48 protein-coding genes and 1 pseudogene (1 of these 49 running past the window's edge) are annotated in these 53944 nt (G+C 70.2%); 24 read left to right on the top strand and 25 right to left on the bottom strand.

The features are described 5' to 3' along the window. Nucleotides 1–153: integrase core domain-containing protein (locus ABZ851_RS33685; RefSeq protein WP_361135945.1), on the top strand; the 153-nt coding region annotated here is incomplete at its 5' end. A 94-nt stretch (nt 154–247) separates the two neighbouring features. Further along, entirely contained in the window at nt 248–1141 is an 894-nt protein-coding gene (locus tag ABZ851_RS33680) for an oxygenase MpaB family protein (RefSeq protein WP_361135937.1), read from the top strand. A gap of 101 nt (nt 1142–1242) precedes the next feature. Here ABZ851_RS33680 and ABZ851_RS33675 read toward each other — a convergent pair whose 3' ends face one another. Continuing rightward, entirely contained in the window at nt 1243–1866 is a 624-nt protein-coding gene (locus ABZ851_RS33675; protein WP_361135935.1) for a methyltransferase domain-containing protein, read from the bottom strand. Nucleotides 1867–2169: 303 nt separating this feature from the next. Here ABZ851_RS33675 and ABZ851_RS33670 point away from each other — a divergent pair, with 303 nt between their 5' ends. After that, a complete protein-coding gene (locus ABZ851_RS33670; RefSeq protein WP_336049518.1) occupies nt 2170–2784 on the top strand; it encodes an ATP/GTP-binding protein in 615 nt (204 codons plus the stop codon). 72 nt (nt 2785–2856) lie between these two features. Here the strand turns inward: ABZ851_RS33670 and ABZ851_RS33665 are convergent, their stop codons facing one another. Further along, complete coding sequence (locus ABZ851_RS33665) at nt 2857–3285, bottom strand: PPOX class F420-dependent oxidoreductase (RefSeq protein WP_361135932.1); 429 nt, start codon at nt 3283–3285, stop codon at nt 2857–2859. 165 nt (nt 3286–3450) lie between these two features. Between ABZ851_RS33665 and ABZ851_RS33660 the strand changes: the two genes are divergently transcribed. Continuing rightward, nucleotides 3451–3858, top strand: a complete 408-nt coding sequence (locus ABZ851_RS33660) for a roadblock/LC7 domain-containing protein (protein ID WP_361135928.1) — start codon at nt 3451–3453, stop codon at nt 3856–3858. A 79-nt stretch (nt 3859–3937) separates the two neighbouring features. Continuing rightward, nucleotides 3938–4831: a DUF6397 family protein gene (locus ABZ851_RS33655; RefSeq protein WP_361135925.1), complete on the top strand. Its 894-nt coding sequence runs from the start codon at nt 3938–3940 to the stop codon at nt 4829–4831. A 28-nt stretch (nt 4832–4859) separates the two neighbouring features. Here ABZ851_RS33655 and ABZ851_RS33650 read toward each other — a convergent pair whose 3' ends face one another. Both ABZ851_RS33650 and ABZ851_RS33645 read right to left on the bottom strand, forming a co-directional pair. Continuing rightward, on the bottom strand, nt 4860–5723 hold the full coding sequence (locus ABZ851_RS33650) for an acyl-CoA thioesterase II (protein WP_361135922.1): 864 nt from the start codon (nt 5721–5723) through the stop codon (nt 4860–4862). A 52-nt stretch (nt 5724–5775) separates the two neighbouring features. Continuing rightward, nucleotides 5776–8289 carry a DUF3516 domain-containing protein gene (locus ABZ851_RS33645; RefSeq protein WP_361135919.1) on the bottom strand — a complete coding sequence of 838 codons (2514 nt, stop codon included), beginning with the start codon at nt 8287–8289 and terminating at the stop codon, nt 5776–5778. A 959-nt stretch (nt 8290–9248) separates the two neighbouring features. Here ABZ851_RS33645 and ABZ851_RS33640 point away from each other — a divergent pair. Next, nucleotides 9249–10040 carry a metal-dependent hydrolase gene (locus ABZ851_RS33640; protein WP_361135942.1) on the top strand — a complete coding sequence of 264 codons (792 nt, stop codon included), beginning with the start codon at nt 9249–9251 and terminating at the stop codon, nt 10038–10040. A 111-nt stretch (nt 10041–10151) separates the two neighbouring features. On the opposite strand, the gene ABZ851_RS33635 is transcribed toward ABZ851_RS33640, so the two are convergent. Together ABZ851_RS33635 and ABZ851_RS33630 are read right to left on the bottom strand one after the other, a co-directional pair. Continuing rightward, nucleotides 10152–11933, bottom strand: a complete 1782-nt coding sequence (locus ABZ851_RS33635; protein ID WP_361135916.1) for an ABC transporter ATP-binding protein — start codon at nt 11931–11933, stop codon at nt 10152–10154. Continuing rightward, nucleotides 11930–13732 (bottom strand): ABC transporter ATP-binding protein, encoded by a 1803-nt coding sequence (locus tag ABZ851_RS33630; protein WP_361135914.1) that lies wholly within the window; start codon nt 13730–13732, stop codon nt 11930–11932. Before ABZ851_RS33630 ends, ABZ851_RS33635 begins: the two co-directional genes overlap by 4 nt. A 237-nt stretch (nt 13733–13969) precedes the next feature. Between ABZ851_RS33630 and ABZ851_RS33625 the strand changes: the two genes are divergently transcribed. Beyond that, the gene (locus tag ABZ851_RS33625) at nt 13970–14728 is read left to right on the top strand and encodes a hypothetical protein (protein ID WP_361135912.1); all 759 of its coding nucleotides are present in this window, start codon (nt 13970–13972) and stop codon (nt 14726–14728) included. A gap of 142 nt (nt 14729–14870) precedes the next feature. On the opposite strand, the gene ABZ851_RS33620 is transcribed toward ABZ851_RS33625, so the two are convergent. Further along, the gene (locus tag ABZ851_RS33620; RefSeq protein WP_361135909.1) at nt 14871–16322 is read right to left on the bottom strand and encodes a Gfo/Idh/MocA family oxidoreductase; all 1452 of its coding nucleotides are present in this window, start codon (nt 16320–16322) and stop codon (nt 14871–14873) included. 333 nt (nt 16323–16655) lie between these two features. Between ABZ851_RS33620 and ABZ851_RS33615 the strand changes: the two genes are divergently transcribed. Continuing rightward, nucleotides 16656–18026 carry an alpha-amylase family protein gene (locus ABZ851_RS33615; protein WP_361135906.1) on the top strand — a complete coding sequence of 457 codons (1371 nt, stop codon included), beginning with the start codon at nt 16656–16658 and terminating at the stop codon, nt 18024–18026. Here the strand turns inward: ABZ851_RS33615 and ABZ851_RS33610 are convergent. Then, the gene (locus ABZ851_RS33610; RefSeq protein WP_361135903.1) at nt 18016–20976 is read right to left on the bottom strand and encodes an FAD-binding and (Fe-S)-binding domain-containing protein; all 2961 of its coding nucleotides are present in this window, start codon (nt 20974–20976) and stop codon (nt 18016–18018) included. The genes ABZ851_RS33615 and ABZ851_RS33610 overlap by 11 nt on opposite strands. A 32-nt stretch (nt 20977–21008) precedes the next feature. Then, on the bottom strand, nt 21009–21494 hold the full coding sequence (locus ABZ851_RS33605; protein ID WP_361135901.1) for a MarR family transcriptional regulator: 486 nt from the start codon (nt 21492–21494) through the stop codon (nt 21009–21011). A gap of 169 nt (nt 21495–21663) precedes the next feature. On the opposite strand from ABZ851_RS33605, the gene ABZ851_RS33600 reads away from it, so the two are divergent. The 4 genes and pseudogenes from ABZ851_RS33600 (at nt 21664) to ABZ851_RS33585 (ending at nt 24957) form a co-directional block, all read left to right on the top strand. Then, the gene (locus tag ABZ851_RS33600) at nt 21664–23481 is read left to right on the top strand and encodes an ABC transporter ATP-binding protein (RefSeq protein WP_361135898.1); all 1818 of its coding nucleotides are present in this window, start codon (nt 21664–21666) and stop codon (nt 23479–23481) included. A gap of 146 nt (nt 23482–23627) precedes the next feature. After that, nucleotides 23628–24041 carry a hypothetical protein gene (locus ABZ851_RS33595; protein WP_361135896.1) on the top strand — a complete coding sequence of 138 codons (414 nt, stop codon included), beginning with the start codon at nt 23628–23630 and terminating at the stop codon, nt 24039–24041. A gap of 86 nt (nt 24042–24127) precedes the next feature. Next, nucleotides 24128–24244: pseudogene (locus ABZ851_RS33590) on the top strand (Lrp/AsnC family transcriptional regulator); the annotation flags it as partial. Nucleotides 24245–24372: 128 nt separating this feature from the next. Continuing rightward, the gene (locus ABZ851_RS33585; RefSeq protein ID WP_361135893.1) at nt 24373–24957 is read left to right on the top strand and encodes an NUDIX hydrolase; all 585 of its coding nucleotides are present in this window, start codon (nt 24373–24375) and stop codon (nt 24955–24957) included. Here ABZ851_RS33585 and ABZ851_RS33580 read toward each other — a convergent pair. From ABZ851_RS33580 to ABZ851_RS33560, 5 genes are all read right to left on the bottom strand, one after another. Beyond that, on the bottom strand, nt 24851–25657 hold the full coding sequence (locus ABZ851_RS33580) for a hypothetical protein (RefSeq protein WP_361135890.1): 807 nt from the start codon (nt 25655–25657) through the stop codon (nt 24851–24853). The genes ABZ851_RS33585 and ABZ851_RS33580 overlap by 107 nt on opposite strands. A gap of 151 nt (nt 25658–25808) precedes the next feature. Beyond that, complete coding sequence (locus tag ABZ851_RS33575; protein WP_361135887.1) at nt 25809–27092, bottom strand: hypothetical protein; 1284 nt, start codon at nt 27090–27092, stop codon at nt 25809–25811. 329 nt (nt 27093–27421) lie between these two features. After that, on the bottom strand, nt 27422–28096 hold the full coding sequence (locus tag ABZ851_RS33570) for an LUD domain-containing protein (protein ID WP_361135884.1): 675 nt from the start codon (nt 28094–28096) through the stop codon (nt 27422–27424). Further along, nucleotides 28093–29739, bottom strand: coding sequence for a lactate utilization protein B (locus ABZ851_RS33565; RefSeq protein WP_361135881.1), 1647 nt, complete (start codon nt 29737–29739; stop codon nt 28093–28095). Before ABZ851_RS33565 ends, ABZ851_RS33570 begins: the two co-directional genes overlap by 4 nt. Continuing rightward, entirely contained in the window at nt 29736–30524 is a 789-nt protein-coding gene (locus ABZ851_RS33560) for a (Fe-S)-binding protein (RefSeq protein WP_361135879.1), read from the bottom strand. The genes ABZ851_RS33565 and ABZ851_RS33560 overlap by 4 nt, the downstream gene beginning before the upstream one ends. 67 nt (nt 30525–30591) lie before the next feature. Here ABZ851_RS33560 and ABZ851_RS33555 point away from each other — a divergent pair, with 67 nt between their 5' ends. From ABZ851_RS33555 to ABZ851_RS33530, 6 genes are all read left to right on the top strand, one after another. Next, nucleotides 30592–30759: a hypothetical protein gene (locus ABZ851_RS33555; RefSeq protein ID WP_176956321.1), complete on the top strand. Its 168-nt coding sequence runs from the start codon at nt 30592–30594 to the stop codon at nt 30757–30759. A 287-nt stretch (nt 30760–31046) separates the two neighbouring features. Then, nucleotides 31047–32348 carry an MFS transporter gene (locus tag ABZ851_RS33550; protein ID WP_361135875.1) on the top strand — a complete coding sequence of 434 codons (1302 nt, stop codon included), beginning with the start codon at nt 31047–31049 and terminating at the stop codon, nt 32346–32348. 590 nt (nt 32349–32938) lie between these two features. Beyond that, nucleotides 32939–33256: a hypothetical protein gene (locus ABZ851_RS33545; RefSeq protein WP_361135872.1), complete on the top strand. Its 318-nt coding sequence runs from the start codon at nt 32939–32941 to the stop codon at nt 33254–33256. After that, on the top strand, nt 33253–34317 hold the full coding sequence (locus ABZ851_RS33540; RefSeq protein WP_361135869.1) for a WXG100 family type VII secretion target: 1065 nt from the start codon (nt 33253–33255) through the stop codon (nt 34315–34317). The genes ABZ851_RS33545 and ABZ851_RS33540 overlap by 4 nt, the downstream gene beginning before the upstream one ends. Beyond that, nucleotides 34314–34946 carry a hypothetical protein gene (locus ABZ851_RS33535; protein ID WP_361135867.1) on the top strand — a complete coding sequence of 211 codons (633 nt, stop codon included), beginning with the start codon at nt 34314–34316 and terminating at the stop codon, nt 34944–34946. Before ABZ851_RS33540 ends, ABZ851_RS33535 begins: the two co-directional genes overlap by 4 nt. Before the next feature lie 989 nt (nt 34947–35935). Then, nucleotides 35936–36106, top strand: a complete 171-nt coding sequence (locus tag ABZ851_RS33530; RefSeq protein ID WP_177164763.1) for a hypothetical protein — start codon at nt 35936–35938, stop codon at nt 36104–36106. 16 nt (nt 36107–36122) lie between these two features. On the opposite strand, the gene ABZ851_RS33525 is transcribed toward ABZ851_RS33530, so the two are convergent. Then, nucleotides 36123–36527: a MerR family transcriptional regulator gene (locus ABZ851_RS33525; protein ID WP_361135864.1), complete on the bottom strand. Its 405-nt coding sequence runs from the start codon at nt 36525–36527 to the stop codon at nt 36123–36125. Nucleotides 36528–36605: 78 nt separating this feature from the next. On the opposite strand from ABZ851_RS33525, the gene ABZ851_RS33520 reads away from it, so the two are divergent. Beyond that, nucleotides 36606–37415, top strand: a complete 810-nt coding sequence (locus ABZ851_RS33520; RefSeq protein ID WP_361135861.1) for an alpha/beta fold hydrolase — start codon at nt 36606–36608, stop codon at nt 37413–37415. A gap of 18 nt (nt 37416–37433) precedes the next feature. Here the strand turns inward: ABZ851_RS33520 and ABZ851_RS33515 are convergent, their stop codons facing one another. Next, on the bottom strand, nt 37434–37601 hold the full coding sequence (locus ABZ851_RS33515; RefSeq protein ID WP_361135858.1) for a hypothetical protein: 168 nt from the start codon (nt 37599–37601) through the stop codon (nt 37434–37436). Between the two features lie 430 nt (nt 37602–38031). Between ABZ851_RS33515 and ABZ851_RS33510 the strand changes: the two genes are divergently transcribed. Together ABZ851_RS33510 and ABZ851_RS33505 are read left to right on the top strand one after the other, a co-directional pair. Then, nucleotides 38032–40428: an Orn/Lys/Arg decarboxylase N-terminal domain-containing protein gene (locus tag ABZ851_RS33510; protein WP_361135855.1), complete on the top strand. Its 2397-nt coding sequence runs from the start codon at nt 38032–38034 to the stop codon at nt 40426–40428. 368 nt (nt 40429–40796) lie between these two features. Continuing rightward, a complete protein-coding gene (locus ABZ851_RS33505) occupies nt 40797–41135 on the top strand; it encodes a hypothetical protein (RefSeq protein WP_361135852.1) in 339 nt (112 codons plus the stop codon). Nucleotides 41136–41489: 354 nt separating this feature from the next. Here the strand turns inward: ABZ851_RS33505 and ABZ851_RS33500 are convergent, their stop codons facing one another. Beyond that, nucleotides 41490–42455, bottom strand: coding sequence for a WYL domain-containing protein (locus ABZ851_RS33500; protein ID WP_361135849.1), 966 nt, complete (start codon nt 42453–42455; stop codon nt 41490–41492). A 96-nt stretch (nt 42456–42551) separates the two neighbouring features. Between ABZ851_RS33500 and ABZ851_RS33495 the strand changes: the two genes are divergently transcribed. Then, entirely contained in the window at nt 42552–42917 is a 366-nt protein-coding gene (locus tag ABZ851_RS33495; protein WP_361135846.1) for a VOC family protein, read from the top strand. Nucleotides 42918–43004: 87 nt separating this feature from the next. Then, on the top strand, nt 43005–43991 hold the full coding sequence (locus ABZ851_RS33490; protein ID WP_361135843.1) for an IS481 family transposase: 987 nt from the start codon (nt 43005–43007) through the stop codon (nt 43989–43991). A 272-nt stretch (nt 43992–44263) separates the two neighbouring features. On the opposite strand, the gene ABZ851_RS33485 is transcribed toward ABZ851_RS33490, so the two are convergent. From ABZ851_RS33485 to ABZ851_RS33455, 7 genes are all read right to left on the bottom strand, one after another. Beyond that, on the bottom strand, nt 44264–44713 hold the full coding sequence (locus ABZ851_RS33485; protein WP_361135840.1) for a hypothetical protein: 450 nt from the start codon (nt 44711–44713) through the stop codon (nt 44264–44266). A 1154-nt stretch (nt 44714–45867) separates the two neighbouring features. Then, complete coding sequence (locus ABZ851_RS33480) at nt 45868–47100, bottom strand: NAD(P)-binding domain-containing protein (RefSeq protein ID WP_361135837.1); 1233 nt, start codon at nt 47098–47100, stop codon at nt 45868–45870. 174 nt (nt 47101–47274) lie between these two features. Further along, nucleotides 47275–48480 (bottom strand): LLM class flavin-dependent oxidoreductase, encoded by a 1206-nt coding sequence (locus ABZ851_RS33475; RefSeq protein WP_361135834.1) that lies wholly within the window; start codon nt 48478–48480, stop codon nt 47275–47277. A 1-nt stretch (nt 48481) separates the two neighbouring features. Continuing rightward, nucleotides 48482–49531 (bottom strand): ABC transporter substrate-binding protein, encoded by a 1050-nt coding sequence (locus ABZ851_RS33470; RefSeq protein ID WP_361135831.1) that lies wholly within the window; start codon nt 49529–49531, stop codon nt 48482–48484. A 204-nt stretch (nt 49532–49735) separates the two neighbouring features. After that, the gene (locus ABZ851_RS33465) at nt 49736–50641 is read right to left on the bottom strand and encodes an ABC transporter ATP-binding protein (RefSeq protein WP_361135828.1); all 906 of its coding nucleotides are present in this window, start codon (nt 50639–50641) and stop codon (nt 49736–49738) included. Then, complete coding sequence (locus tag ABZ851_RS33460; protein ID WP_361135825.1) at nt 50614–51540, bottom strand: ABC transporter permease; 927 nt, start codon at nt 51538–51540, stop codon at nt 50614–50616. Before ABZ851_RS33460 ends, ABZ851_RS33465 begins: the two co-directional genes overlap by 28 nt. A gap of 475 nt (nt 51541–52015) precedes the next feature. Next, the gene (locus ABZ851_RS33455; RefSeq protein ID WP_361135822.1) at nt 52016–52105 is read right to left on the bottom strand and encodes a putative leader peptide; all 90 of its coding nucleotides are present in this window, start codon (nt 52103–52105) and stop codon (nt 52016–52018) included. Nucleotides 52106–52249: 144 nt separating this feature from the next. Between ABZ851_RS33455 and ABZ851_RS33450 the strand changes: the two genes are divergently transcribed. Continuing rightward, nucleotides 52250–52672 carry a secondary thiamine-phosphate synthase enzyme YjbQ gene (locus tag ABZ851_RS33450; protein WP_361135819.1) on the top strand — a complete coding sequence of 141 codons (423 nt, stop codon included), beginning with the start codon at nt 52250–52252 and terminating at the stop codon, nt 52670–52672. Between the two features lie 720 nt (nt 52673–53392). Here the strand turns inward: ABZ851_RS33450 and ABZ851_RS33445 are convergent. Continuing rightward, on the bottom strand, nt 53393–53944 hold the 3' portion of the coding sequence (locus tag ABZ851_RS33445; protein ID WP_361135816.1) for a 4-(cytidine 5'-diphospho)-2-C-methyl-D-erythritol kinase. The gene runs 375 nt beyond the window's last position; 552 of the gene's 927 nt are visible here — the last part of the coding sequence; its start codon lies off the right edge, out of view; the stop codon is at nt 53393–53395.

Genomic DNA, 53944 nt, shown 5'->3' with positions numbered 1-53944 from the left:
TGGGCCTACCAACAGCCCTACACCTCAGACGCCGAACGCCAGGCAGCGTTCCCCGACTGGCTGGACTGGTACAACTACCACCGACCCCACACCGGAATCAGCGGCCACACCCCAGCCAGCCGCGTCACCAACCTCTCCGGACAACACACCTAGCCCCCGCAGGGCGCATTCTGGCGTCCGTGGCACTCTGAACGACCGCCCGCGCCCCTAAAATTGGCCCGTCGGCGAACGAAGGGACGGATGCCAGGTGCGTCGCTACGACTGGTTGCGGGAGATCCGGCGGCTCGACCCGGAGCGTGACTTCCTGCGGATCTACCGCATCATCGCGACCCATGAGTTCCCCTGGGACATGACCAGGGCCCTGGAGCTGGCGCTCTACCGCACCTACGCCGTGCCGAGCATCGGCCGGCTGCTGGCCGAAACCGCCGAACTGACGGGCCGTACACAAAAACGCTATGACGACACCGCGCTCCTCCTGGACGCCGTCGTCGAGCACGGCTTCGACGGGGAGGACGGCCGGACGGCGATCCGCCGTATCAACCAGATGCACCGCAGCTACGACATCAGCAACGAGGACATGCGCTATGTCCTGTGCACGTTCGTGGTGATGCCCAAGCGGTGGCTCGACGCCTACGGCTGGCGGCGCCTGACCGCGCGGGAACGGCATGCGGTCGCCGTCTACTACCGCACCCTGGGCCGCCATATGGGAATCGCCGACATCCCGGAGACCTACGAGGACTTCGAGCGCTGCCTCGACGCCTACGAGGAGGCGCACTTCGGCTTTGACGAGGGCGCGCGAAGGGTGTCGGACGCCACCCTGGACCTGATGGCGGGGTGGTACGGCCCGCTCGCTCCGGTGGTGCGCGGCGCGAGCATGGCCCTCCTGGACGACACGCTGCTGGAGGCGTTCCGCTACGAGCCGCCCAAACCGGCGGTCCGGACGGCGGTACGCACCGCTCTGAAGCTGCGCGCCAAAGCCGTGCGGTTGCTGCCGCCCCGCCGCACTCCGCACTACGCCCGGCAGAACCCCGAGATCAAGGGCTACCCGAACGGCTTCCGGGTGGCCGAGCTCGGCACCTTCCCCGGCCGCCGCACGGGCAGCTGCCCGGTGCCCCACGGGGAGGGCCCGGCGGCCTCCTGAGGGCCGGAGAACCGATGCTCTTCGCCGGGTAGCCGGTCCCCGGGCAGGCCGCCCCCTGGGTGCCCCGGTACGCCTGGTGCCCCGGTACGCCCGATGGCCCGCTACGCCCGGCGTACCGCCAGCGCCAGGTAGCGGGAGTCGTGGTCCTCGTACCGGATCAGGTCCCAGCCGCACGCGGTCAGGAGGGGCCGCAGATTCGGCTCGGCCCGCAGGTCGTCGGGGGTGATCGGGCGGCCCTTGCGGGCGGCGAGAGCCGCCCGCCCGATGGGGTGGAAGAGCGCCAGCCGGCCACCGGGACGTACGGTCCTGGCGAGTTCGGTGAGACCGCCCGCCGAGTCCGGGAGGTGGGAGATGAGCCCGGCGGCGAAGACCGCGTCCAGCGTGGCGTCGGGCAGCGGCAGCCGGGTCACATCGGCGAGCAGCAGCGCCGCGTAGCGGTCGCGCCCGGCCCGTACGGCGGTCTGCAGCATCTCGGGCGTGAGATCGGCGCCCAGTACCGCCCCGCGCGGCCCCACGGCCTTCCGGAGCGCGGGCAGCGCGCGCCCCGTACCGCAACCGGCGTCCAGCACCCGGTCGCCCTCCCGGAGGCCCAGTTCGGCGGTGCCCGCCGCGTAGGCGGGACCGTCGCCGGGGAACTTCGCGTCCCAGCCGGCGGCGCGCGGTGCGAAGAACGCCCGGACTTCGTGCGGGCGGTCGGCGTGGTGGTCGCCGTGCTGGCCGGTCATCGGGCTCCTCCGGGGGCGGAACGGTCGGCGAGAGGAGACGCTACAGGTGCGGGGCACTGCGCTCCACCACGCCTGCCGAACCGACCGCACAGCGGTCCAACTATCACGAAGGGGACGGCTGATGGCTTTCTTGATCCGAAGACGTGGCGGCTTTCGGGAATCCGGGGAAATCCCCCTCGTTGGCGGGTACGGTCCACGCCATGGATTTCGGACGGCCCTCCGCCGCCGAAGGCTCCCCTCGTCGAGCCGTGGATCCGTATACCCCGTGACGCGCAGGACCCTGCATCCTGGAGGAGACGGCCGATGAACGCCGCACAAGGGGCCCCGGAGGGCGCAGCCCCGGGCCCCGACGCCGAGTTGACCCTGAAGATCTTAGTCGCGGGCGGCTTCGGTGTGGGCAAGACAACCCTGGTGGGCTCGGTCAGCGAGATCCACCCGCTGCGCACGGAGGAACGCCTCAGCGAGGTGGGCGAGACGGTGGACGACACCGGGGGAGTGGACGACAAGGGCACCACCACGGTGGCGATGGACTTCGGCCGCATCACCATCAGGCAGGGCCTGTCCCTCTACCTCTTCGGCACCCCCGGACAGGACCGCTTCTGGTTCCTGTGGGACGACCTGTCGGAGGGGGCGCTGGGCGCCGTGGTGCTGGCCGATACCCGGCGGCTGCAGGACTGCTTCCCGGCCGTCGACTACTTCGAGCGCCGTGCGATCCCGTTCCTGGTGGCCGTCAACTGCTTCGCGGAGTCCCGGTCCTACGGGGCCGACGAGGTCTCCCGCGCACTGGACCTGGACCGTGGTACCCCGGTCGTGCTCTGTGACGCGAGGGACCGGGACTCCGGCAAGGAAGTGCTGGTCCGCCTTGTCGAGCACGCGGGCCGGCGGCACTCCGCCCCGGTGCTGGACTCGGTGGGCTGAGCCGGGGGCCGCGCCGGCGGGCGGAGGTGGCGCGGATGCCGAAGAGCGCCGCGCGCCACGCACCCGCAGCCCTCAGTCCGCGACATCCGCGAGGGCGACGGCCTTGTCGATCCTGACCCGGACCACCACCTCGCCCGGAACGCCGTTGCGCGCGCCGTACTCCTGCGCGCGGTCCTCGCCCATGTAGCGGGCCGCGATACGGGTCGCCCAGCGGCGGACGTCCGTCAGATCCTCGCTGATCTCCGCGGTGCCCTGTACGGACACGAACGCGAACGGTGGCCGATCGTCGTCGACGCACAGTGCCACCCTGCCGTCGCGGGCGAGATTGCGGCCCTTGACCGTGTCCGCACCGGTGTTGAACACCAGCTCGTCACCGTCCAGGAGGAACCACACCGGTGCGAGGTGCGGGCTGCCGTCGGCCCGTACGGTCGCCAGCTTGCCGGTACGCGTGCCCTCGGAAAGGAACCTCTGCCACTCGTCCTTCGTCATCTTGTGTGCCATGCCGACATCCTCATCCATGCGGGACGCGCACGCGCCGCGTGGCACGCCGGGCTGTGGGCCGCTTGCCGAGACGGCTGAGGTGGGACAGGCTGGCACGGCAGTTCGCGGACCGCGGGCTGCCGTCCGGCCAAGGAATGCGGACGGGGACACGGGGAGGAAGCAGCAATGGCATTGAGCAGCGGACTCGACTGGCTGCTGGACGATCTGACCAAGCGGGTGCAGAAGGTACGGCACGTGTTGGTGCTCTCCAACGACGGGCTGGTGACCGGGGCGAGCGAGAGACTGGAGCGGGAGGACGCCGAACACCTCGCGGCGGTCGCCTCGGGGCTGCACAGCCTCGCGAAGGGGTCCGGGCTCCACTTCCGGATCGGCCGGGTGCGTCAGACCATGGTCGAATTCGACGACGGAGTGCTGTTCGTGACGGCCGCGGGAGACGGCAGCTGTCTGTGCGTGCTGGCGGGCGCCGACGCCGACATGGGGCAGATCGCCTACGAAATGACGCTGCTGGTCAATCGGGTCGGGGAGCATCTGGGCGTCGCGGCCCGCCAGCCGGAGAGTTATCCACAGGCCTGAGGCGGGGGTTGACCCGCTGTCGCCACCAGCGGCTATCGTCGTCACTGTCAGTGATCGACCGAGTCGCGGGGGAAGCGATATGACAGTGATGTGCGACGGGCGGCAGACGCTCACGACGGGGCGGGCGGCCCGCGAACTGGAGCTGAGGACGGGCGAGTTGGAGCTCGCCACCCAGCTCGGAGAAGTGCGGACGGTCGTGGCCGGGACCGACGGCCGGCCGGCCGGAGCCGGATCGCTCGGCCGGCGCCGGGTTCCGGCGGAGGAGATCGCCCGGCTGCGGGCCGAGCCGGGCTTCCCGGACGCGCTCCGCGAGCGGATCCGCGCAGTCAGCACGACCGAGGCCGCCGCTCTCATGGGCATCGGGCCCGGCCGGGCGGTCCGCCTGACCCGGGCGGGCTGTTTGGGCCCCGTCCGGTTCTATGTGAACCGCTTCGGCGCGGTGGTCTGGCTCTATCTCGCGGCCGAGGTCGCCGACTTCGCCGACCGTGAACCCGACCTGCTGCGGGGCAACACCCCGGCGGCGATGCGGGTGATGCTCGACAGCGGACAGGACTGGCGGGCCCGCCAGTGGCGCAGCCGACGGATCGCCCAGCTCATGGGGCAGACCGACGACCCCTGGGAAGCGGCAGCGGTAATCGCCGCCGTGCTGCCGCCGGAGGAACTGGCCTCGGTGGCCGAGAACCCGCTGGAGCGGTCCCTGCTGCGCCGGCTCAGGCCCACCCTGGCCTCCGTGATCACGGTGACCCCGGCCGCCAGGGAATCCTTCGAACGCGTCCTGATGGCGGATGAGTTCGACGAAGTGCTGTGGTACCGCGTCCACCTCTCCCGCTGCCTGGAAAGGGCCCGCAAGGACGACCCGGGCCGCCCCCGGACACCGGCCGCCGTACCCACCGCCGTGGCCCGCCCGGGTCAGACCCCGAGCTTTCTGAACAGTCCTTCCTGGGATGGCCGGACACGTCCCGCCTTGCCCTGAACACTCCTGGGATGGATCGTGCACGTCCTCACAGAGGACGAAAGAGCCCTTCCTGGACGACCGAAACCAGCAGCCTGCCCTCACGGTCGTAGATCCGTCCGCGGGCCAGGCCGCGGCCCCCGGTGGCGATCGGCGACTCCTGGTCGTAGAGGAACCACTCGTCCGCGCGGAACGGACGGTGGAACCACATCGCGTGGTCGAGCGAGGCCATGTCGAACCCCCGCGGGCCCCAGAGGGGTTCGACGGGGATGCGGACGGCGTCCAGCAACGTCATATCGCTGGCGTAGGTCAGCGCGCAGGTGTGCACGAGCGGGTCGTCGCCCAGCGGCCCGACCGCGCGCATCCACACCGCGCTGCGGGGTTCCGCACCCTCGATCTCCTCCGGGGTCCAGCGCAGCCGGTCGGCATACCGGATCTCGAAGGGCATCCGGCGTGCCATGCGCTCCAGCGACTCGGGCAGGCTGCGCAGGCGCTCGCGGACCTCTTCCGCGACCGTCGGCAGCTCCTCGGGGTCGGGCACCACCCGGCGCAGCGGCAATTGGTGATCGAAGCCGGGTTCCGGCTTGTGGAAGGAGGCGGTCAGATTGAAGATCGTGCGTCCCTGCTGGACGGCGACGACCCGGCGTGTGGTGAAGGACCGCCCGTCGCGGACCCGCTCGACCTGGTACACGATCGGCACCCCGGGCCGGCCGGGGCGCAGAAAGTACGCATGGAGCGAGTGGACCGGGCGGTCCCCTTCCGTGGTCCGCCCGGCAGCCACCAGCGCCTGGCCGGCGACCTGCCCGCCGAAGACCCGCTGCAACGATTCCTGCGGGCTGCGGCCCCGGAAGATGTTCACCTCGATCTGCTCCAGATCCAGCAGACCGACCAGCTTTTCGGCGGGATTGGTCATGACCGGTGGCCCTCCGTCAGATCCTTCGGCGGCCTCGGTCGAAGCCGTCGCCTCACAACTGACCCACATCCGTGACCCGCACGACCGCGCGACCCTCCTCGTCGGAGGCGGCCAGGTCCACCTCCGCGGAGATGCCCCAGTCGTGATCACCGTTCGGGTCGGCGAAAGTCTGCCGCACCTTCCACAGTCCGTGCTCGGCATCCTCCTGAATCTGCAGCAGCTTCGGGCCGCGGGCGTCCGGACCGGTGCCCAGCTCGTCGTATTCGTCCCAGTAGGCGTCCATCGCGTCGCCCCAGGCGTCCACGTCCCAGCCGGAGTCGGCATCCATGTCGCCGAGTTCCTCGACCTTGTCCAGCGCCGCCAGCTCCACCCGCCGGAACATCGCATTGCGCACCAGCACCCGGAACGCCCGCGCGTTGGAGGTGACCGGCCGGACCTGATCGGCTCGCTCCGCGGCCTGTTCGGCCGTCTCCACCTCCGGGTTGGCGAGCTGCTCCCACTCGTCCAGCAGGCTGGAGTCGACCTGGCGCACCATCTCGCCAAGCCAGGCGATGATGTCCTCGAAGTCCTCGGACTTCAGATCGTCCGGGACCGTGTGGTCCAGCGCCTTGTACGCGCTCGCCAGGTAACGCAGCACGATTCCCTCGGTGCGGGCCAGCTCGTAGAAGGACGTGAACTCCGTGAAGGTCATGGCGCGTTCGTACATATCGCGGATGACCGACTTCGGCGACAACGGATGGTCGCCGACCCACGGGTGACTCTTGCGGTACAGGCCGTAGGCGTGGAAGAGCAGTTCCTCCAGCGGCTTGGGGTACTCGACGTCCATGAGCCGTTCCATGCGCTCTTCGTACTCGACGCCGTCGGCCTTCATCTGGGCGACCGCCTCGCCCCGGGCCTTGTTCTGCTGCGCGGCCAGGATCTGGCGCGGATCGTCCAGTGTGGACTCCACGACCGAGACCATGTCCAGCGCGTAGGACGGCGACTCCGGGTCGAGCAGGTCGAACGCGGCCAGGGCGAAGGTCGACAGCGGCTGGTTGAGCGCGAAGTCCTGCTGGAGATCCACGGTCAGCCGGACGATCCGGCCCTCCGCGTCCGGTGCCGGCAGCCGCTCCACGATGCCGCCGTCCAACAGCGAGCGATAGATCGCGATGGCCCGCCGGATGTGCCGGAGCTGATTCCTGCGCGGCTCATGGTTGTCCTCGAGCAGCTTGCGCATGGCCTCGAACGCATTGCCCGGCCGCGCGATCACGGACAGCAGCATCGCGTGCGTCACCCGGAAACGGGAGTTCAGCGGCTCCGGATCGGAAGCGATCAGCTTCTCGAAGGTGTTCTCGCCCCAGTTGACGAAGCCCTCCGGCGCCTTCTTGCGTACCACCTTCCGGCGCTTCTTGGGGTCATCGCCCGCCTTGGCCAGCGCCTTCTCGTTCTCCACGACATGCTCGGGGGCCTGTGCGACCACAAAGCCCGCGGTGTCGAAGCCGGCCCGGCCGGCCCGGCCTGCGATCTGGTGGAACTCCCGCGCCCGCAGAGTCCGCACCCGCGACCCGTCGTACTTGGTCAGCGCGGTGAACAAAACCGTACGAATGGGGACATTGACGCCCACGCCGAGGGTGTCCGTGCCGCAGATGACCTTCAGCAGACCCGCCTGGGCCAGCTTCTCGACGAGCCTGCGGTACTTCGGCAGCATGCCGGCGTGGTGCACGCCGATGCCATGACGGACATACCGCGACAGGTTCCGGCCGAACTTGGTGGTGAACCGGAAGTTCCCGATGAGCTCGGCGATCTGGTCCTTCTCGGCCCGCGTACACATATTGATGCTCATCAGCGCCTGCGCCCGTTCGACGGCGGCGGCCTGGGTGAAGTGCACGATGTACACGGGCGACTGGCGGGTCTCCAGCAGCTCGGTGAGGGTCTCCGTCATCGCCGTCGTGCGGTATTCGTACGACAGCGGCACCGGCCGCGTCGCCGAGCGCACCACCGACGTGGGCTTCCCGGTGCGCCGGGTCAAGTCCTCCTCGAAGCGCGACATGTCGCCGAGCGTCGCCGACATCAGAATGAACTGCGCCTGCGGAAGTTCCAGCAGCGGAATCTGCCAGGCCCAGCCACGGTCCGGCTCGGCATAGAAATGGAACTCGTCCATCACGACCTGGCCGATGTCGGCGTCCTTCCCGTCCCGCAGCGCTATCGAGGCAAGGACCTCGGCAGTGCAGCAGATCACCGGGGCATCGGCATTGACCGAGGCGTCACCGGTGAGCATGCCGACGTTCTCGGTGCCGAACAGCTTGCACAGGTCGAAGAACTTCTCCGAGACCAGCGCCTTGATCGGGGCGGTGTAGAAGGTGACCTGATCATTGGCGAGCGCGGTGAAGTGTGCGCCGGCCGCCACCAGGCTCTTACCGGAGCCGGTCGGGGTGGACAGGATGACGTTCGCCCCGGAGACCACCTCGATCAGCGCCTCCTCCTGGGCAGGGTAGAGCGAAATGCCCTGCTGCTCGGCCCAGCCCGAAAAGGCTTCGAAGAGGGCATCGGGGTCGGCGTCGTTCGGGAGATGATCGATGAGGGTCACGCCCCCATACTGCCTGTCTTCGGCCCGGATCAGGGAACCGGCGACCCGGAGGGAGGCCGGTTCAAGATCGACGAAGCCCGTGGCCGCCCGCCATGAAGGCCCCCGGGCCTCGCTGACCCGGCCCCGGCACCGGCTCGGGATGCCGTTCCGGCGGCCCCGGCCTGCGGAACCATGCCCCGTCGCGGCGCGGTCCGGAGGGCTCGGGGCTCGGGGCTCGGGGCTCGATGTCGTCACCCTGCGTACGGAGTCGCGGGCGCGCGGTTGTCGTCGGCCGGCACCCTCTGCGCCGGCGCCCGGCGGATGCGTGGCGCAGATCACGCGGCGCGCGCCGAAGCGGGCGCCCCGGGTCGTTCCGTCAGGTCGCCGGTCGCCGGTCGCCGGTCGTGGGGCACCGGCCACCGGTCGTCGGCCGCCAGCCACCTGCCACCGGTCGTCGATCACCGGCCACCGGCCACCGGCCACCGGCCACCGGCCACCGGCCACCGGCCACCGGCCACCGGCCACCGGCCACCGGCCGCCGGCCACCGTGGGGCGGGGAGGCCCGTAAGGCGGCCTCCGTAGGTGGGGTCCGGGCGAGAGCGCCGGCCCAACGAACCTGCCCGTCAATGCAGTTGCTTCCGTCTGCCAGGCGCGCCCCGATGGCGTCGTCCGGGACGAAAGACAGGAAGGGGCACGGGGCGAGCAGTTGACCCGTGTCCGGAGCCGTGTGCCGGTGCCGCGGGCCGGCGCCTGTCCGGCGGCCGGTCGTGCGGACGTGGTGCCCGTGCGGCCGTGTGCCGGTGCGGGACGCGGGCTCACCCCCTCCTCGTAGGGAGATCATCTGACGCTACGCTGAGTCGCCGACCGGGCGTCAGAGGCGTGGCTCAGCAGTACGAGCAGTACCAGCAGTACGCGAGGCACACCGTCCGCACCGGAGAACGAGCGCAAGAGAACCAAGAGAACAAGGGGTGGGAACAACCATGATGGGACCGGCGCACTCACTGTCCGGGGCCGCGGCCTGGCTGGGGGTGGGCGCGGCGGCCGCTGCCGCCGGACATCCCATGCCCTGGCCGGTGCTCGTCTGCGGAGCTCTGATCTGTGCCGGTGCGGCGCTCGCCCCGGACCTCGACCACAAGTCCGCGACCATCTCGCGGGCCTTCGGCCCGCTCTCGCGGTGGCTGTGCGAACTGGTCGACGCGATCTCGCACGCGGTCTACAAGGCGACCAGGATGCGCGGCGACTCGAACCGCAACGGAGGCCACCGCACGCTCACCCACACCTGGGTGTGGGCCGTGCTGGTCGGCGCCCTGATGTCGCTGCTGGCGATGCAGGGCGGTCGCTGGGCCGTCCTCGGCATCCTCTTCGTCCATATGGTGCTCGCCATCGAGGGGCTGTTGTGGCGGGCGGCACGGGTGTCCAGCGATGTGCTGGTGTGGCTGCTGGGTGCCGCCTCGGCCTGGATCCTGGTCGGCGTTCTCGACCAGCCGGGCAACGGCGCGAGCTGGCTGTTCAGTGAACCGGGGCAGCAGTACCTCTGGCTGGGGCTCCCGGTCGTTCTCGGAGCGCTCGTCCATGACATCGGCGATGCCCTGACCGTCTCGGGCTGCCCCGTCCTGTGGCCCATCCCGATCGGCCGCAAGCGCTGGTACCCGGTCGGCCCGCCCAAGGGGATGCGCTTCAAGGCCGGCAGCTGGGTGGAGCTGAGGATATTGATGCCGGTGTTCATGCTGCTGGGCGGCGTCGGCGGTCTGAGCGCGCTCGGTTACCTCTGACGTGCCCGACCCCGTCACCGGAGGCTGATGCGGAGGTACCGGGGAGGCCCTGCGTCCTTCCCGGGGGCCCGCGAGGCGTGCGCCCTCGCGGGCCCCTGGCCGCGCCCCGTATCAGCCGTGCCATGATTGCCAGAGCGCCGCGTACGCGCCACCCGCCGCGACCAGTTCGTCGTGGCTGCCCAGTTCGCTGATCCGGCCCTCCTCGACGACCGCGATCACATCGGCGTCATGGGCGGTGTGCAGCCGGTGCGCGATGGCCACGACCGTACGGCCGTCCAGCACCCTGCTCAGCGAGCGTTCCAGGTGGCGGGCCGCCCGTGGGTCGAGCAGGGACGTGGCCTCGTCCAGCACCAGGGTGTGCGGATCGGCGAGCACCAGCCGGGCCAGCGCGATCTGCTGGGCCTGGGCGGGCGTCAGCGTATGGCCGCCGGAGCCCACCGCGGTGTCCAGCCCCTTGTCCAGGGCCCGCGCCCAGTCATCGGCGTCCACCGCGCCGAGCGCCGCCCACAGTTCGGCATCCGCCGCACCGCCGCGCGCCAGCAGGAGGTTGTCGCGGAGCGAGCCGACGAAGACATGGTGTTCCTGGTTGACCAGCGCCACCTGCTCGCGGATCCGCTCGGCCGGCAGCGCGGACAGCTCGGCCCCGCCCAGCGTGACGCTGCCCACCCGGGGGCCGTAGATGCCCGCCAGGAGCCGGCCCAGCGTCGACTTTCCGGCACCGGAGGGCCCGACCAGCGCCAGCCGGGTCCCCGGGCGGACCCGCAGCGACACCTCCCGGAGCACATCGACGCCGGCCCGGTAGCCGAAGCTGACCCCGTCGGCGTGGACGTCCCGGCCGTCCGGGAAGCGCCCCGTGGTGGGGGCCTCCGGCTCGATCTCCCGGACGCCGACGAGCCGGGCGATGGACACCTGGGCCACCTGCAGCTCGTCGTACCAGCGCAGGACCATGCCGACCGGCTCGATCATCATCTGCGCCAGCAGCGCCCCGGTCGTCAGCTGCCCCGGAGTGATCCATCCCTGGATGACGAAGGCTCCGCCCAGCAGCAACACCGAGACCAGGAGCAGCACATGCGTCAGATCCACGACGGGGAAGAGCACGGAGCGCAGGTAGAGCGTGTAGCGCTCCCACTGAGTCCAGGTACGGACCCGGTCTTCCGACAGCGCGATCCGGCGGGCGCCCAGCCGGTGGGCCTCGACCGTGCGCCCCGCGTCCACGGACTCGGTGAGCACCGCGGACACCGCCGCGTAACCGGCCGCCTCGGAGCGGTAGGCGCTCGGTGCCCGTTTGAAGTACCAGCGGCAGCCGACGACCAGCAGCGGCAGCGCGATGAGGACGGACAGCGCGAGCGGCGGTGCGGTCACCGTCAGCCCGCCGAGCAGCAGCACCACCCACACCACGCCGATGGACAGCTGCGGTACGGCCTCGCGCATCGCGCTGGAGAGCCGGTCGATGTCGGTGGTGATCCGCGACAGCAGGTCGCCGGTGCCGGCCCGCTCCAGGACGCCCGGCGGCAGCGCCACGGACCGTACGAGGAAGTCCTCGCGCAGATCCGCCAGCATCCGCTCACCGAGCATCGCCCCGCGCAGCCGGACCATGCGGACGAACACCGTCTGGACGGCCAGCGCCACGGCGAACAGCCCGACGGTGCGCTCCAGCGGGAGGTCACGGGCCCCCGTGGACAGCTTCTCGACAACGCCGCCGAGCAGATACGGCCCGGCCATGGAGGCGATCACCGCGGCCGCGTTCACGGCGACCAGCACGAGGAACGCTCTGCGGTGACGGCGGATCAGGCCGCCGACATAGCTGCGCACCGTTGCCGGCGAGCCGACGGGAAGGGTGGTGAGGGTCTGCCGGGCGTCCGGGTCGTGCTCCGGCGGCGCCAGGCCGATCATGCGGTCTCCTCGATCCGGTCGGTCGGTAGCGCCGGCTCGGGGTCCGGCTCGCGGGTGACGATCGCGCGGTAGGCGGGGTGGCTGTGCAGCAGTTCGCGGTGGGTCGCCTCGGCGACGGCCTTCCCCTCCTGGAGGAACACCACCTGTTCGGCCCGGTCCAGCACGAGCGTGCTGGAGGTGAGCACGACGGTCGTACGCCCCTTCCTGATCTCCCGCAGGCCCTCGGCGATCCGGGCCTCGGTGTGCGCATCGACGGCGCTGGTCGGCTCGTCGAGCACCAGCACTTCCGGGTCGGCGACCAGCGACCTGGCGAGGGCGAGCCGCTGGCGCTGCCCGCCGGACAGCGAGCGGCCGCGCTCGGTGATGTGGGCCCGCATCGGGTCTCCCGAGTCGTCGGCGGACGCCTGCGCCAGCGCGGTCAGTACGTCTCCGCACTGCGCCGCGGTCAGCGCCTCCCGCGCGCCCACCCGGCCGGACGCCGGTACGTCGAGCAGTTCGCCGAGCGTGCCCGAGAGCAGCATCGGGTCCTTGTCCTGGACGAGTACGGCACCACGGGCCGTCTCGCGTGCCAGGTCGTCCAGCGGGGTGCCGCCGAGCACGACCGAGACCGGCACGGCGCCGTCACCGCCGCCTTCGTCCAGCTGCGGCGGGTGTCCGCCGAGGCGTTCGGCGAGCCGGCCCGCGCTGTCGGGGTCGCCGCAGACCACCGCGGTCAGCCGGCCGGCCGGGGCGGTCAGGCCGCTGACCGGGTCGTGCAGATCGCCGGTGGGTGCCGCCTCCCGGCCCGTGGCGCGCCCGCCGGCCGGGCGGCTCTGTGCCAGTACACGGGCCGTGCGCTTCGTGGACGGCTTGGCGAAGGAATAGGCCTGGGCGATCTCTTCGAAGTGTCTGAGGGGGAGGAGCAGGAAGGTGACCGCGCTGTAGACCGTGACGAGATCGCCGACGGCGAGGGTGCCGTCGAGGGCGAGCCGGGTGCCGTACCAGACCACCGCGATGAGCAGCAGCCCCGGCAGCAGTACCTGGACGGCCGAGATCAGCGACCACATCCGGGCGCTGCGGACGGCGGCCTTGCGCACTTCCTGGGAGGCGCTGCGGTAGCGGCCGAGGAAAAGTTCCTCGCCGCCGATGCCGCGCAGGACGCGCAGTCCGGCGACGGTGTCGGAGGCCAGCTCGGTGGCCTGGCCGGCCTTCTCGCGCTGTGCGTCGGCACGCCGGGTGGCGTGCGGCAGCAACGGCAGCACGGCCAGCGCCATGACGGGCACGCCGACGGCGACCAGGACGCCGAGCTCCGGCCGGTAGAGGGCCAGGGCAACGGAGACGCCGGCGGCGGTGACCGCGGCGGCACCGAACCGGGAGAGCGCTTCGACGAACCAGCCGATCTTCTCAAGGTCGCCGGTGCTGACGGCGACGATCTCGCCCGCCGCCACCCGCCGTGTCATGGCCGAGCCCAGTTCCGTGGTCTTGCGGGCGAGCAGTTGCTGCATCCGGGCGACGGCGGTGATCCAGTTGGTGACGGCCGCGCGGTGCAGCATCACGCCACCGATCGCGATCAGGGCGCCCAAGGCGATGATCAGGGAGCCGGCCAGGAGGAGGCGGCCGGCGTCGCGGTCCACCACGGCCTGCACGGCCAGGCCCACCGGCACCGGCGAGGCGGCGATGGCGCCGAAGTTCACCAGCCCCCAGGCGAGGGCCTTGAGCTGCCCGCCGAGCTGTTGTGCGCACAGCCAGCGGAGGAAGGCGCCGCCCGTACGGACATCAGGGACGCCCGGGTCGGGATGCGGAAGGTCGCGAATGTGCATGATGCCCCAGGCGAAGTCGTGGTGGATGGGCGGCAACGGGCCGTTGCGGCAGGCGAAATGCCCCTCTCGCCCGTCTCGTCTCCGGCGGAGGTCCTGGAAGACTGGCCCGCGGCGTGGGGGGATTTCAAACGGTTTTTCCGCTGTGGTCACGCGATCCGGACAATCCTGCGGTGGCGGCTCGTAGGCGGCGGTCGGGTGCCGGCCGGCCGTCGGAGCGGCGGTGCGACCATGGGCGTCATGCGAACAGCGGGCAGTGCGATGCGGACGGCGACGGTGGTCGCGGCGGGACTGGTCCTTCTGGCGGGCTGCGGCGGCGGTGCGGGCGGCGGCAAGGACGGGGACGGCAAGGGTGACGGTGCGGGCAAGGGGGAGCGCCCCGGCGGCCCCGCTCGCGGCGCGTCGGCCACCACCCACCTCAAGAACATCCCCGAGGTCGGCACTGCCCTGCGGTCGCGGATCCCGGCCGGTTCCACGCAGGTCGTGGCGGTCTACGGCAAGGGCGTGAACTCCGCCGAGGCCACGGTCGTCCTCTATGACAAGGGTGCCAAGGGCTGGGACCGCAAGGGCAGTTGGGCCGCCCACAACGGCCGGCGCGGCTGGACGCTGGATCACCACGAGGGCGACAAGCGCAGCCCCGTCGGTGTGTTCCCGCTGACCGATGCGGGCGGGGTGCTCCAGGACCCCGGCGCCAAGCTGCCCTATACGCACTCCTCGGCGTTCACCCCGCCGTCGTACTGGTCCAAGAACACCCGGCACGACTTCGACTACGTCGTCGCGATCAACTACAACCGCGTCAAGGGGACATCGCCGCTGGACCCGACCCGTCCGCAGGGCCAGTCCAAGGGCGGCGGGGTCTGGCTGCACCTGGACCACGGCAGCGGAACCTCCGCGTGCGTCAGCGTCCCGAAGGCCGGGATGCAGGCACTGCTGCGCGCCCTCGATCCCGAGCGGCACCCCGTGGTGGTCATGGGGGACGCGGCGCACCTGGCGGGCTGAGCGCCTCCCGCCGATCCGACGACGTCACGGGAGCGGCCCCCGCACCGGGCACCGCCACCTCCGTCACCACCCGCGACACCTGACCCGGCAGACCGGGGCCCGGCGCACCACCACCCGCCGGGCCCCGCACCGTTGCCGGCGCTCACCCCTCCGGCTTGGACGAGTCCATCCCCGGCCGCGCCTTCTTCCACAGCCCACGGGTGAAGTCTGGAATCTCCTGGGGAGCGCCGTTCGCCTTGATCGAGAGGTCACTCAGCGGGACCGGCGCGGTCCAGGTCGCCGCGTCGTAGACGTCGAAGTCCGGTACCAGGCCGAGCCGCATGCACTGCATCAGCCGGAAGACCAGCATGTAGTCCATGCCGCCGTGCCCGCCGGGCGGGTTGGCGTGCTCCTTCCAGAGCCAGTGGTCCCACTCCGCGTACTTGGTGAAGTCGCCCCACTCGTCGTTGCTCTGGTCCGGCTCCAGGTAGATCCGCTCCGGGTAGTCCTCGAAGAGGCCCTTGGTGCCGCCGAGGCTGTTGATCCGGCTGTAGGGATGCGGGGTGGAGACATCGTGCTCCAGCCGGATCACCCGCCCCTTGGCGGTCTGTACGAGGCTGATCGTCCGGTCGCTCTCGATGTACGACTCCTTCCAGCTGGGGTCGTTCGCCGGCATGTGCTCCTTGCGGTACGCGGCGAGGCCGAGGGCCGGGGTGCCGACGCTGGAGATGCGCACGGCGCGGTCGCCGCGGTTGATGTCCATGTAGTTGGCGACCGGGCCGAAACCGTGGTTGGGGTAGAGGTCGCCACGCAGCCGGGTGTGCCACAGCCGCCGCCACGGCCCCTCGTAGTACTTGGGGTCGAACATCAGGCCGCGCAGATCATGGATATAGGCACCGGCGCCGTGCAGCAGCTCGCCGAACAGGCCCGCATGCGCCATCCGCAGCACCCGCATCTCGTTCCTGCCGTAGCAGCAGTTCTCCAGCTGCATACAGTGTCTGCGGGTGCGCTCGGAGAGGTGGACCAGTTCCCACAGCTGGTCCAGGCGCAGCGCGAGGGGGCATTCCACGCCCACGTGCTTGCCGTTGAGCATCGCCGTCTTCGCCATCTCGAAGTGCCGGTCCCACGGCGTGGCCGCGTACACGAAGTCGATGTCGCCGCGCTTGCAGAGGTTTTCGAAGTCCTGCTCGCCGTTGGTGTAGACGGCCGGCGCCGGCTGTCCGGCGGCGGTGACCTTCTTGGCGGCCTTTGCGGTCTTGTCCTTCACCGGGTCGCACAGGGCGACCACGCGGACGCCCGGCATCGCGAGAAAGAGGTCGATCATGCTCCCGCCGCGGTTGCCGAGTCCGATGATGCCGACGCGGACGGTGCTGCGCCGCTCGAACGGCACCCCGATCATGGTTCTGCCCCTGGCGTCGGGCGACGCGGCGGCCGTGGTGGATGCGGCCGCCGCGGTCGTCGCGGGTGCGGCCGCCGCGGCCGGCCCGGACGACAGGCCGCCGAGCCCGAGTCCCGCGCCCGCCGCACCGGCGGTCCACAGCACCGAACGGCGGCTCGGGCCCGCCTCGTCGTGGTCGCGGTCGTGGTCGTGGTTCTGCGATGGTGCCTCGTTCATCGGTCCTCCAGGGGAGCGGTGGTGTGCCGGGGCATACGTGAACCTCGGTCAGGACCCTGTCGGCCGACGGCCTGAGGCACAAGAGGGCCGATTGGACTCTTGATACGGCACTCTTGGACTCTCCGCCGCAATACCGGACGACCTGCGGCAACACCGGAGATGCCGTCACCGGCACCTTTCGCAAGCCGCTGAAAAGTCTTGCGGAATACCTTGACGTGTCCACAAGGCAAACGGCAGGCTCCGATGCGGAAATCCCCCCACAGCGGCCCGGCGCGTGGCTGCACTCGTGGGCGCGGTACCTCCTGCCGTGCCCCATGACCAAGGAGCCGCAAGATGCAGCAACGTTCCCGTGTGCTGGGCGGGGTGCTGGCCGGCGTGCTGGCCGCGGCCGGCCTCGCCACCTTCGCGCCGTGGTCCTCCCAGGCCGCGCCACCCGGTGAAAAGACCGTCACCGCCACCCTGTTCGAGTGGAAGTACACCGAGGTCGCCAAGGCATGCCGCACTCAGCTGGGCCCGGCCGGCTACGGCTATGTCGAGGTTTCGCCCGCCTCCGAGCACATCCAGGGCGACCAGTGGTGGACCTCTTACCAGCCCGTCAGCTACAAGATCGCCGGACGGCTGGGCGACCGGAAGGCCTTCGCCTCGATGGTCAGCGCCTGCCACGGCGCGGGCGTCAAGGTCATCGCCGATGCCGTCATCAACCACATGGCGGCCGGCTCCGGTACCGGCACCGGCGGCACCCGGTACACCAAGTACCACTACCCGGGTTACTACCAGGACCAGGACTTCCACGGCTGCCGGAAGAGCATCTCCGACTACACCAACCGCGACGACGTCCAGAACTGCGAACTCGTCGGGCTCGCCGACCTCGACACCGGCAGCGACCATGTCCGCACCACCCTCGCCAAGTACCTCGACGACCTGCGGTCGCTGGGCGTGGACGGCTTCCGGGTGGACGCCGCCAAGCACATCTCCGCCACCGACCTCGCCGCCGTCAAGGGCAAGATGCGCGACCCGGGCCACTGGGTGCAGGAGGTCATCCACGGCGCCGGTGAGGCGGTGCAGCCCGAGGAGTACACCGGCATCGGCGATGTCGACGAGTTCCGCTACGGCACCCACCTCAAGAGCGCCTTCCAGAGCGGCAACCTCGACCGGCTGAAGTCCGTCGCCGACGGCAAGCTCGGCAGCGACAAGGCCCGCACCTTCGTCGACAACTGGGACACCGAGCGCAACGGCTCCACGCTGACCTACAAGGACGGCGCCGCCTACACCCTCGCCAACGTCTTCATGCTGGCCTCGCCCTACGGCTCACCGAACGTCTACTCCGGCTACGAGTGGACCGACAAGGACGCCGGACCGCCCGGCGGCAGCGACGGCTGGACCAACGAACACGCCAAGCAGGCGATCACCGGGATGGTGGGCTTCCGCAACGCGGTGGGCCCGGCGGAGCTGACCGACTGGTGGGACAACGGGGGCAGCGCCCTCGCCTTCGGCCGGGGCGGCAAGGGATTCGTGGCCCTCAACAACGGCGACGCCGAGCTGCACCGGACCTTTGCGACCTCACTGCCCGCCGGCACGTACTGCAACGTCGCCGCCGCCGCGCCGTCCTCCTGCGACGGCCACACGGTCACCGTCGGGGATGACGGGAAGGCGCAGCTCTCGGTCCCGGCCAAGGGAGCGGTGGCGCTGCACGTCACCCGCTGAGGCGGACCCCCGAAGGCAGCTGACGGGCCGGGCGCGTGGCCCCCTCCAGCGCCAGGAGGGCCGAGCCATAGCCTCGGCCCTCCGTTGCCAGGTCCATGCCGATCTCGCACATCCGGTTCGCCGACAGATACAGATCGAAGTGCCGCGCGGTCACCTCGGCCGCCTCCTTCGCGGTGGCCGACGCCGTGAGCTCCTTGTGCAGCATCCCCCGGTCACCGGCGAAGGCGCAGCAGCCCGCGTCGTCCGGCACCACCACCTCCCGCGCACACGCCTCGGCGACCCGGCGCAGCTGCGCCCCGGCCCCCAAGTGCTGCAGGGAACAGGTGGGATGGAGCACCGCTGAGCCGGCCGTGCGCAGGATCTCCAGCCGCGGCAGCAGCTCCTCGGCGGCCCAGACCACCGAGTCGACGACCGTCAGCCCGGCGTGCAGTGCGGCATTGTCCGGCGTCAGATACGGCACCACCTCACTGCCCAGCCCCAGGGTGCACGAGGACGCGTCCACCACCAGCGGCAGCCTGCCGCCGGCCGTCCACCCCCAGGCCGCCTCGACGTTGCGGTTGGCCATCACCACGTTGCCGCGCCGGTACCCCTTGGAGTGCCAGGGGGTGGCGCAGCAGGTCCCGGCCACGTCCGGCGGGATCCACACCGGCCGGCCCGCCCGCTGCGACACCGCGACCACCGCCTCCGGCAGGGACGGCCCCCGAGATCCCGTGGGCTGACCGAAGATCCGGTTCACACACGCCGGGTAGTAGACCGCCGCCGCCCCGGACCGCCGTGTCGCGGGCAGCGTACGGGCCGCGCCGGGCATCCGCGGGAGCCATTCGGGTACCAGATCGGGGCGTACGGCCCTGCGGGCGGCGCGGGTCAGCGACGCCGTCAGCCGGTCGCCGATCCGGTCGGCGGCGGCCACCGCCAGCCGTGCCGCCCGTTCGACGGCCTGGAAGTGGCGGGCGGACCGTGCGGCGGCCCACTCCTCGCGCGGTGAGTGGCGCCGGTGCCGGAGGTCCCTCATCAGCGCGCCGGTGTCGATCCCCACCGGGCAGGCAGGCCGGCACAGCGAATCGCCGGCGCAGGTGTCCACCGCGTCATAGCCGTACGACTCCAGCAGCGCGGTGGTGACCGGTGAGCCCGAGGGCTGCCGCGCCATCTCGCGGCGCAGCACGATCCGCTGACGAGGCGTGGTGGTCAGATCCCCGCTGGGGCAGGCCGGCTCGCAAAAGCCGCACTCGATGCAGGGGTCGGCGGGGGCCTCGGTCTCCGGGATGGTCTTCAGCCCGCGCAGATGCGCCCGCGGATCGCGGTCGAGCAGGACGCGCGGCGCCAGAATGCCGTGCGGGTCCACGGTCTTCTTGATCCGCCACATCAACTCCGTTGCCCGCGGGCCCCATTCGAGCTCCAGAAAGGGTGCGATGTTCCGGCCGGTGGCATGTTCCGCCTTCAGTGATCCGTCGAAGCGCCGGACGGTCAGCCGGCAGAACGCGTCCATGAAGGCGGCGTAGCGTGCCACCTCGGACGGCTCCGCCGCGTCGAAGGCGAGCAGGAAGTGCAGATTGCCGTGTGCGGCGTGGCCCGCGACCGCGGCCTCGAAGCCGTGCCGCGCCTGCAGTTCCCGCAGGGCCGTACAGGCCTCTGCGAGCCGGTCCGGCGGTACCGCGAAGTCCTCGGTGATCAGCGTCGTACCGGACGGCCGGCTGCCGCCCACCGCGGTCACGAACGCCTTGCGGGCCTTCCAGTAGCCGCCGATGGCCGCCGGGTCCCGGGTGAAGGCGTTGGTGACGGACGCGACCGGAGCCACCAGCTCCAGCTCCGTCAGTACCTGTGCCGCGGCCCGTTCGTACGCCTCCTGGGCGGCCTCGTCGGGTGCCCGGAACTCCACCAGCAGCGCGGTGGTCTCCCGGGGCAGCGCCGCCCAGTCGGCCGGTACCCCGGCCACGCGTACCGAGGCGCGCAGCGTACTGCCGTCCATCAGCTCCACGGCCCGCGCCCCCGCCTCGTTGAACCGCGGTACGGCCGCGGCCGCGGCACTCAGCGTCGGGAAGAACAGCAGCGCGCTGGACGTGTGCCGGTCCAGCGGAAGGGTGTCGAAGACCGTCTCGGCGATGAAGCCGAGGGTGCCCTCGGAGCCGACCATCAGCCCGCGCAGGATCTCCACCGGCGTCGCGCCGTCGAGAAAGGCGTCCAGCCGGTAGCCGTTGGTGTTCTTGATCCGGTACTTGGCGCGGATCCGGGCCACCAGCTCGCGATCCGCCTCGATCTCCGCCTTGAGCGCCAGCAGGCCCGCGCACAGCGCCGGTTCGGCGTGCGCCAGTTCGGTGTCGGCGTCCGGCTGCGCGGTGTCCACGACCGTGCCCGACGGCAGGACGAGGGTGACCGAGGCCAGCGTCCGGTAGGAGTTACGGGTCGTGCCGGCCGTCATCCCGGAGGCGTTGTTGGCGACCACACCGCCCAGGGTGCAGGCGACGGCGCTGGCCGGATCGGGCCCGAGCAGCCGGCCGTGGCGGGCCAGGGCGGTGTTGGCGCGCAGCACGGTGGTGCCGGGCCGGATCCGGGCGCGGGCGCCGTGGTCGAGCACCTGGATCCCGCTCCAGTGCCGGCGGACGTCGACGAGGATGTCCTCGCCCTGCGCCTGGCCGTTGAGCGAGGTCCCGGCGGCCCGGAAGACGACGTGCCGGCCCTTGCCATGGGCGTAGGAGAAGACCGCGGAGATGTCGTCAAGGTCCTCGGCGACCACCACGACCTGCGGGACGAAGCGGTACGGGCTGGCGTCGGAGGCGTAGCGGACCAGGTCGGAGACCTTGTGGAGCACCTTGTCCGGGCCGAGCAGCGCGATCAGTTCACTGCGCAGCGGCTCGGGGGTGCCGAAGGCCCGCCGGTCTGCCACCCGGTCGTGTGCGGGGCTGCCGGTCGCGGCGGGGCGCAGGGTCTGTGGGTCCGGCTCCAGCAGGGGCATGGCGGCACTCCTCCGGTTGGCTCCGCGTCAGTTCAACGCGGTCGGTCCGGCCGGTCCGGTCGGTGCGGTCGGTCCGGATCGTCGACCAGGGCGGACAGCAGGCCGCCGAGTACGTCGCGCTGATCGGCGGTCAGTGGGGCCAGGATCTCCTCCGCGGCGGCCCGCCGCGCGCTGCGCAACGCGCGCAGCGTGGAACGGCCGGTGTCGGTCAGCTCGATGCGCACCACCCGGCGGTTGGCCGGATCGGGCATCCGGCGCACCGCGCCGTGCGCCTCCAGCGCGTCCACCAGGGTGGTCACCGCCCGGGGCACCACCTCCAGCCGCTCGGCGAGGTCGGCCATCCGCGGCGGGGTGTCGCGGTAGTGGTCGACGATCCGCAGCAGCCGGGACTGGGCGGGGGTGAAGGCGATGTCCAGGTGCTCCAGGTGGTGTTTCTGGGCGCGGTGCATCCGGCGGGTCAGCCGTACCAGTTGCTCGGCGAGGTTCGTGGTGCTGACCGTCGGCTCGGGGGAGGGCATGGCGCGAGGATAGCGGATGACAGGACTTCATTCATTGTGAGCATAGGTAACAATGAGCTAAGCTCCACGATGCTCGGCCCGGATCCGCCGTCCGCAGCTCCTGCCGGTCCGCAGCTCCCGCCCGTCCGTAGTTCCGCCCCGCGTCATCCGTACCCCCTCGAAGGAGCCCATGCGCAGCGACGAACCCCAGTGGACCCCGCCGCCCAAGGACCCGGAAAAGCCGGTCCAGCTGCGGCGGATCCTCGCGCTCTTCCGCCCCTACCGTGCCCGGCTGGCCCTCGTCGGCCTGCTCGTCGGCGCCTCCTCGCTGGTCTCGGTCGCCTCGCCCTTTCTCCTCCGCGAGATCCTGGACGTGGCGATACCCGGCCGGCGCACCGGCCTGCTGACCCTGCTCGCCCTCGGCATGATCGCCACCGCCGTCACCACCAGCGTTTTCGGCGTCCTGCAGACCCTGCTCTCCACCACCGTCGGCCAGCGCGTCATGCACGACCTGCGCACCGCCGTCTACGCCAAACTCCAGCAGATGCCGCTGGCCTTCTTCACCCGCACCCGCACCGGCGAGGTCCAGTCCCGGATCGCCAACGACATCGGCGGCATGCAGGCGACGGTCACCTCCACCGCCACCTCCCTGGTCTCCAACCTGACCTCCGTCATCGCCACCGTCTGCGCGATGCTCGCCCTCGACTGGCGGCTGACCGTCGTCTCACTGCTGCTGCTTCCGCTCTTCGTCTGGATCAGCCGCCGGGTCGGCAACGAACGCAAGAAGATCACCACCCGGCGGCAGAAGCAGATGGCCGCGATGTCCGCGATGGTCACCGAATCCCTCTCGGTCAGCGGCATCCTGCTCGGCCGCACGATGGGCCGCGCCGACTCCCTCACCCAGAACTTCGCCGGCGAGTCCGAGCGCCTGGTCGACCTGGAGGTCCGCGCCAACATGGCCGGCCGCTGGCGGATGGCCACCATCGGGATCGTGATGGCCGCCATGCCCGCGCTGATCTACTGGGCGGCGGGCATGGTCCTCCAGCTCGGCGGCCCGGTCTTCTCCCTGGGCACCCTGGTCGCCTTCGTCTCGCTCCAGCAGGGCCTGCTGCGGCCGACCGTCTCGCTGCTGTCCACCGGCGTGCAGATGCAGACCTCACTGGCGCTCTTCCAGCGCATCTTCGAATACCTCGACCTGCCGGTCGCCATCACCGAACCCGCCGAGCCGGTCCGTATCCCGGCGCCGCGCGGCGAACTCCGCTTCGAGAACGTCCGGTTCTGCTACGACCCCGAGGCCGCCCCCACCCTCGACGGCATCGACCTGACCGTCCCGGCCGGCACCAGCCTCGCCGTCGTCGGCCCCACCGGCAGCGGCAAGAGCACCCTGAGCTACCTCGTACCGCGGCTCTACGACGTGACCGGCGGCCGGGTCACCCTCGACGGCACGGACGTCCGTGACCTCGACTTCGACACCCTCGCCCGCTCGGTCGGCGTGGTCTCCCAGGAGACCTACCTCTTCCACGCCTCGGTCGCCGACAACCTCCGCTTCGCCAAGCCCGACGCCACCGACGAGGAGATCGCCCGCGCTGCCAGGGCCGCCCAGATCCACGACCACATCGCCGCCCTGCCCGACGGCTACGACACCCTCGTCGGCGAGCGCGGCCACCGCTTCTCCGGCGGCGAGAAACAGCGCCTCGCCATCGCCCGCACCATCCTGCGCGACCCGCCCGTCCTCGTCCTGGACGAAGCGACCAGCGCCCTGGACACCCACACCGAACACGCCGTCCAGCAGGCCATCGACGAGCTGTCCGCGGGCCGCACCACCCTCACCATTGCGCACCGCCTCTCCACGGTCCGCGACGCCGACCAGATCGTCGTGCTGGACGCCGGCCGGATCGCCGAGCGCGGCACCCATGACGAACTGCTCGCCGCCGACGGGCGCTATGCGGCGCTGGTACGGCGTGACGCACACCTCACCCCCGCCGACGATCAGATGATGGCCCCGTAAGTGACCCGCGGGTAAGGTCGAACGCGCGGCGGCCAGTTCACTGGTCGGGGTGGCCGCCGCACCCACTCCCCGGGCCACGGCCTGCGGGATTCCCGTTCCGCTGCCCTTCCTGCGCTGCCTGCGCCCGTCCGATCAGGGAGCCCTCCGTGACAGCCGACGACCGTTCCGCCCGTGCGCTGGCCCGTCTGCTGGCCGGAATGGGAACCCTCCACTTCCTCGCCCCGAAGCCGTTCGACGCGATCGTCCCCCGGCGACTGCCCGGCAGCCCCCGCACCTGGACGTACGCCAGCGGCGTCGCCGAACTCGCCGTCGCCGCCGCCGTTGCCCTGCCACGCACCCGCCGGGCCGGCGCACTGGCCGCGGCCGGCCTGTTCGCCGCGGTCTTCCCGGCCAACCTCAAGATGGCCCACGACTGGCGCCACCGCCCCGCCCCGCTCAAGGCCCTGGCCTACGCGCGCCTGCCCGGCCAGCTCCCGCTGATCGGCTGGGCCCTGCACACCGCCCGCGCGGCTCACGAGAGCAGTGCGGCCCGCGAGAGCCGGCCCGCTTCGCGCCCGTAGTGCCTGCGCTGCGCGGTATGACCATGCATCAGGATCCCCGGGATCACCTGGATCTCCCGCAGTTCGGGCTCGGCTTCCCCGGCCCCACCGAGGGGCTTCAGGACTTCCTGCGCAGGCTGTATCCGATCGAGGGCGTCAGCAGAACCCAGGCGGCGGTCTCGCCGGAGACCTTCTTCGAGCGCCCGGTCTCCCCGCGGGCGTAGCCATCTCACGGTGCTCCGGCGGGTGCCCCGGCGGACGATGGCGGAACCGGCCCCTCGTGGAGTCATCGCCGGTACGGTGGACCTCCGCCACGGGCCTGCGCCCGTCTCTTCGGATTGCGAGATGTCCGATGAACCAGATTGCAGCAGACACTTATCTGGCCGCGGCGGTGGTGGTACACGATGCTCGTGTGCTGATCGTGCGCCGTAGCTACCGCGAGCGTTTTCTGCCCGGCGCGTGGGGCGTGCCGTGCGGGAAGCTCGATCGAGGGGAGTCCGCCGAGGGCGGCGCCCTGCGCGAGCTGAAGGAAGAGACCGGGATCCTCGGCGCCATCGTCGCGCACACCGGATCCTCCGGCTTCCTGAGCGACTATCAGGGCCGCCGGGTCCACAACCATCAGGAGAACTTCATCGTCCGCCCCCTGACGCTGGAGGTCGTCCTGCCCAGTGCGGATCAGGCCTATGCGTGGGCACGGCCCGCCGACCTGGCCGGGATCGGGGTGGACGCCTACAACCTCGGGGTGATCCGCCAGGCACTCGGCGGCCGGCTCGACGCGGCGGGAATCCGTGCCATGACGGCCCGCTTCGGGCACCTGGCGCCACCCCCTTTCAATAGCCCAAAGAACCTGCCAGGGAGTCGAGTTCGGCAAGGTAGACGGCCGGTGACAGCGGAGTCTTGGGCGGCGGATCCGCCCGCTCGGCGCCGCCGGCCCTGAGGGCGCCGCCGCTCCGGTCGTCGTTGCCGCTGTTGGTGAGGGAGCCCTGCGTGACGGAGCGGCTGCCCGAGGCGGAGTTGCCGTCCGCGGCGGGGCCGTTCCTGACGTAGACATCGGTCACCGAGCGCTGGGGGGCGGTCTCCAGGAACAGCGTCACCGTCGGCTCCTCGCTCACCACCCGGTGCAGCGTATGGGCGGCCAGGCCGTAGCTCCGTCCCGGGCCGTACTGCTCCGTGCACAAGAGGCGCAGGCGTGCGTCCCCGACCCGCCGGAGCCGCCAGGCGCCGCCGGGGCCGTCGATCGTCTCCCGGTAGGCGGTCGCGGGCACGCCGTTCGCGGCCGTTGTGTAGCACTCCATCCGGACGCAGCCGCGCACCACCGCCGAGGCGATCGCGCACCGGTGGTTGTGGATGTCCTCGGGTGCCTCGCCGGCCCTGCCGTGCCAGAAATGGACCCGCAGCATGAACCGCGGGGCGCCGGCCAGCAGCAACAGCTTGTCGAAGCCCAGTACATGGCGGTACGAGAGCCGGGTGCACTCCGCCAGATCCAGATCACCGGCGGATAACCGGCGCACCAGCGGACCGAGCGTGTCCGGCTGTGCCAGCCGGGCGGTCACCGCGCGGGCCGACTCGGGCGACGGCGGCCCCGGCCCGCCGCCCAGCCGTTCCGCCAGCAGCCGCCGGGTTTCCTCGATCTGCATGAGTCCGACTCCCCTTCGCCGCCCCGACCGCTCTGCCGCTGCGCACCACACCCTCGGCCCGTCAAGCCGACCCGATCACCGCGGATCGATCACCCGGCCCGGCACCCCCGGTCCGGAGACCCCACCTCGCGGAACTCCCGGCGGTGTCGCCTCATGGCCGGTAGACCATCAACGCATGCCGCCGCAGTACCGAAAGGCCCTGATACGCCATCCACACCGGGTGTCCCATGGGCCCGTCGTCCCACCGCCACACCCCGCCCCGCTGCATGCCGTGGACCCGCGCCACGGCAGTGGTCAGCTGTGCCTCCCACGCCGGGAGCCCCCCGTCCTCGGCCGCGACCTTGCGGGCGCCGTCCGTCATCAGCGCACGCGCCACCCAGGCAGCGGCGAAATGCCGTACCGACAGCAGCTCTTGATGCAGCGGATCCTCCTGGTCCGGCCGCCGTACCTCTTCCTGACAGTTCTGCAGATCGGTCATGCCACCCGTCGGCGTCGCCGGGCCTGCCAGCAGCCAGCGCAGCCCCTCCTCGCGCACCGTACGCTGCCGCTCGTCCTCGCCCAGTACGCATGCGGCCCGGTCCAGCGCCACCACTGCCCGCGCGGTGTGCGCCGCGGACGGCGCCGGGTTGCCGTGACCGCCGGCCAGCGCCGCGCCCCAGCAGCGGTGGTTGCCGCGCGCCGGGTCGGCCGTGGCGCCGTGGACCAGCACCTCGCGCAGTCCTTCCAGCGCGGTGGCGCCGGGCGCCGCCCGCAGCAGTCCGCGCAGGACATTCGTCACGACATAGGTGTTGGCCAGCCCGGACGCGTCATGGTCGGGGTTCCACAACACCTCGCAGGAGCGTATTTCGGCCTCCAGCAGGCGTGGATCGGCGCCGGCCCGCGCCAGCGCACCCAGCACGATCGCGGACACCTCGGGTCGCGCCCCGCTGCCCTGGGAGCGGGCGGCCCACCCGCCGCCGGGAAGCCGCAGCCGCCACAGCGTCTCGGCCACCTGCCCCGCCCGTATGCGGCCGTCGTACGGCGCGATGTCGAGCAGCAGATGCAGTCCGTACGCCGTACCGAACGCCGTCGGGTGCACCGGTGGATCGCTCTCCGCGAGAGAGTGGGGCCATCCGGTGAGGGGACCGTGCCCGGACACCTCGATCACCGAGAGGCCGCGCCGCAGCGCCTGGTACGTGCCGTCCGTCAGCTCGGGGAGCGATCCGGCGGGCGAGGGCGCGGGGCCGGTCGGTGCCGCCGTGACCGCATCCGTCGCCGCCGCACGGGTCCGCAGCAGTGCCGCGGCCAGCCACACCACCGCACCCACGCCGGCGCCGGCGGTCGCCGCCACGCAGTAACGCGCCGCCTCGCCCGCGAGATTCTGCGGCAGGATTCCCAGCAGCGTCTGGAAGACGGCGAACGCGGCGGCCGGGACGCCCAGCCGCCCCAGCCACATCAGCAGCCGGGAAGGGGCGGACTCCGGCGGAGGGACAAGAGGCGGCCCTCCAGGACCCGGTGCGGGTAAGCGGCCGTCCGCGCCGGAACGTCGAGAGGGCAAGTGGCCGACCACGCCGGAACGCCGAGAGGGCAAGCGGCCTTCCGCGCCGGAACGCCGTGGTGGTAAGCCCTGCCGCAGCACCATCTGCTCCCTCCTCCCCCGGGCGCGCACCTCGCACAGCATGTGCGAAAAGCATCCCGACCAGTGTAGGAATCCCCACTGACAACGGGGTCGCACACCTGTCGCAGCCCTCCGCGGCCAAGTCCGCCCAGCTCGCCGCTCCTCGCTCAGCCCGCTTCCGGGGCCGCCGCCAGCAGAATCACCTCCAGCGTCCGCGGCCCGTGCACCCCCTCCACCCGGTCGAGTTCGATGTCGCTGGTCGCGGACGGGCCGGAGATCCAGGTCAGCGGGCGGTCCGGTGCCACCCGTGGCAGTGCCTCCGGCACCGAGCCGACCACCTGGTCAGGGACCCGGACGACACAGAGGTGGTGGTCCGGCACCAGGGTGATCCGCCGTCTGCCCTGGTCGGGACCCGCATCCAGGATCAGGGTGCCGGTCTCCGCGATGGCCACCGCACAGCCGGTCAGCACACTGTCCACGAGGTCGAGTTCACGGGCCGTGCTCGATGCACGGTCCTCGACGAGGGTGACGCCGGCCCCGGTCGTCCAGGAGGCGTCCAGGCCCGTCGGGACCAGCACCGAGCGCGCCCCGCGCTCCGCCAGCAGCCGGCCGATCAGCCCGGGCAGCCCCTCGGCATCGGTGCGGTGCACGAGCGCCCGGTAGTCCGCGAGATTCTCCGCGAGCAGATCCACGGTCTGTTCTCGTGTCCGGGACCCGTGCACCCGCCGGTAGCCCCGCGCCACCGGCGGACCGCCCCGCCCCTCACCGCCCGGCCGCTCACCGGCCGGCACATCCGCCAGCGCCTGCCGCACCCGCGCCAACACCACGTCCCGACTGCTCACTCGGCGTCTCCTCCGGCGTTTCCTCGCTGCTCCGACGACGTACCGGGGCCAGACGACGTACCGGGGCCAGACGACGTACCGGGGCCAGACGTCGTACCGGGTCCCGACGACGTGCCGGGATCCGCCGCGGTACCGGGTTCGACCGCCACACCGCACTCGGCCGCCACACCGGGCTCCGCCGACGTACCGCGGGTGCGCTGCCACCAGTCGCGGAAGGACTCGGCCGGCACCTCGGGCAGATCACGCGTCCGCGACCAGGCGCGGCCCGGCCCCGGCAGCCGCCGCGGATGCAGCCGGCGGGTGCGCGCCGCCAGCCGCATCCCGCCACGCAGCGCGCCCGGGTGATCGAAAACCCAGCCCGCCGCGCGCATCGCGGCCCGCTCCGCGGCATGCCCCTTGGCCGGCCGGAGAACGGTACGCGTCCCGCCCAGGGTGACCGGCCCGCCCTGCACGACCCGCTCCCGCAGATGCACCAGCACCTCGGGGATGTCGATGGCCACCGGGCACACCTCGTAGCAGGCCCCGCACAGCGACGAGGCGTACGGCAGCGACGCCTCCAAGGGGCCTGCCGGCCCGCGCAGTTGCGGGGTGAGGATGGCGCCGATCGGGCCGGGGTAGGGCGAGCCGTACGCATGCCCGCCGGCCCGCTCGTACACCGGGCAGACGTTCAGACACGCCGAGCAGCGGATGCAGCGCAGCGCCTGTCGCCCGACGGTGTCGGCGAGAGTGTCGGTGCGCCCGTTGTCGAGCAGCACCAGATGGAAGGTCCGCGGTCCGTCGCCGTCCGTGGTGCCCGTCCAGGTGGAGGTGTACGGATTCATCCGCTCGGCGGTGGACGAACGGGGCAGCAACTGCAGAAAGATCTCCAGGTCCTGCCAGCTGGGCACCACCTTCTCGATGCCGACGACGGAGATCAGCGTCTCGGGGAGGGTCAGACACATCCGGCCATTGCCCTCGGATTCCACGACGACCAGGGTGCCGGTCTCCGCGACCATGAAGTTGGCCCCCGAGATCCCGACCTTCGCGGACAGGAACTTCTCCCGCAGATGCAGCCGCGCCGCCTCGGCGAGCTCGGCGGGGGAGTCGGCCAGTCCTTCGGGCGCCGGGCGGCCCCAAGCGGCCATCTCACGGCGGAAGATGTCGCGGATCTCGGAGCGGTTGCGGTGGATTGCCGGGACCAGGATGTGCGACGGCTGATCGTGGCCGAGCTGCACGATCAGCTCGGCCAGATCCGTCTCGTACGCGCGGATACCCGCCCCGGCCAGTGCCTCGTTGAGCCCGATCTCCTGCGTCGCCATCGACTTGACCTTGACGACCTCCGTCTCGCCGGTCTCCCGCACCAGCCGGGTGACGATCCGGTTGGCCTCGTCGGCGTCGAGGGCCCAGTGGACCTGCCCGCCCGCGGCGGTGACCGCGGCCTCCAGCTGCTCCAGATAGTGATCGAGATGGCGCAGCGTACGGTCCTTCACCGCGGCGCCCGCGGCCCGCAGCTCCGCCCAGTCGTCCAGCTCCGCGACGGCCTTGGCCCGCTTGTCGCGGATGGTGTGCGTGGCATGGGTGAGGTTGGCGCGCAGCCGGGTGTCGCGGGTGGCGGTGGCGGCGGCACGGGGGAAGGCCGGCATGCCCAGGTAGGTGCCGCTCACCGCACGCTCCCTTCCGTGCCGGCCGTACTGGCCGTACTGGCCGTACTGGCCGTACTGGCCAGGATCTCGGCGATATGGACCGGGCGGACCGGCGCGCCCCGGCGGCTGAGGGTGCCACCGATGTGCAGCAGACAGGAGTTGTCGACCGTGCAGACCGCCTCGGCACCGGTGGAGAGGATGTGGCGGACCTTGTCGGCGCCCATCGCCGCCGAGACCGCCGGGTTCTTCACCGCGAAGGTGCCGCCGAACCCGCAGCACTCCTCGGCGCCCGGCAGCTCCCGCAGCTCCAGCCCCGCGACGTGCTCCAGCAGCCGCCGCGGCCGGTCGCCCAGCCCCAGCATCCGCAGGCCGTGACAGGTGGGGTGGTAGGTGACGGTGTGCGGGAAGTAGGCACCGACGTCCTCCACCTTCAGTACATCCACCAGAAACTCGGTCAGCTCGTACGTCTTGGGCACCGCGACCGCCGCCGCGTCGACGAGCCCCCGGCCACGCCCTTCGGCGGCCGCCTTCGCCGCGATCCGCGGGTAGTTGTCCCGCACCATCGCCGCACACGAACCGGACGGGGTGACCACGTACTCGTAGTCCTTGAACGCCCGGTCGAAGCGGCGCATCAGCGGCTCGGCCGCCTGCCGGTACCCGGTGTTGAACTGCGGCTGGCCACAGCAGCTCTGCTCGGCCGGGAAGCCGACCTCCACCCCCAGCCGCTCCAGCAGCGCCACCACGGCCTGTCCCGTCCGCGGATGGAGCATGTCGTTGATACAGGTGACGAACAGTGCTACGCGCACGTTGCCCTCTCCTTTCGGCTGCCTTTCGACTGCCACAGCCCCTGGCGGCCACCCGCTTCCGCGGTACATGATCACCTGGCGGCTCATCCTGCCCCAGCAGCAGGCCAACGAGAAGAACCAGGAGCGGAGGACCATGTCGAGTGCCGAGCACATAGCCGAGGAACAGGCACCGAACGGTGCCCGCCCGCCGTCACGGCTGCGGCAACTGGCCGCCGCCTGGCCGAGTCGATGCTGACTGTTTGCCGACTCACCTGACGATGAGTCAGCAGCCCTCCGAGCGTCCGGGCTGAGGCTCTGCGCGGGTGAAGGTGCTCGCTCCGGGTGCCGGGCGCCCTTGATGGAGCGGTCGACGGTGAAAGTTCGCTTGTGGCGCGTAGCGCTACGAAATGTGGAGAGGCCGGCGCGGTGTGATTGCCGTGCTCGAAGGCGGGGAGATGCGTGATCATGGGAGCTTTCATCGAAGGGCCTGCGTCCGAGGATGGGTGGCCGGATTCCCCTGCCGAGGGGTCTCGTACTGGCGTCATGACCCCTCCGGCGCGTCCTGTGCGGCAGCTGCTCGCCGCCTCGGTCGGCAACGCGGTTGAATGGTATGATTGGTACACATATACCTTTCTGGCCACGTATATCGCCGCGCAGATCTTTCCCATGGGCGCGGCGAATTCGCTGGTGCCGCTGCTCTCGACGTTCGCGGTCTTCGCGGTGGGATTCTTCATGCGGCCCGTCGGCGGACTGTTGATGGGCGCGGTCGCCGACCGGCGCGGGCGCCGTGCGGCGCTGACGGTGACCATTCTGCTGATGGGCGGCAGCAGCCTGCTGGTGGGACTGACGCCGACGTACGCTGCCGCCGGGATCCTCGCACCGGTCGTCCTCGTCCTGGCCAGGCTGCTGCAAGGGCTGTCGGTGGGCGGGGAGTTCGCTGCCTCGACCACGTTCCTTGTGGAGTCGGCCGGGCCCGGGCGGCGAGGGCTCTTCTCCAGCTTCCAGTATGTGTCGACGACCATCGGCCAGCTCGTCGCTTCCGGCGTCGCGGCGATGCTCGTCGCGAATCTCGCGCCCGCCACCATGGGCAGCTGGGGCTGGCGGGTCCCGTTCGTGCTGGGCGCGCTCCTGAGCCTCGTGGGCTTCTGGGTCCGGCGCGGCGCGCGCGAGACGCTTCCCCAAGCTCTCAACTCCGTTCGAGCAGAGAAGACCCCCATCGAGGAGCAGGCGAAGGCGTCCCGGCCAGGCCTCTTCGAGGCGTTGCGCCGCCATCCGCGTGAGTCGCTGCTGATCTGCGGAATCACGGCGGGCGGCACACTCGCGTACTACACGTGGACGTCGTATCTGCCAACGTACGCCGAGCTCAACGCCGGGGTGGAGAAAACGGACGCGCTGCTGGCGGGCACCCTCTCGCTGACGTTCTTTGCCGTGCTCCAGCCCCTCGCGGGCATCCTGTCCGACCGGATCGGGCGCAAGCCGCTGCTGCTGATGTTCGGGATCGGCTTCGCTGTGCTGATCGTGCCGCTGCTGCGCGTGCTCGACGACTCGTTCGGCACGCTGCTACTCGTGCAGTGTGCGGGCATGATCCTGCTGAGCGGCTTCACGGCGGTCTCGGCGGCCGTGAACGCGGAGACGTTCCCGGCACGGGTGCGCGCCGCGGGAATCGGTTTCCCCTACTCGCTCACTGTTGCGCTCTTCGGCGGCACGGCGCCTTATGCCGGCACGCTGTTCAAGGACATGGGGCACGCCGGTTTGTTCCCCGTGTACGTAGCCGTACTGTGCCTGGTCTCCTCCGCCGTCTACCTTCGACTGCCCGAGACCGCTCACAGCCCGCTGGAGCGGTGAGGGCGCGAGGTAGCGCACTAGTGAGCCGCCTCTGGAACGCCCCCACCGTGCGCGGCAGACCCAGGAGGCCAAGCACCTCTTCCGCCCGGCGCCCTCACCCTCACCTCCCAAGCCTTCGACGGACGTGACACGCCAGGCCGGCAGCTCGTCATCCACCACGCCGAACCGGACAGCCCCAGAGCCCGGGGCCCTCGGCCTCCTCCCCTCCCTCCATGCCACCCCGCACCAGGCATAGGACAGCGCGCCCCGACATTCCGTGGGCGTGGCGCGCTGGGGCAACACATACCCGGGCCGCAGCCCTGAGCGACTTCCTCCGCCCTGCAACCACCACCGCAGAAAACAGCCGACAAGAGCCTTGACATGTCGCTGCCTGCTGCCACCGGGTCTCTGACTCAGGTCACTGGCGAGGAGGCCGTAGAGGTTCATGGGGATTCATTTACCTTTCCATTGCTCCGACAGGGGAAGTTGCGCCTGCTGCACCCCCGTAGGGGCCAGAGGGACTTGCCTGGGTACAGTGCAGGCAAAGCATTCACCCGGTTTCTGTAAAGGCTTGGGCTGCAGCGGGTGTAAGCCACGGGGAGGACAGGCATATGGGCGGCACGGGCTACGACGTAGAGAGCTCGGCTCTACGGCGCTATGCGAACGCGGCGGATCACGCCGCGGACCAGGTGGAGAAGATCCGGACCCGGATCAACGGACTGAAGCTTTCCAGCGGCGTGTTCGGCCAGCTGTCGGAGTCCGACAGTCTCAAGGCGGACTACGACAAGCAGTCCGAGGAGGCGGTGGACGACCTCCACGACGTCAAGCAATCGCTGAGCGGTATCGCCGACGGCGTGCGGCTCACGGCCGATACGTACGACAACAACGAGGACGACCAGGTCCACGCTCTCGGCGGGGGTCAGGCATGAGCCAGGCGCTGGAACGGATCGGATTCGACGTGGACTGGAGCAACCCGCTGGCGGGTGCGCTCGACTCCGTCATCCGCGGGGCCATCAAGGAACTGGGCCTCGACGAGTACCTGGAAAAAGTCAGCGGCGACAATGAGAAGCTGCTCGAAACCGCCCGTGAGTGGCGGGCCGCGGCCCGGGACATGCAGGGCGTCGTCGACGATCTGCAGGCCGAGCAACGGGCGTTGCAGCGTACGTGGACCGGCGAGGCGTCCGAAGCTTTCGGCGGCACCATGTCCGAGTTCGAAAAGGCCCTCCGGGGCGAGGCCGAGGACATGATCACGGTCGCCGAACTCCTCGAAATGGCCGCTGAGTCGTGCGCCGAGGCCGAGGAAACGATGGTCGTGCTGATCACCGAGGTCGTCGAGGCGCTGCTGGTGGCGGCGGCGACGGCGGCGATCGTGGCGATCCTGACCGCCGGTGTCGGCGCCGCGATCGGCCCGCTCATCGGCGCCGCGGGTGCGGCGCACCGCGCGATGAAGGCCGTACGGATCACGGCGAAGCTGGCGGACAAGCTCAAGGATCTCGCCGACCGGATGCGGGCGCTGCAGAAGCTGCGGCGGGCGCGCATCAAGGCCAAAGCCCTGTGGCGCAACAAGAACGCCCGCAAGAAGCTCAACAAGAACCTCAAGCGGATCGGCAACAAGGTGGTGGGCGCCAAGGCGGCCGGTGCCGCCATCCATGCGGCGCCGCTGGCGAACAGCGTCATCGAGCACCACACCGGCGTCGACGTCGGCGAATATGTCTCCGAGAAGACCGCCAACATCCGCGAGACGGTCGCTGAAGCGGGCAACAAGGCCGAGCGCGAGCTCCATGACGCCACCGGCCTCAAAGAGGTCCGCATCGGCGACAAGCGCTGGGACGTCGAGCATCAGAGCCCGGTCGGCTCGGCGGCCCCGAAGGAGAAGCCGCCGACCGAGCAGCAGAAGCAGTACGCCGACCGACCCGATTCCGAGCGCTTCACCGACCGCCTGGCCGACGGCGCGGCGCGGTCCAAGCCCGTTCGCGAGGTCTTCGGATGAGTCTTCGGGTCGCCTGGGGGAAGGTCCCGTACAAGGAGGCAAGGGAGCGCGCGACGCAGGCGCTGCCGACCGGTGAGCGGCTCGTACAGGCCGAAGTCGCCTTTCCCGGGCGCAAGTTGCCCACCCCGTGGCGGTGGAACCGCCCCCGCGTCCTGGTCGGCCACCGTCTCCCAGGCGACCGCTGGGAAGGCACCAAGCGGGCCTTCTGGCGGATCTTCTGGCGGCTCGACGCGATCCTCGTGACGGGCCCCGAGCTCTTCGGGGGGCGGCGCCCGAAGGGCAAGGCCCTCAAGGGCGGCTGGGGAAGCCTGGGCGGCGGGCTCGCCACCGCTCTGTGGCCGCGCGTTCCGACCACGGACGCGCTGCCGGTGCTCCAGCTCACCGACCGCCATCTGCACGTCAGCTACGTTCAGCGGGGCCGTCGCCGCGGCGAGCTGGGCGCGGTCGAGCCGGGCTGGAGTGTGGCGGCCGGCGAGGTGGCCTGGGTCCGGCACCGTACCGACATCGACGCCGACACCTTCGAATTCGGCTTCACCGACGGCTCCTGGGCCCGGGTGCAGCTGCGCAGCCAGCACGCCGTGTACTTCACCAAGTGCTTTCCCCAGGCGGCGCCGGGGCGCCCGGGGTGACCTGAGTCGGAGATTCGTCGGCAACATGCGGCGACTTTGTCGAGGATCTCGTCGGAGGTCTTCGTCCAGTCGAAGGACCTCGGGGGTTCGTTCCAGTCGGCGAGCCAGGTGCGGATGTTGCGTTCGAGGGCATGGACGGAACGGTGGACGCCGCGCTTGCGTTTCTTCTGCGTGAGTTCGGTGTACCACCGCTCCACCAGGTTCAGCCATGACGCGCCCGTGGGTGTGCGGTGCAGGTGGAAGTGGAGGATGCGACAGCGGCCACTTCTTGATGGGGGGCGTCCCATGGGTGACGTAGTCGTCCAGGAGGCAATGCCGCCCTGTATCGGACCGTGCAGTCACGGCTCCGGTTTGATGCACGTACCCGCAACTACTACGAGCGGCGCATCGCGGAGGGCAAGACTCGGCGCGAAACTGTTTATGGCCGACCGCCACAACCAGCAAGCCTCTGACCTGGCCTGCGCGGACCGCGACGGATTTCGCCGCCGGCGCACCGATGCAGTATGATCATGACGGAACTTCGGCCCTCGGGCCGGAACCGCGCGTCTGTGGTCCAAGGAAAGACGTCCACCAGCCGGTGGGAGATGCAGGTGCAAGGCCTGCCGGGCGCTCTGCCAACGGTCCCTTCCTCGTACGGGGAAGGGACCGTTTTTCCGTGCTTCCACGGGAGCCCCCTCTGCCTGCTGTTCTGATCACCGCACCCCGGGGCGGGGTTCTCCGGCCGGGAGGCAAACAGATCGCCGGCGGTGCCCGGCAGGCCCAACCAGCCGCAGCCGGTCAGCTGCTCGACCAGGCGCTCCGGGTCGGTCAAGCCCAGCGCGGTGAGGTCCTGTTTGTGGTGCGGTCGACGATCTGCCGGACTCCGTCTCGTCCCCCACCCTCCAGCGTCGTCGGCCGCGTGGGGACGGAACTGCGCCACGGCGGAGCGCGCGGGAAGGCTGTCGGAAATGGTGACGTCGACTGTCACCTTTGGCGTGCACCGTGGCGCCATGGACAAAGACATCAACACCCAGGGCATCGGTCAGGAAGGTCCGCTTGCCGGGCGGATCGCGCTCGTCGCCGGGGCCACCATGGCATCGAAGTCGATCACGCCCGAGAGCGTCCCGTCCGAGACGACGACGTTCGCGGGCTCGCCGAGTTCATCCGCGAACTCATCGTAAGACCAGGGGCTTCCTGTCAGCCTGCCTCGGTAGCGGCAGGCTGAGGCGGCCTCTGTGTCTCGGCGGCCCCTGAGGGCGCGGCAGTGATGATGGTGTCGAGGATCGCGCGCGATGCCTGTAGATCTTCGATGGCGCGAGTGATTCGCTCGCCCTCCCGGCGCAGTTGGGCGAGCAGGTCCGGGCAGGTGGGCACGAGGCGTTCGTCGTCCGCCCGGATGCACGGCAGGACCTGGGCGATCAGAGCGGTCGGAAGGCCCGCCGCCAGCAGACAGCGAATGCGGCGCACTGTCTCGACGTCCGACTCGCCATAGATGCGGTAGCCGCTGCGCAGTCTGTCGGGCGTCAGGAGTCCTTGCTGTTCGTAGTAGCGCAGCAGCCGCTCATGGACCCCGGTACGCTGCACCATCTCCTTCATGCGCATGCCGCTCGCGCCATTCCTGCTCCCTTTGCACGCCACGACTTGACTCTGACACTGATGTCGGAGTTTAGCGTCGGCGCCATGACCACTGATCACGTGCTTCCCACCCCTCACCTCGACGTTCTCGTGCAGGGGCGCGGCCCCGCACTTCTGCTCGCGCACGGCGCCGGCGGCGGCATCGAGGGGAATTTCGGCCTCGTCCTCGACGACCTCGCCCAGGACCACACTCTCGTCGGCCCGCACTACCCCGGGGCCGGTGGCTCTGCCGTAGCCATAGAACCCCTGGACCTGGACGACCTCGCCGACCGCCTGGTCGCGGCCGCCGTCGCGGCCGGCCAGGACTCGTTCGCCGTCCTCGGGGAGTCCCTCGGCAGCGCCGTGGCCGTCCGGATCGCCACACGACACCCCCACCGTGTCCGGGCCCTCGTCCTCACCGCCGGCTTCGCTGCAGCCGACCCCGTCCTGGCGCTCGCCGCTCAGCTGATCAAGTCCCTGGCAACTGCGGGTCAGTGGGAGGACGTGGCACGGCTCGCCCTCCTGTCCTGCATGTCCCCGGCGGGCCTGGCGGACCTCGAACCGGCCGCCCTCGACGAACCGGTCGCCCAGACCCTGACCGCGATGCCGCCGGGCATGCTGGACCACTTCGACCTGGTGTCCCGCGTGGACGTCCGGGCCGACCTGGCGAAGGTCTCCGCCCCCACCCTGGTGGTCGCGCCGACCGGCGACCGACTGGTGCTGCCCGAGAGCTCGTACCGTCTGGCGGCCGGCATCCCGGGCGCCCGGCTGATCGAACTGCCCGGCGCCGCCCACATCCTGAACCCGGCAGACCGGGCGACCTGGCTCCGCCACGTACGCGAGTTCCTCGCCGCACTCCCCGCCACGTCGGCGTGAGCGACCACTCCTCACGGATCAGGCCGGTCCGCCCGCGACGTCGTCGGCCCGGCGCGGGGCCGGCCTGCTCGTTCTTGCCACCACGACCTTCGTCGTCGTCACCACAGAGCTGCTGCCGGTCGGGCTGCTGACGGCGATCAGCGACGATCTGGGAGTCGCGCGATCACGGGTGGGGTTGCTGATCACCGTGTACGCCTTCACCGTCGGCCTGACATCAGCTCCGCTCACCCACTGGACCGCCGGCTGGCCGCGCAAGCGCCTCTACACGACCGCGAGTGCGGTTTTCTCCCTCGGCACCGTGCTCTCCGCGGCCACGGAGAGCTACCCGGATGCTTTCGCGGCCGGGACGGGAGCTGGGCACTTGTGTCATAGGGGACAGGTCAGCCGCCGCGGGCCGGGGCAGCCACGTAGCGCTCGGTGCGGAGCAGACCCGTCGAGGTTCGCCGCCACCAGCATCCATGCAGCGGTCAGGTGCGGCGGTTCCCGTTTCCCTCCTTGGAGTGGTTTGGTCCAGCCCCTGGGCCGCGGCCGGTGATCTTCCGGTTGCCTCTCGGACAGCAGGCATGGTGCGTACGAGCAGTCCATGCGCCGACACGCGCACAGCAGAGGGGCCACTATGACCGACGGGACGGTTCTCTTCGCGGTACACGAGTTCCCACAGAGTCAAGGGGTCGCCGCCGAGCAACTGCGCAGAATCCGCGACGATTTGGAGACCCGAGGCATTGACGTGCGCTGGGCCACCACGGCCGAAGACGCCCAGGCAGTGCTGCGAACCGAGGCGGGCACGGCTGCCGTCGTGCTCGACTGGGACCTTCCCCAGGCCGCCGGAGAAGGCGGCGAAGCAGGCGGTGCCGAGGTACTGCGCCACGTCGGACGGCGCTTCCAGAATCTCCCCGTCTTCCTGGTCACGAACGGCGAAGACCTGGAACACCTGCCCTTGTGGGTGGCCGAAACGGTGATCGGCTACATCTGGCCGCTGGAGGACACCGCGCCCTTCATCGCCGGACGCATCGCCAGCGCCGCCCGCGGCTACCAGCACGACCTGCTACCCCCGTTCTTCAAGGCACTGCGCCGCTTCGACCACGCGCACGAGTACTCCTGGCACACCCCTGCCCACTCCGGCGGTGTCGCCTTCCTCAAGTCCCCCGTCGGCCGGGCCTTCCACGACTACTTCGGGGAACGGCTGCTGCGCAGCGACCTGTCCATCTCCGTCGGGGAACTCGGTTCCCTCTTCGAACACACCGGCCCGGTAGGTGCCGCCGAGCGCAACGCCGCCCGCGTCTTCGGCGCCGACCGCACCTACTTCGTACTCCACGGCGACTCCACCTGTGACCGGATGGTCGGTCACTTCAGCGTCACCCAGGACGAGATCGCACTGGTGGACCGCAACTGCCACAAGTCGGTGCTGCATGGTCTGGTCCTCTCTGGAGCCCGGCCGGTCTACCTGGTCCCCACCCGCAACGGCTACGGTCTGGCAGGCCCCCTGCCGCCCGCCGAGATTCAGGCACCCTCGGTCGCCTCCCGGGCCGGCCGCAACCCACTGGCCCAGGGCGCCGTCTCGCCCACGGCCCAGTACGCGGTGCTGACGAACTCCACCTACGACGGCCTGTGTTACGACACCGTCCAGGTCGCCCAGGCCCTCGCACCCAGTACCCCTCGGCTCCACTTCGACGAAGCCTGGTTCGCCTACGCCCGCTTCCACCCCCTTTACGCCGGCCGCTACGGCATGGCGGTGGGCCACGAAACCTTCCCCGGACCCGAACGCCCCACAGTCTTCTCCACCCAGTCCACCCACAAGCTGCTGGCCGCCCTGTCACAGAGCGCCATGGTGCACATCAAATCCGCACCCCGGGCGCCGGTGGAGCATGACCGGTTCAACGAGGCGTTCATGATGCACGGCACCACCTCACCGCTGTATCCGATGATCGCCTCCCTCGACGTGGCCACGGCGATGATGGACGGTCCCCAGGGCCGCTGCCTTATCGACGAAGCGGTGACCGAAGCCATCCGCTTTCGCCAGACGGTCGTACGCGTCGCCCGGCGCATCGCCGCCGCCGACGACCGGCCCGACTGGTTCTTCGGCGTCTGGCAACCCGCGGCCGTGACCGACCCGGCCACCGGCGAGCGTCTCCCCTTCGCCGACGCCTCCCTGGAACTGCTGCGCACCGAGCCGTCCTGCTGGCAGCTGGAGCCCGACGCCGACTGGCACGGCTTCACCGGACTGACCAAGGGCTACTGCCTGCTCGATCCCATCAAGGTCACCCTCACCTGCCCCGGCATCGACGCCACCGGACAGATGTCCCCCTGGGGCATCCCCGCCCGCATCCTCACCGCCTACCTGGCCACCAGGGACATCGTGGTGGAGAAGACCGACAGCTACACCACGCTCATCCTCTTCTCCATGGGGATCACCAAGGGTAAGTGGGGAACCCTGATGGACGCCCTCATGGACTTCAAAACGCTCTACGACCACGACGCACCCCTGGAGCGGGTACTGCCCGAGCTGGTCGCCGCCCACCCCCACCGCTACACCGGCCAGACCCTGCGCGGGTTGTGCCAGGACATGCACGACCACCTGCGCGGTGCCCGCCTGGTCGAGCTGCTCGACACCGCATTCCAGGAGCTGCCCGAGCCCGTCACCCCGCCCCAGCACTGCTATCAGCGCCTCATCCGCGGCGGCACCGAGCGGGTAAGGCTGACCGACGCGGCCGGCCGGGTGGCCGCTGCCATGGTCACCGTCACCCCGCCGGGCATCCCCGTCCTCATGCCCGGCGAAAACACCGGCGCCCACGACGGCCCGCTGCTGCGGTACCTAACCGCCCTGGAGTCCTTCGACCGGCGCTTCCCCGGCTTTCACAGCGAGACCCACGGCGTCACCGTCGCTGCGGACACCGGCGACTACCTCATCGAATGCGTACGCCAGATCCCCGCCCAGCAAACCGGCCGCGCCACCGGAGAGCACCACACGACACCGACGCCGCACCCGGTCGGCCCCCAACGGCCCACAGACTGACGGCAAGGCACCGGGTACCCCCGCCTCCCTCCGGGGCGGGCGGGGAGCGGTCGTCGAACCGGAAAGAGCACCGGACTGCCGTCGTCTCCGGCGGGGACGGCACTTCGACGAGGGCTACCAGGGAACGGTCTGGTCCCGGTAGTTGAGGGGTTGTGACGGGGACGGGGAGTTGATCGAGTCGCACCTGCCGCTGGGGGCGTTCGGGCCGGCCCCTGACTGCGCCGCTACGTCAACGCAGTGATGTAGAGGTTCATAGGGTGACTTGGCAGCACATCACGGGATAACGGAGGGATAACGGCCCCGGTTACGGTGGCGCACGACCCCGGATCCCCCGAGCGTTCAACCGAACGATCAGCCGAAGGAGAACCATGCGTCATCTCCGCCGCCGTGTCCCCGTTCTCGCGGGCCTGTTTGCAGCCGCCCTGCTCGCCGGCGCAGGCGTCGCCCAGGCCGCCACCGGGACCATCGAGCTCGACCGGGGGACGAATATCACCAACCCGGTCGACGGCAAGTGCTACAACACCGAGAACGCCTCCAACGTAGGGCAGCGCGAGGTGGTCAACCACACCAACCGCAAGCTGAAGGTGTTCATCGTCGCCGACTGCACCACGGGCAAGGAAGCGAAGGTGCTGGCGCCCGGCCAGAGTTACCGGGCCAGCGACACCTGGTTCCCAGTCGTCTCCGTACGGCGGGTGCAGACCGTCTGAGCCCGTGGAACGGCAAGGCGCCGCTGGGCGGGACAGCGCACCGGCTCCCGTCGTAGCCGGCAGCAGCACGCAATAGGCACGTGTCAGCCGTGCGGCCTACGGCACCGCAGCTCCCCGTGCATCACCGGCATGTGCGTATGGTGCAACTCGGATCAGGGACTCAAACCTGCGGCCAAGCGCACCCGCCGACGTCACCGCCCCCCTCGCCAGATCCCTCGGTGCACCGCATCGGCACTCCTGTTTCCCGGCCACCCCGAGCTCCCCGCGTTCTCACCGTCGCTACGGCTCGGCACCGCATGTCGCTAGATGTACTGACCGGGCACGTTGATTGAGAACAGGGGACCTGATCGGCAATCACGATGCGGGGGTTGAGTGTCTGTCAGCCAGGTCCCTGGCGAGCTGACTGATGCGTGCGCGGGCCGTCTCAGGGGCGAGCACCTCGATGTGGTCGCCGAACTGAAGAAGCTGACGCACCGACTCGATGTCGGGGTAGCGCACGACGACGACGCACGAGCCTTTTTCCGCGTCGGAGACATGGTGGATGCGGGTGCCGAGGATGCGCCGCGCCAGGTCGAGACCCTTTTCCGGCAGGCGGATGGTCACGCTCACGCGATCTTGCTCCTCAGTGCGTTTCTTCAACACGGCCCATCTGGTGCGGAGGGTTTCGCCTGGTTGGAGAACGGCTGGTGCGTCTAGCTGTTCGAAGGCCGACAGTCGTTCCAGAGCGAGCAGCCGGCTGTCGCCCTGGTCATCGGCGACGAGATACCAGCGACCTGATTTCGCCACGATCCCGTACGGGTCGACCACCCGTGTCGAGGCCTGGCTCTCGGCGCTGCGCCGGTACAGGATTCGAAGGCGTCGCCGGTGTCGCAGGGTCGAGGCCAGATCCGATACTTCGACCGCTGCCTCGGGGGCAGCAAACCACGCGGTGCTGTCGACAAGCACAAGGTCAGCCAGCCGCAGCGGGCTCGGCGACTCAGGTGCTGCAGCCTGGCAGGCGGCGATCTTGCGCTCGGCCGACTCCCACACCGCAGTTAGGCCCATTCGCTCACGTAGTGCGCTGTCCAAGCCGGCCACGGATAGGGCCTCCAGTTCTGGTGGTTCCAGATGGGATGCGCTGAGCCGTGCACTGGGGAGCAGGACGATCCCGCCGTTCCGCCCACGTTCGGCATAGACGGGCACGCCCGCTGTCGATAGCGCCTCGACGTCCCGCAGCACAGTCCGCCGGGACACCTCAAGACGCGCGGCGAGCTCCGTGGTAGTGAGCCGCTGACGGGTCTGCAGGAGCAGCAGGAGATGCAGGAGCCTTGAAGCCTTCATGCTTACCCATGTTCTCAGAAAAGGTGACAGGTTCCGTCGCGATTGGGTGATCTGCTGGGTGCTGGACCGAGTAATCAACGAGTTGAGGAGCACTCCATGCCCGCACCGAACCTGTTCCTGATCGGCGTCCGCGACGCCGAGGCCGCCACCGCCTTTTACAGCGACCTGTTCGAGATCGAACCGACCTTCACCAGTCCCCACTACGTAGCCTTCGAAGCTGCCCCCGGTGTCCTGTTCGCACTGTGGACGGGCTACAGCGAGCACGCGGTCCCGAGCCTCCCTCGTACGACAGAGATCGGACTCATGGTGCCGGGGCCATCGGAGGCGATTGACGAGATCTTCACGAGGTGGTCCTCGAAGGGGGTCCACGTTGTGCAGGAGCCGCATGATGCTGTCTTCGGCCGCACGTTCGTGATGACGGACCCTGACGGCAACCTCATCCGAGTCTCCCCGGTCGACTGACCTGCACTATCCCTCCTCGCATATCTCCAGGCTGAAGGGCCGGCCACACACCATGGCCGGCCTTTCAGCCTGTCTAGGAGCTCAGAAATGTCGCATTCGAACGCGGCCCTCACCCCGCGCCACCGGCTGAAAGTCGCTCGACTCGTCGCTGACGACGGCTGGCCAGTCAGCCAAGTCGCGGCCCGCTTCCAGGTGTCCTGGCCGACCGTGAAGCGCTGGGTCGATCGCTACCTCGCAGGCGAGTCCATGCAGGACCGATCCTCACGACCGCGGAGCTCTCCGGCCAAGACACCCAAGACCGTGACGAAGAGGCGCGTCAGCCTGCGACTACGTCTGCGGGAAGGGCCGGTCCAGCTCGCTGCGAGACTCAATATCGCCCCGTCGACAGTGCATCGAATCCTGCGATCGGCCCGCCTGAACCGACTCGCCTACGTCGACCGTGAGACCGGTGAGCCCGTCCGCCGGTATGAGCACGACCATCCGGGATCACTGGTGCACGTGGACGTGAAGAAGCTCGGGAACATCCCCGACGGTGGCGGCTGGCGCTACGTCGGCCGCCACCGAGGCGAGAAGCACCGCGCCGCGACGCAGAGCAAGTCACGCAACGCCTACCGCGGCCCGAAGGTTGGATACGCATTCGTGCACACCGTCATCGACGACCACTCCCGCGTCGCCTACACCGAGGTCCACGACGACGAAACAGCCGTCACCGCCGTCGGCTTCCTGCACCGGGCTGTCGGCTGGTTCGCTGACCGTGGCGTCGCCATTGAGAGGGTCCTGTCGGACAACGGCGGCGCGTACCGCTCGTACCTGTGGCGCGACAACTGCGAAGCGCTTTCGATCACCTCGAAGTTCACGCGACCTTACCGCCCGCAGGCGAACGGGAAGGTCGAGCGCTTCCACCGCACCATGGCCGATGGCTGGGCCTACGCCCGCTGCTACACCAGCGAGCAAGAACGACGCGACGCACTGGCCGGTTGGCTCCACCAGCACAACCACCACCGGCCCCACACCGCGTGCGGCAACCAGCCGCCATTCTCACGATTGATCAACGTGCCCGGTCAGTACAGCTAGAAGACCCCGCAGATCATGACGGGCATGCCCGCCTCTAGCCACGCAGCTCGGCGGCGGGCCACCCGGCGATCTCGTCACCCCCAGCTCGATCAGACGCTCGGCCTGCAGGCTCTCAAGGCCGGAGCACCGGGAGAACGGTGGAGGTGACGGGCATGGCTTCGGGCACGATGCTCCCTGGGATGGTGGACGGGCTCAGGGTGAACGAGGCAACCCGCCGGAACATTCCTGCCGCTGTGTCCACCCCTTCGCGTGATCACGACTCCGTACAGGCCCTAGCTGAAGTCGCTGGGTACATAGGCGTTGGTCCACTGGGAGTACATCCGGGACTCCTGGAGCGTGAACGCCGGATGTGTGATCCGGTACTGCCGGTAGTAGCGCCGCCCTTGATCGACCCGTGTACCGCGTACCTGAAGGTGCGCGCCCGGCAGCACGCGGATATGGCCCTCTGCGCAGCTCGGCGTGCAGTCGTTGATCCGCATGGTGCCCGTGCCCGTCTGCGTCTTGGCACCCCAGTGCGCCCAGTGCAGCGCGCTCAGTCCGTCGTGCTGGGTCACCGCGAACGTGCGCGGCTTGACGGAATCGTGCCTCGACAGGTCGTACAGGTGGATCGGCGGCGTCACAGCCGCGGCTGCGGCCGTAGCCGGTGAGCCGGCGACTGGCACGACTGCTGCGGCAAACGTGAGCGCGACCAGGGAGCGCCGCAACGCGGAGCGAGATGACATGTGGTGCGGTCTCCTTCGGTGGGTGAGTGAGCAGGTGAGTGGGTGAGGTGAAACGGCGAAAGAGGAAGAGAAGGGTGACTGGGCTCGCCTGACACATCCAGGTTGAGGATGCGCCGAACCTGACGGAAGGCGTGAATCAGCCGACCGCCGGCCGTTACCCACTGCGACCTTGTGTCGACGAACCCCTGACGAGGCGGGGCCGCATGACCTGCGGTCGGACCGTGGGACCGGAACGCCATCGCATCGCCGCCGTACTCGGCGCCCAGCAAGGCAGCGGCTACCTCCTGACATCCCGTCTTGTCCTGACCGCCGCACATGTGGTGAAGAACCGCGCCTTGGTCAACGTGGCCGCTCTCGGCGGCGTCGGCGAGGTGAAGTGCCGAGTGGTCTGGGCGCGCCACGATCGGGAGTGCGATGCCGCGCTGCTGCTCGCCCGAGGAAGCAGAGCCTGCTCCCTCCCGAGCTGGACGAGCAACTGGGCCCCGTTCGCTGGGGCGTGCCCTCCGGACTCGAACCCATGGAATCCTGCCAGGCCATCGGCTTCCCACAGGTGCAGCGGGACGACGTGGACGGGCTTGACACGGAACAGATCGTCGGCACGTTCAAGCCGGGATCGCGCATGGTCCGTGCCCGCTACGTACTCGACAGTCCGCACACCCCGCCCCTCCGGCAGTCGGACGGCGCCTCACCGTGGGCGGGCATGTCCGGAGCCGCGCTCTTCGCGGACGGTATGAAGGGACGCGAACACGGGAGTGGGAACGCAGAAAAAGCGCCGCCCCTCCCGGGACGGGGAGGGGCGGCGCCTTGGGGACGAGGCTGGTCAGATGAGCCAGCCCACGAGGTGGAGGACGTTGGCCAAGAGAGCGGTGAGGATGTTCATCGGGGTCTTCTCCTTGCAGTTGTGGGACTCAACTCTCCGGCCCAGCAGGGGATTTGGACCGGGGCACGGTAACGGTCTGCAGCCCGCCGCTCGCGCCCCGTTATCTTCGCCCGTTGCTATGAGTCAATTGAAGCCCTTCCCTTTTCGATCATGCGCACCGGCGAACAGCTGCTCATAGGGCCATCCGTTCGCCTGAAAGTGTGCGGGGAGTGGCCCATGAGGAAGGCGGTTGTGGTGTGGTGCCGCCCGGCCGAACCGCCCCTCCGGACTCGCCCTATGAGGCGAGGCTGCCGACGACCCCCGTCTCCGCACGGACCGGTCGCGGTCGTGGTAGAGCTCGGGGCCGAGGAGGCGTGCCGAGCAGCCGGCGGAGGTCGCCGACCGCGGCACGTCCCGCGCGGTTGGCGCCGATGGTGCTCGCCGACGGCCCGTAACCGACGAGATGGATCCGCGGATCGCGCAGCGTGCGGGTACCGTCCATCCGGATGCCGCCGCCCGGTTCGCGCAGGTGCAGCGGGGCGAGATGGTCGAGGGCGGCGCGAAAGCCCGTGGCGTAAAGGATCACATCGGCCTCGACCGTACGGCCGTCGTGCCAGCGCACGCCCGTGGGCGTGACGCGCTCGAAGAGCGGCAGCCGCTCCAGTACGCCGCTCTCCCGGGCCTGCCGGATGGCCTCGGTCATCGGTAGCCCGGTCACGCTCACCACGCTCCGCGGCGGCAGCCCCTGCCGGACCCGCTCCTCCACCAGGGCGACCGCGGCCCGCCCCTGCTCCGCACCGAACGGCCCCTCGCGGAACACCGGCGGCCGGCGGGTCACCCAGGTCGTGGCGGCCGCGACCGGCGCGATCTCCATGAGCTGCTGTATGGCGGAGGTCCCGCCGCCCACGACCACAACCCGCGCGTCACGGAAGCTCTCCGGCCCGTCGTACGAGGAGCTGTGCAGCTGACGGCCGCCGAATGTCTCCTGCCCGGGAAACCGCGGCCAGAACGGCCGGTCCCAGGTCCCGGTCGCATTGATCAGCGCCCGCGCCGCGTAGTTCCCCTCCGACGTTTCGACCAGCAGCCGCCTTCCCTCGACGTCGCCGACGGGGTCGCTCCAGGGGGCCCCACCGCTCTCGCGCACCGCCGTCACGCTCACCGGCCGGTGCACCCGCAGCCCGAAGGTCTGCTCGTACCGGTCGAAGTACGCGCCGATCACCTCGGACGACGGGCGGCGCGGATCCGCGCCGGTCAGTTCCATGCCCGGCAGCGCATGCATCCCGTGCACCTTGGCGTACGTCAGCGTGGGCCACCGGAACTGCCAGGCACCCCCGGGGCGCGGCGAGTGATCGAGTACCACGAAGTCCCGGTCCGGCACATAGCCGGCCCGTCGCAGATGGAAGGCGGCGGCCAGCCCGGCCTGCCCGGCACCGATCACCACGACGTCGACATCGGCCTTGACCACGGCATCGACCTCGGCCTCAGCATCGACCTCGGCCTCGATCTCACGCACCCCGGTGTAGTTCATATTTCACCTAACGGGGTGAGGGGCGGTTGTCTTCCCGCGAGGTGCGGGTGACTCCCGTGGGGCGCGGGCCGTTTCCCACCACGGCCCACGGCCCACGGCCCACGGCCCACGGCCCACGGCCCCCGACGGCTCACGCCCTATGCCCCACGCCCCACGCCCCACGGGAACAAAACCTCAGCGACCACCCGCGATCAGCAGCGGCGCCCCGCCCGGCGCGGAGGCCGGCCGGCCGTTGGCCGCCGGAACACCGTCCAGCGGAGCGGGACCCGCATCCAGCAGCCCCCGGGCGGCGAGCTCCGGCCGTACGCCCTCGCCGAACCAGTACGCCTCCTCCAGGTGCGGATAGCCCGAGAGCACAAAGTGCTCGATGCCCAGGGAGTGGTACTCCTCGATCCGGTCGGCCACCTCTGCATGGCTGCCGACCAGCGCAGTGCCTGCGCCGCCCCGCACCAAACCCACACCCGCCCACAGGTTGGGGGAGATCTCCAGTTTGTCGCGCGAGCCGCCGTGCAGCGCCAGCATCCGCTGCTGACCCACCGACTCGCTCTTGCCCAGCGCCTGTTGCGCGGCCGCGACCGTCGCCGGATCGAGGTCGTCGAGCAGCCGGTCGGCGGTCGCCCAGGCCTCCTTGGAGGAGTCCCGGGAAATGGTGTGCAGCCGGATGCCGAACCGGACCGTACGTCCTTCCTTCTCCGCCAGCCCGCGAATCCAGTCGATCTTGTGCTTGACCTCCTCGGGCGGCTCTCCCCAGGTGAGGTACACATCCACATTCCGGGCGGCGACCGGCCCGGCGGCAGCGGACGAGCCGCCGAAGAAGATCTGCGGCAGCGGATCCGGCGGCAGTGCCGTCAGACCGCCCTCGACCTGGTAGTGCTCGCCCTTGAAGTCGAACGACGCGCCGCCCCACGCCCCGCGTACGATCTGCAGAAACTCATCCGTACGGGCATACCGCCGGTCATGGTCGAGATGATCGCCGAACCGCTTCTGCTCGGTCGAATCGCCCCCGGTCACCACATTCAGCAGCAGCCGCCCGCGCGAGATCCGCTGATAGGTCGCGGCCATCTGCGCCGCCAGGACCGGCGAGATCACCCCCGGCCGGAAGGCGACCAGGAACTTCAGCCGCTCGGTGACCTGGGTGAGCGCCACCGTCGTCAGCCAGGCATCCTCGCACCACGTGCCCGTCGGCGTGAGCACCGCCTCGAACCCCAACTGCTCGGCAGCCTTGGCGATCTGCGCCAGATACTCGATGTCCGGAGCCCGTACCCCGCTGACCGCAGTGATGCGGTCACGCCGGATGCCGCCGTCGGTGTAGGCATGCCGGTCGACGAGGGTCCGCCCGTCGCCGCCGGTCGGCAAGAACCAATGCAGGTGTACGGACATCTCACTGAGCCTTTCCATAGGTACGCGGCGCCGTGCCCGAAGGCGGCAGGTCGCCGTTGAAACGGGGGTCGACGAAGTCTCCGAAGCGGAACGAGCGGGGGATCAGCTTCACCGCCGCGAACGAGTCGACGATCTGCTGCTCGGAGGCGATGGCGGCCTTGTCCACGGCGACCGCGACCGCCGTACCCCGGGTGCGCTTGACCGCGTCCAGCGCCACCTTCTCCGGCAGCCCGGTCTCCTTCGCCCAGGCCTTCGCCCAGACGCCGGGGTGCTTGAACACCCAGTTCTGCGCCCGCCGCAACCGGTCCGTGTAGTCCTTCAGCGCCGCCGCCTTCTTCTTGTCCTCCAGGGCGGCAGGCGCGGCGACCTGGAAGCTCAGCCCATTGACGACACCCTGCCCGGTCGTCAGCACCCGGGCATCGGCCTGATCCAGTGCCTGCGAGGTGTATGGGTCCCACACCGCCCAGGCATCCACCTTCCCCCGGGTGAACGCGGCGAGCGCATCGGCCGGCTGCAGGTAGTTGAGCGTTACGTCCTTCGGCGTCAGCCCAGCCTTCTTCAGCGAGGCGATGAGCTGGTAGTGCGCCGAGCTCCCCTGGGCCACGGCGATCGACTTGCCCTTGAGCTGCGACGGCCGCTTGAGCGGGGACCCCTTCTTCACCAGGATCGCCTCGCCGTCCGACCTGCTGTGCGTCCCGGCGATCACCTTGATCTTCGACTTCGCCGCCGCGGCGAACACCGGCGGGGTGTTACCGACCGCGCCGACATCCACCGCCCCCGCATTGATCGCCTCCAGCAGCGGCGGCCCCGAGGTGAAGGCCGACCACTTGATCTTGTACGGAAGGTCGTCCAACTCGCCGGCGGCCCGCAGCAACGCCTCCGAACCCCCCTTCTGGTCACCGACGTTGAGGGTCAGCGACCCCTTGCCGTCGGTCCCGCTGCCGGTGCCCCCACCGGCCCCCTCGGCCCCCGACGCACCTCCGCAGGCAGCCAGCAGCAGGGTGAGCGGCAGCAGCAGGGCGGCGGCCGGGGCGATAGGTCGTGCTCTCATGGGGCGTCCGTTTCCTTCGGGGTGAGGCGGGGTGGGGTGGGGAGGGGTGGGGCCGGCTGGGATGGAAGGGGTGAGGGGAGCGGGTGGTGCCGGGGGGAAGGGGAAAGGCGCCGGACCGCGGATATCGGGCATCGGGGGCCAGGGGAGGACCGCCGACCGCGCAGTTACGACGGCTGGTTGCCGGCCGTCCCCTCCGTGACAGGGTCAGGCGGCAGCGGGGGAGGCGTCGGCCGTGCGGGAGTGGACATCCTCCGACTCGCCCCCGACATCGCCGGACCCGTCACCCCCCTCCGCGCCTTCCCTTCCCTCCCCTCCTCCCTCTCCCTTCTCTCCCTCCTCGCCGTCCTTGTCCTCCACACCAAGGCGGTCGAGCAACCGGGCGCGCAACGCACCGACGCGTGGATCAGAAAGAGTGCGCGGCCGCGGCAGATCCACCGTGGTCTCGTACGCGATCCGGCCGTCCTCCATTACCAGTGCCCGGTCCGCGAGCAACAGGGCCTCCTCCACGTCATGGGTCACCAGCAGCACCGCGCATCCGCGCTCCTGCCACAGCTCGGCCACGAGGCGCTGGGCCTTGATCCGGGTCAGTGCGTCGAGGGCGCCGAACGGCTCGTCGAGCAGCAGCAGGTCCGGCTCCCGCACCAGCGCACGGGCGAGTGAGACACGCTGGGCCTCGCCGCCGGAGAGCGTCTTGGGCCAGGCGCCCGCCCGATGGCCGAGCCCGACCTCCTCCAACGCCCTTACGGCGACGTCGCGTTCCGGACGGCCCGGCAGCCCCAGCAGCACATTCCGCCACACCCGCTTCCAGGGCATCAGCCGCGGTGCCTGGAAGGCCACGGCCTTGCGGCGCGGCACCAGTACCTCGCCGTCGATTTCCTGATCGAGCCCGGCCAGCACCCGCAGCAAGGTCGACTTACCGCAACCACTGCGCCCGAGCAACGCCACGAACTCGCCCGGCCGGAGGGACAGGTCAAGACCGTCGATAACGGCCCGTCCGCCGAAGGACCGCACCAACCCGCCGACCTGTACGGCGGAACCGGAGAGCCCGGTACGCGTCACCTGCCGTCCGTGCTCGGTATCGGTCACTGGCCCGTGAACGTCGGTCGCCATTGCAGCAGCAGCCTTTCGAAGGTACGGACGAGGAAATCGGCAATGAGCCCGAGAATCGCGTAGACCACGAGGCACACCACGATCACGTCGGTGCGGAAGAATTCCCTGGCCTGGTTCATCAGGAACCCGAGGCCGTCGTCGGCGTTGACCTGCTCACCGAAGACCAGTGCGAGCCACGCGGTGGCCAGCGAATAGCGCAGCCCGGTCATGGCTCCAGGAAGAGCGCCGGGCAGTACGACATGCCGGATGAGGCCCCACCGGCTCAGTCCGAGCGACTGACCCGCCTCCACCAACTGGGCATCGACGCCACGGATTCCGGCATAAACATTCAGATACAGGTGGAACGCCACGCCCAACGAGATCAACGCAACCTTGGGTGCCTCTCCGATGCCCAGCCAGATGATGAACAGCGGAATCACGCCCACCCAGGGAATGGAACGCAGCATCTGCACGGTCGCGTCGACCAGATCCTCACCGAGCCGGGAAAGCCCCGACACAAGCGCCATTGCGACTCCGGTCACACCACCCAACAACAGCCCGACCGCGACCCGTTGAAGGGAAACCAGCATCGCCGACGGCAGCGTTCCGTCCGAGACCAGGTCCCCGGCGGTCGCGGCGATGGTCCCGGGCGACGCCAGGATCTGGGCCTCCAGGACACCGCTCGCGCTGAGCACCTGCCACAGCACCAGCAACGCGACCGGCCCCACCGTGCGGCGCAGCCACCGCGGCACCGACCATCGACGGCCGGAGACCGGATCGACACGCACCAACTCGGGCCCATCGGACCCGGCCTCGGAACGAGGCCCCGCCTCCACCCCCTTCGCCGGCGACGGTGCTGCTGCTTCAGCGGATATACCGGGCGGCGGTGCATGGCGCGCCACGGCCTGATCGACAGTCATCAGTACTCCACGAGGAGGGGGAAGAGGGGAGAGCAGGGAGAGAGGGGGAGGGGAAGAGGAGAGAGAGGGGGAGGGGAAGAGGAGAGAGGGACGGGAACCGGGCGGGAAGCAGAAAGCCACACGCCCGGCTGCGAGATGAAAGATGAAACACGAAGCGCGCGCAGGCGACGCGCCAGACCACCAGCCGACACCAACGCAACGGTCCGCGGCAATCACCCAAGAGACCCACCCCCGAAGGGAATGAATTTCAGGCCCCACCAAGACGCAACGAAAAGACAGCAATCCTCAAAACGTCCACGCGCAGCCACAGCGAGCCGCACGCTGCCCGCAAAGCACCGCAAAGGGCGAATCCTGGAACGCCCTCAATTCCGCCCTGAACCACGTCAACGTCAACGTCAACGGCATCCGCAACGAAAGCGACAACCGCAACGTCACCGAAAACCGCAACGACGCCGGCAGCGACAACGCCAAGGCATCAACAACAGCCGCCGCGGTGACACGCGGCAGAGGCCACCCGCAGCAGGTCGATATGACCGCGCGTGGTGAGCAGGGCTGATGTAGGCATGTCGCTGAACGTAGCGGTGCGCCGCGAGAGGGGTCAAACGTCATCTCGGCTCGTGGACCATTGTTGCCGGAGCGTTGAGGCAGCATTGCGGAAGAGGCCGGGGGGTTGCGGACCTGGGCAGGTCGTCCGTACCAAAATGAACGCATGAGCACCGCATTCACCACCCGCACCCTGGACGTCACCACAGGCTCGTCGGAGACCGTCGCCGACCTCACGGCCGACTGCGCAGCCTTCCTCCGAGAGACGGCAGACGGCCGCGACGGCCTGCTGAACATCTTCGTTCCGCACGCCACCGCCGGCATCGCCGTCCTGGAAACCGGCGCAGGCAGCGACGAAGACCTCCTGGCGGCCCTGCACGACCTCCTCCCGGCCGACAACCGCTGGCGCCACCGCCACGGCACCCCCGGCCACGGCCGCGACCACGTCCTGCCCGCCCTCGTCCCGCCCCACGCCACCCTCCCGGTCGTAGCAGGCAGGATGGCACTCGGCACCTGGCAGTCCGTCTGCTTGGTCGATACGAACATCAGCAACACGGACCGTAGGATCCGGTTGAGCTTCCTCGGTTAGGACACCGCTTCGGTGGACTGTAGCGGCGAAGTCCGGCCGCACCAAGCGATCCGCTGAGCGCCGTAGAAGAGCTGTCTCGGAACTCTTGTCCGTAGCGATCGAGTCTTAGCTGCAATGCCCTGTCAGAACGCTCTTGGTCCACTGAGGGGGCACCCGCTCACAAGGGTCCGACTTGTTGAAACGGTGGCTTTGGCGTCGTTGGCCGAGCAGCGGTCTGGGTATGGTCCGGAGCTTCGCGTCAGCTATGCGGACGTCCGGCGCGGCCGATGACGTGGAGGGCGGCAATCGAACGCTCGCAGCAGCCCTGGACCTGGACGAAGAAATCCTCGCTGCCGCCCGCCATATGTTGCGTGGCGACCACGGCGACGGCGCCACCGGCCGCAGCGCGTCGGTGGCTTTGACCGTTCGCACATCGGTGCAACGGAACGCCGTCGTTCGGCCGCACCGAATGGCTCCTCTGGCAGAGGCCAGGTATCGAAGTCCCCTGTCACGATCTCGGCAGTGATCCGGCAACGCGCTCGACGAGCGGCAGAGTCGGCTTGTCGGCGCCCACCCCCACTTCAAGGACATGGCAACCGGGGCTGGTGCCGGCCAGTTCGCTGAGGTCGTCAGAGCGCTCCGGCGGATACCTGGGCCTGGCCCGGTCTCACAGCTCGGCGGCGCGCTCCACGTCCGGGACGGTGAACCGGAACAGGTTCCCGGGTGCCTGCCCGGGAGGGCTCACAGCAGGACGGGGCCCGGTACGGGGCCGTGCGCGACGAGGGTGGAGGAGCACGTACCGGAAGCCATGAGCTGCTCGGCGATGTGCTCGGCTGCGCCTGCGTCCGCCGCGAGAAACCCGGTCGTCGCCCCGGTGCCGCACAGCATGCCGGCGAGGGCTCCGGACGCCCTTCCCGCGGCGAGTGTCTTCGCCAGGTCAGGTTGCATGGCCGTCGCCACGGACTCCAGATCGTTGCTCAGTGACGCCGCGAGCGCCTGCGGGTCACCGGCGGCCAGGGCGTCCAGCAGCTGCGCGGAGGGCTGCGGGGCCGGCATGTCCGCTGCTGTGAACGGCAGGTCGGCCTCCTGTCGGTGCCGGTCCTGAGCCGCGTAGACCGCGGGGGTGGAGAGGCCGAAGCGGGCGATCGCGAAGACCCAGTGGTACGTCGCGCCGCAGACGAGCGGAGTCAGCTGCTCCCCCCGGCCGAGTCCGAGCGCCGCCCCGCCGAGCACGCTGAACGGCACGTCGCTTCCCAACTCGGCGGCCAGGCATGCGAGTTCTGCGCGCGTCAT

This window comes from Streptomyces sp. NPDC047049 (assembly GCF_040643995.1).
Taxonomy (GTDB): Bacteria; Actinomycetota; Actinomycetes; order Streptomycetales; family Streptomycetaceae; genus Streptomyces; species Streptomyces mooreae.
The sequence above is the reverse complement of the archived record's forward strand: the minus strand, read 5'-3'. Positions and strand labels throughout refer to the sequence as shown.

Coding starts and splice junctions, on each gene's coding strand:
- ABZ851_RS33465 (WP_361135828.1), bottom strand. CDS start 50,641: ATGGCGACCGACGTTCACGGGCCAGTGACCGATACCGAGCACGGACGG.
- ABZ851_RS33650 (WP_361135922.1), bottom strand. CDS start 5,723: ATGACCAATCCCGCCGAAAAGCTGGTCGGTCTGCTGGATCTGGAGCAG.
- ABZ851_RS33535 (WP_361135867.1), top strand. CDS start 34,314: ATGAGTCTTCGGGTCGCCTGGGGGAAGGTCCCGTACAAGGAGGCAAGG.
- ABZ851_RS33545 (WP_361135872.1), top strand. CDS start 32,939: ATGGGCGGCACGGGCTACGACGTAGAGAGCTCGGCTCTACGGCGCTAT.
- ABZ851_RS33495 (WP_361135846.1), top strand. CDS start 42,552: ATGCCCGCACCGAACCTGTTCCTGATCGGCGTCCGCGACGCCGAGGCC.
- ABZ851_RS33580 (WP_361135890.1), bottom strand. CDS start 25,657: ATGCAGATCGAGGAAACCCGGCGGCTGCTGGCGGAACGGCTGGGCGGC.
- ABZ851_RS33635 (WP_361135916.1), bottom strand. CDS start 11,933: ATGATCGGCCTGGCGCCGCCGGAGCACGACCCGGACGCCCGGCAGACC.
- ABZ851_RS33500 (WP_361135849.1), bottom strand. CDS start 42,455: ATGAAGGCTTCAAGGCTCCTGCATCTCCTGCTGCTCCTGCAGACCCGT.
- ABZ851_RS33525 (WP_361135864.1), bottom strand. CDS start 36,527: ATGCGCATGAAGGAGATGGTGCAGCGTACCGGGGTCCATGAGCGGCTG.
- ABZ851_RS33625 (WP_361135912.1), top strand. CDS start 13,970: ATGCGAACAGCGGGCAGTGCGATGCGGACGGCGACGGTGGTCGCGGCG.
- ABZ851_RS33505 (WP_361135852.1), top strand. CDS start 40,797: ATGCGTCATCTCCGCCGCCGTGTCCCCGTTCTCGCGGGCCTGTTTGCA.
- ABZ851_RS33550 (WP_361135875.1), top strand. CDS start 31,047: ATGACCCCTCCGGCGCGTCCTGTGCGGCAGCTGCTCGCCGCCTCGGTC.
- ABZ851_RS33630 (WP_361135914.1), bottom strand. CDS start 13,732: ATGCACATTCGCGACCTTCCGCATCCCGACCCGGGCGTCCCTGATGTC.
- ABZ851_RS33475 (WP_361135834.1), bottom strand. CDS start 48,480: ATGTCCGTACACCTGCATTGGTTCTTGCCGACCGGCGGCGACGGGCGG.
- ABZ851_RS33510 (WP_361135855.1), top strand. CDS start 38,032: ATGACCGACGGGACGGTTCTCTTCGCGGTACACGAGTTCCCACAGAGT.
- ABZ851_RS33660 (WP_361135928.1), top strand. CDS start 3,451: ATGGCATTGAGCAGCGGACTCGACTGGCTGCTGGACGATCTGACCAAG.
- ABZ851_RS33490 (WP_361135843.1), top strand. CDS start 43,005: ATGTCGCATTCGAACGCGGCCCTCACCCCGCGCCACCGGCTGAAAGTC.
- ABZ851_RS33460 (WP_361135825.1), bottom strand. CDS start 51,540: ATGACTGTCGATCAGGCCGTGGCGCGCCATGCACCGCCGCCCGGTATA.
- ABZ851_RS33520 (WP_361135861.1), top strand. CDS start 36,606: ATGACCACTGATCACGTGCTTCCCACCCCTCACCTCGACGTTCTCGTG.
- ABZ851_RS33615 (WP_361135906.1), top strand. CDS start 16,656: ATGCAGCAACGTTCCCGTGTGCTGGGCGGGGTGCTGGCCGGCGTGCTG.
- ABZ851_RS33655 (WP_361135925.1), top strand. CDS start 3,938: ATGACAGTGATGTGCGACGGGCGGCAGACGCTCACGACGGGGCGGGCG.
- ABZ851_RS33610 (WP_361135903.1), bottom strand. CDS start 20,976: ATGCCCCTGCTGGAGCCGGACCCACAGACCCTGCGCCCCGCCGCGACC.
- ABZ851_RS33575 (WP_361135887.1), bottom strand. CDS start 27,092: ATGTGGCTGGGGCGGCTGGGCGTCCCGGCCGCCGCGTTCGCCGTCTTC.
- ABZ851_RS33600 (WP_361135898.1), top strand. CDS start 21,664: ATGCGCAGCGACGAACCCCAGTGGACCCCGCCGCCCAAGGACCCGGAA.
- ABZ851_RS33555 (WP_176956321.1), top strand. CDS start 30,592: ATGATCACCTGGCGGCTCATCCTGCCCCAGCAGCAGGCCAACGAGAAG.
- ABZ851_RS33540 (WP_361135869.1), top strand. CDS start 33,253: ATGAGCCAGGCGCTGGAACGGATCGGATTCGACGTGGACTGGAGCAAC.
- ABZ851_RS33450 (WP_361135819.1), top strand. CDS start 52,250: ATGAGCACCGCATTCACCACCCGCACCCTGGACGTCACCACAGGCTCG.
- ABZ851_RS33620 (WP_361135909.1), bottom strand. CDS start 16,322: ATGAACGAGGCACCATCGCAGAACCACGACCACGACCGCGACCACGAC.
- ABZ851_RS33670 (WP_336049518.1), top strand. CDS start 2,170: ATGAACGCCGCACAAGGGGCCCCGGAGGGCGCAGCCCCGGGCCCCGAC.
- ABZ851_RS33675 (WP_361135935.1), bottom strand. CDS start 1,866: ATGACCGGCCAGCACGGCGACCACCACGCCGACCGCCCGCACGAAGTC.
- ABZ851_RS33605 (WP_361135901.1), bottom strand. CDS start 21,494: ATGCCCTCCCCCGAGCCGACGGTCAGCACCACGAACCTCGCCGAGCAA.
- ABZ851_RS33585 (WP_361135893.1), top strand. CDS start 24,373: ATGAACCAGATTGCAGCAGACACTTATCTGGCCGCGGCGGTGGTGGTA.
- ABZ851_RS33480 (WP_361135837.1), bottom strand. CDS start 47,100: ATGAACTACACCGGGGTGCGTGAGATCGAGGCCGAGGTCGATGCTGAG.
- ABZ851_RS33665 (WP_361135932.1), bottom strand. CDS start 3,285: ATGGCACACAAGATGACGAAGGACGAGTGGCAGAGGTTCCTTTCCGAG.
- ABZ851_RS33530 (WP_177164763.1), top strand. CDS start 35,936: ATGGACAAAGACATCAACACCCAGGGCATCGGTCAGGAAGGTCCGCTT.
- ABZ851_RS33455 (WP_361135822.1), bottom strand. CDS start 52,105: ATGCCTACATCAGCCCTGCTCACCACGCGCGGTCATATCGACCTGCTG.
- ABZ851_RS33640 (WP_361135942.1), top strand. CDS start 9,249: ATGATGGGACCGGCGCACTCACTGTCCGGGGCCGCGGCCTGGCTGGGG.
- ABZ851_RS33470 (WP_361135831.1), bottom strand. CDS start 49,531: ATGAGAGCACGACCTATCGCCCCGGCCGCCGCCCTGCTGCTGCCGCTC.
- ABZ851_RS33485 (WP_361135840.1), bottom strand. CDS start 44,713: ATGTCATCTCGCTCCGCGTTGCGGCGCTCCCTGGTCGCGCTCACGTTT.